Raw genomic sequence first — 55,749 nt, forward strand, 5'->3', positions numbered from 1 at the left:
CCCGCATCCTGTTCGAAGGCGCGCAGGGCGCGCTGCTCGACAACGACCACGGCACCTATCCCTTCGTCACCTCGTCCAACACGGTGGCCGGCCAGGCCGCCGCAGGTTCCGGCCTCGGCCCGACGGCGATCGGCTATGTGCTGGGCATCACCAAGGCTTATACGACGCGCGTCGGCGAGGGACCGTTCCCCTGCGAGCTCGACGACGAAGTCGGTCGGCATCTGGCCACGGTGGGACGCGAAGTCGGCGTCAACACCGGTCGTCCGCGCCGCTGTGGCTGGTTCGACGCGGTACTGGTGCGCCAGACCGTCAAGACTTCCGGAATCACCGGCATCGCTCTGACGAAGCTCGATGTACTTGACGGACTGAAGGAATTGAAAGTCTGCGTCGGCTATGAGCTGGACGGCAAACGAATTGACTACTTGCCCGCCTCAATGCGGGCACAAGCAGCAGTTAAGCCCATCTATGAAACACTTGAAGGATGGTCGCAAACAACGGCCGGGGCGCGCAGCTGGGCCGAATTGCCGGCACAAGCAGTGAAATATGTGCGGTATATCGAGGAATTGATCGGCGCGCCGGTGGCGCTCCTCTCCACCAGTCCGGAACGGGACGACACCATACTTGTGACCGATCCGTTTCAAGATTAATTGTCAAAGGCCTAGCGGGCCGGCTGATTTGCTCAAGGCCCGCTCTGGAAGCGAACGACAGGTTCGATTGAAGCATGGCAGATTTCGTTGCGGTTCTGAAAAAAACGCTCGACGGCCTCGGCGAGACGACGCCGGAGGTACGCGCGAAAGTCTATGACAAGGCGCGCGCCACCATCGAGAGTAAGCTGGCCGCAATCAATCCGCCGCCGCCGGCTGCCGTGGCCGATCGCCAGCGGCGCGCGCTGGAAGATGCGATAGCCTCCATCGAGAAGGAGTATGCAAGGCCGCCGGCCGCGCCAGCCCCCGCTCTCGATCCCCTGGCCGAGCTTGAGAACATCTTCTCCTCGATCGACCGCAACCGGAACCAGCCGACGCATGCCCGGCCGGCGACCAAGACCGAATCCGGTTGGCCGCCGTCGCAAACCGAGGCGAAGCCCCAGCCTGCCGCACCCGCCCGCGCCGAAGAGCGCCCGACACAGCCTTCCTGGCAGAGGCCTACGGCGGAAACACGCGCCCCGGAATCCAGGCCTCAGCAAAACACTGTGCCGCCGGCACCGCCCGCGAGACAAGAACCCTCCGCGCCCGGCCCCAAGCCGGCCCTCGAACCCGTTTGGCCCAAGCCGAAGACGGAGACCAAGCCGGTCTTCGATTTCGGCAAGACATCGTCGGCCACGCCACCGCCAGCCTTCGCCCCGGAAACACCCCGCAATGTCGGGCGCGACGATAGGGGTTCGGATTTCGCGGCATCGTCGGGCGAAGACGAGACTACAGACGAAACCTTCGGCGAGATCGACGAACCGGAACGCAAGCGCAGCTTCGGACGCATCATCGCGGCCGTCGTCGCGCTCGCTGTCCTGGGCGGCGGCGGTTACGGCGTCTGGCTGAACAAGGACGCCTTCAAGGGCATGTTTGGTCTGAACAAGACCGAGACTGCGGCCGACAAGCCCGCCCCTGCGGCGCCGGCGAAACCAAACGCACCCGCGCAACCAGCCACGGCAGCCAACACCCCAGCGCCAGCTCCAGCGCCGGAAAGCAGCGAGCCGCAGAAATTCACGCAGCGACTGCAGGCCGACGGCAAGGAAACCGATCCTGGCCGGGCCGGCGGAGCAGCCACCGTTGGCGAAGGTACGTCCGTCGTCGCGCTGACCACGCCGTCGCCGACCACACCGCCGGTCAGCACGCAACCACAGCCGGCCCAGGCGCAACAGCCGACGCCTCCGGCCGCGACGCCGGGTGCCAATCCCGCGGCCCCCGCTACAACGACGCCGGCCGCGCAAGGCACCGCGGCGCCAAGCACGCCACCCGCGCCGCAAGCCATTCCGGTTGGCCAGAAGGCTATCTACTACGAAGAACGCACCAGCGCGGCCGAAGGCTCGGCCCAGCCGGGCAATATCGTCTGGTCGCTCGTGCAGGAATCGCCTGGCGGCGATGCGCCGCCCGAGCCGGCGATCCGTGCCGAGGTGACCATCCCCGGCAAGGACGTGCAGCTGCGCATGACCATCCGCCGCAATGCCGACCAGACCTTGCCGGCCAGCCATATCATCGAGATGATCTTCCTGACCCCGCAGGGTTTCGAAGGCGGCGGCATCGAAAATGTTCTGCGCATCGCGATGAAAACGTCCGAGCAGGAGGCCGGCAGCCCGCTGATCGGCGTTCCCGCCAAGATCGCCGACGGCTATTTCCTGGTCGCGCTCAACGATACCAAGGCCGACCAGGACGCCAATTTGACCCTCCTGCGTAATCAGGAATGGATCGACATCCCCGTCGTCTACAAATCCGGCCGCCGTGCCTTGCTGACGATGGAAAAGGGGCTGCCGGGCGAAAAGATCTTCGACGAGGCGATGAAGGCCTGGCAGGCGAAGACCTCGGGATAATCGAAACAGCGTGCCGACGGCCGCTGCGCCGGCCCAAAGGCGAGGTCCGTCACGGGTCCGGCAAAAAAGCCGGACCGACGCTGCGGACCGATTTGCCGGCGGGTGCCGGCTGTTCCATCAAAGCCATGGGCTCAAGCGTCTTGATGGGCTCCACCGAAGCGGTGATCGGCAGCTGCCGCTCCGGCTTCTCCGTCGGCAGCGGAATGATCGCGTTGGCCATATTGGCGGGCGTAACCGTCCGCGCCCGCATCTCGTTGACCCTGCTGTAGTAGCGGCGGAGATCGCAACTCTTGAAGGCCGGATCGTCCCGATAACGGAACGCTGTCTGCAAATCCTTGTAGGGCTTGCGCTCGGCGACAGAGATCATCTCCTCCGTTTCCAGTCTGGGGTCGGTCAACGCAAAAACCTCCATGCCCTGGTCGTCGCAAATAAAGCGGCACTGGTCGACGGTTTCCTGAAGTTCCACATCCTTGGCGAATTGCGATTTCGGGGCAGGGAAGAAATAGCCGTCTGAAGGCCGCACGCAGTAGAGCATGGAGGCACCACCGATCGACATCGGACCAGACGCTTCACGCACGCGTTCGCGCCGTTCGGGCGCGCAGCCAAGTGCCGCGTACCGCGCTTGCAGGACGGAGACGCTACGCCGGCCGCCGCTCGCCACCATTTGCCTCAGCACGTCTTCGCGCATGCGCGCGAGATCGGCGCAGGGGTTGAAAAATCCGCCGGTGCTCTTGGACGAGCATTGCCGCCGCCGTTCCAACGCCTGGATGGCCACAAGCTGCCGCCGAAGTTGCGCCGACTCCGGGCTGGAGCCGCCTACACCGCTGCTGCGGATCTGGCGTGCCAGCGACGCGCACTCATCTGCCAATGCCACGGAAGTCGGCACGGTGACGAATGCGAGGAGCGCGACCACAATGGATGCAAACCACCGTCCTCTGGCAGATCTATTGGAGTTGGAAAAAAGCAAGCGGCCAGATCGCGTACCGCTGTTCACGCCAGTTTCAAGAATTCGCATTCGTGATTACGCCTTGATACAAGCTGCTCTTCCAACTTGTATCAGGCTATACCGACGTCACAGGATTATGAAAGAGCTTCATAATATACTGAAAAACGTGGTTACACGTCAGACCGGATACGAACACCAATCGTTAAGCATGAGCAGCGGCTGGTGCTGGAACCCAAGGCGGGAAAGTCGGCCTAGATACCAGAACCATGGAGTTCTTCTTCGCTGCCTTCCCAGGGCGTGGGCATGTCGGCCACGGTGCTGGCGGCGGCATTGGCGCTTGGCAGGGCCATCCAGCATTTGAGCTCCGGATCGGCATATTCGATCATATGGCCCGGATAGGAATCATTGGCGCGCCAGCCTTCCATTCCGTACTGGTCCGCCCGCGCCCAAAAGGCGACATCCACTTCAGCAGGGCCCTGCTCCGATGACCTGACCGTGACGAGGATGCGGCTGCCATCCCTGGGCGCGCTCGACATATGACGCCATCCGGTCGATTCCTTCATGAGCCATTTCCTCCATCGATCGAACGCAGTGCATCGGCAACCCGACACGCCAAGCGTAGCACGATCAGCCCCATAGAAATCAATGCCGGATTGGATGAAAAGAACGGGAGACCGACCGTAGTCCCACCGCCGGGCCTAGCGACGGCTCAGCCTTCCAGCTCCTCGCGCAGCATCTCCAGCTCGAGCCATTCTTCCTCGAGCGCAGCCAGCGTCACACGCTCCTTGTCGAGAGCGGCGATGGTTTTCTGGAACCCGGTCGGGTCGCGCTCATAATAGGCTGGATCGGCGATGTTGTTCTCGAGCCTCGCGATCGAAGCCGTCACCGCCTCGATCTTCTTCGGCAGGCTTTCCAGGGCGAACTTCTGCTTGAAGGAGAGTTTTTTCGCCGGCTCTTTCGAGACCTCGGCGCGCGGCTTTTCGGCAGCCGGGTCGGCAGCAGACTTGTTGCGCGCCTTGCGGTCCTCCAGCTTGGTGCCGCCGCGCTGGGCCAGCATGTCCGAATAACCACCAGCATATTCGACCCAGCGGCCGCCACCGTCCGGCGCGATGATGCTGGTCACGGTACGATCGAGGAAATCGCGATCGTGGCTGACCAGGATGACAGTGCCGGCGAAACCCGCCACCAGCTCCTGCAGCAGCTCCAGCGTCTCCATGTCGAGATCGTTGGTCGGCTCGTCCAGCACCAGAAGATTGGCGGGCCGCGCCAACACGCGGGCGAGAAGCAGCCGCGCCCGTTCGCCGCCGGAAAGCTCGCGCACCGGCGTGCGCGCCTGTTCCGGCTTGAACAGAAAGTCCTTCATATAGGACACGACATGGCGCTGTTCGCCGTTGATGACGAGGTTCTCGCCGCGCCCGTCGGTCAGGTAATGCGCCAATGTTTCATCCGGGCTGACGGCCTCGCGCTTCTGGTCGAGCGTGGCGATCTCCAGATTGACACCCAGCCGCACCGAACCGGCATCGGGCGCGAGTTCTCCGGTCAGCATTTTCAGGAGCGTGGTCTTGCCCGCGCCATTGGGGCCGACGAGACCGACGCGATCACCGCGCTGGATGCGGGTCGAGAACCCTTTCACGACGGTAAGGTCGCCGAAGCTCTTGTCGATATTCTTGGCCTCGATCACCAGCTTGCCGGATTCGGCGGCGTCGCTCGCCACCAGTGTCGCCGTGCCTTCGGCGCCGCGATGGCTGCGGAAGCGCTGGCGCATCGTTTGCAACTCGCCAAGGCGCCGCATATTGCGCTTGCGGCGCGCCGTCACGCCATAACGCAGCCAGTGTTCCTCGCGCACGATTTGTCGGCCGAGCTTATGTTGGTCGCGCTCTTCCTCCTCGAGCACTTGGTCGCGCCATTCCTCGAAGTGCGCAAAGCCTTTGTCCAGGCGGCGTGTCTGGCCGCGATCGAGCCAGACTGTCGCGCGCGATACGCGCTGCAGGAAACGCCGGTCGTGGGAAATGACGATCAGCGCCGACGACGTGCGCGCCAGCTCTTCTTCCAGCCATTCGATGACGGCGAGGTCGAGATGGTTGGTGGGTTCATCGAGCAAAAGGATATCCGGCTCCGGCGCCATTACGCGGGCCAATGCCGCGCGGCGCGCCTCGCCGCCGGAGAGATCGGCGGGCCGTTCCTCGCCGGTGAGACCCAGATGCTCCATCAGATAGGTGGCGCGATGCGGGTCGTCGGCCGGGCCGAGCCCTGCTTCGACATAAGCGCGCACGGTAGCAAAACCGTCCATGTCGGGCATTTGCGGTAGGTAGCGTATGGTGGCGCTCGGCTGCCGGAACAGCTCGCCGTCCTGCGGTTCGATCATGCCGGCGGCGATCTTGAGCAGCGTCGACTTGCCCGAACCATTGCGGCCAACCAGCGCGATCTTGTCGCCGGGGGCGGCGACGAGTTCCGCACCGTCGAGCAGCGGCGTACCGCCAAACGTCAGTTTGATGCCGGTAAGATTAAGAAGCGGCGGGGCCATGTCTGCTTTCGGCTCTCAGGTTTCAGGCAAGGGGAACGGATGGGCAAGCAACAACGCCCGGCCACTGCCAAACGAGATTTCGAGCTCGCCTTTCACCGCGTTGGAGATGGTCAGGGACGAACCGAAGGCCATTTCGATATCGTTCAGCGGCCATTTCGCACCCTTGATGGTAAGGCCGGTGAGTTCCGAAAAGCCGAGCACCGAAAACAGCGTATCGTCGGCATAGTCGAACCTGGCGGCATGGCCAGGCAGCAACGGAACGCCTTCCTGTGCGCCGCTGGTCAAAAGCACGTCGATGCCTTCCTCGGCCAGCCTTACCGCCAGCGCCAGATGGAGAAAGGCGTGGTCGGCCCGGGCGCCGCCGAATGCGCCGACCAGGATCAGTTTCGTGGCACCGCTTTGCCGGGCAATCGCCACGGCGAGCTCGCCGTCGGTCTTGTCCTTCTCGGCCGGAAATCGTTCCTGCGGCACCTTGGCCAGATGCGGCGGCAGGTTGGCCGGTGCGGAATCGAAATCCCCCACCCAAAGTTCCGGCAGCAACCCCAGCATATCCGCATGACGAATACCGGAATCCGCAGCGATCACGCGCGTACCGGCAGTCTGGATATCGAGCCGTGGCGTACGAACGAGCTCGCCGCCGAGCAAAAGGGTGAAAGTGCTCATGGGCGTCGCCCTTACCAGCCCCCATGCGGAAACGGAAGTCCATGCCAGCGCCCGCGCGACGTTCGATCCGCCCCGGCAAACTAAGGCTTGCACCCCGCGCAGGCCCGCTCTATGTCTTTTGCCGCTCTAACGGGGTGCCGGGTCGCGGTTTTCGCGGAACGGCTGAGAGGCGCTAAGCCAACCCGCTGAACCTGATCCGGCTTGTACCGGCGGAGGGATTAGACGCTTAGCCAAAGGCGCCAACTCTCCTGTCACACGAATGAAGGAGGCGTCGATGCGCAAAATTCTGTCAGTCCTGATCCCGGCTCTCACCCTTGCTGCCGCCACACTGCCGGCCGCGGCCAAGGACAAGCTGACTATCTACACCTATGAGAGCTTCACCGCCGAATGGGGGCCAGGCCCGCAGGTGAAGAAGGCTTTCGAGGAAGAGTGTGGCTGCGAAGTCGATTTCGTCTCGGTTGCCGACGGCGTCGCCCTGCTCAACCGCGTCAAGCTGGAAGGTGCCGCGACCAAGGCCGACATCGTGCTTGGTCTCGACACCAATCTGACGGCCGACGCCAAGGCGAGCGGGCTGTTCGTCCCACACGGCACGATCGCAACGGTCGACGTGCCGGGCGGCTGGGCCGACGATACATTCGCGCCTTACGACTACGGCTATTTCGCCGTCGTCTATGACACCGAGAAGTTGAAGACGCCGCCGGCCAGCCTCAAGGAATTGGTCGAGGGCGATGCTTCGCAGAAAATCGCCATCCAGGACCCGCGCACCTCGACGCCGGGCCTCGGCTTGCTGTTGTGGGTAAAGGCCGTCTATGGCGACAAGGCGCCGGAGGCCTGGGCCAAGTTGAAGGGTCGCGTGCTCACGGTCACGCCGGGATGGAGCGAAGCCTACGGCCTGTTCACCAAGGGCGAAGCGCCGATGGTGCTTTCCTACACCACCTCGCCGGCCTACCACATGGTTGCCGAAAAGACCGACCGCTATCAGGCCGCTTCCTTCTCCGAAGGCCACTATCTGCAGATCGAAGTCGCCGGCATCACCACCACTGGCGCCAAGAACCCGCTGTCCCAGAAATTCATGGCCTTCATGACCGGCCCGAAGTTCCAGGACGTCGTTCCCGAAACCAATTGGATGTTCCCGGCCGGCAAGATGGACAAGCCTCTCAACCCGGCCTTCGACAAGCTGGTGAAGCCGGCCAAGACCTTGATCTTCAGCCCAGAAGAGGTTGCCAAGAACCGCAAGGCCTGGGTGGATGAATGGCTGTCCGTGATGAGCAAGTGAGGGCCACCATCATCCAGCCTCGCCAGGACGGAAGGCCTGCTGCCTTGCGCGATACGCGCGTTGTTGCCGGTGTCGTGGCACTCACCTTCATCACGCTGCTGATTGGAGGCGCCTTCTTAGGCCTCGTTGCCGAGGGCGCCGGCAATCTCTCCGGTGCCGCTTCGGCGTTCGATTCCTATCTTTTCCGCGTCGTGCGCTTCACAATATGGCAAGCGCTTTTGTCGACGCTTTTGTCGGTGGTTCCAGCGCTTTTCGTTGCAAGAGCGCTGTCGCGCCACCCGGCCTTTTTCGGACGCGGCCTCATCCTGCAGCTGTTTGCCGTACCGCTGGCCTTGCCGGCCATTGTCGCGGCGCTCGGCGTGCTGGCCCTCTATGGCCGCGCGGGCTATTTCGCTGGTCCGCTGACGGAAATGGGCGGGCAAGACTGGCCCGGCATCTACGGTCTTTCCGGCATTCTTGTCGCGCATGTCTTCTTCAACCTGCCATTGGCGACGCGCCTCTTCGTGGAGGCGCTGCAGACCATACCCACCGACCAGTGGCGGTTGGCCAGCCAGCTCGGTATGGGTGCGCGACCGGCCTTCCGGCTGATCGAATGGCCCGCGCTGAGCCGGGCCATGCCGGCCGTCGCCGGCCTGGTCTTCATGCTTTGCATCACATCTTTCACCATCGTCCTGCTGCTCGGCGGCGGCCCGCGCGCCACCACGCTGGAAGTGGCGATCTATCAGGCGCTGCGTTTCGACTTCGATCCGGCACGAGCGGTCGCGCTGACACTCTTGCAGATCGTCCTGACCTTCGTGGTGATGACATTGCTGGCCCGACTGGGAGCCAACACCGTCGGCGACGCCAATCTCTCGGTAGCGCCGCGGCGTTATCTGTCGATCGGCCTCGGAGAGGCCACGCTGAATTTTGTGATGATTGCAGCGGCATTGCTGTTCGTGGCCGGCCCGATGGCGGCGATCGTCGCCGCCGGTCTGGCGGCCGACCTTTCGCGCCTAGTTGGCGAAAACACCGTCCAACAGGCAGCGTTGACCAGCATCGTGCTGGCTTTCCTCTCGGCCCTGCTTTCGGTGGTTTTGTCCTTCTCGCTGGTTGCCGCGCGACGGGCCCTGGCCGGTCGCCGCAAGACCGGGCGCAGCTCCTTGCTTGAATACGCCGCCGATACCGGCGCCGGCTTCGTCCTGGTGGTCCCGCCCATCGTCATCGGCGCCGGCTGGTTTCTTCTCCTACGCCACGTCGGTGATTCCCTGGCTGTGGCGCCGCTCATGGTCGTCACCGTCAACGCGATCATGGCGATGCCTTTCGCTATTCGCGCGCTTCGTCCAGCCTATGATGCGACGAGCGAACGGCATGAGCGTCTTTGCGCGCAGCTGGGCATAACCGGTTGGAACCGGCTGCGACTGATCGACGGACCGGTGCTCAGGCGCCCGCTGGCCACCGCCTTCGCTTTTGCCATGGCGCTGTCGCTGGGCGATCTTGGCGTGATTGCCCTGTTCGGCTCGGATTCGCTCCAGACGCTGCCTTATCTTCTGCTTGCCCGCATGGGCAGCTACCGTACCGCCGACGCGGCAGGACTGGCGCTGCTGCTCGGCCTGGTCTGCTTCGTCCTGGTGCTCCTGGCCCACCGGCTCGGAAAGGAACGTGCCATATGATTGCCGAGGTTCTGGCTCGCAGCGGCGTTTCCGTGCGTCTGGATGAGACGACATTCGACTATGACGGGATGAAGCTCGACTTCGACCTCACCTTCGCTGCCGGTGAGATCACCGCCGTGATGGGCCCCAGCGGCTCGGGAAAATCGACATTGCTCAATCTCGTCGCCGGCTTCGAGGTGCCACTCACCGGTCGTGTGCTGATTGGAGGAGACGATTACACCAACGCATCTCCGTCGGAACGGCCGGTTTCGATGGTGTTCCAGGAAAACAATCTCTTCGCGCATCTCGACGTCGCTCAGAATGTCGGGCTTGGGCGATCGCCTTCGCTCACCCTCGACAAGGCTGACCATTCGACCGTCGCCGACGCGCTTGCCCGCACCGGTCTCGGCGGCAAGGAAAGGCGCCTGCCGCGCGAATTGTCGGGCGGCGAACGCCAGCGTGTCGCGCTGGCGCGCGCACTGGTGCGCGATCGCCCGGTTCTTCTGCTCGACGAGCCTTTCGCTTCTCTCGGACCAGCCCTGCGCGAGGAAATGCTGGATCTGGTTGCCGCCGTGCATGCCGAGCGGCCCATGACCATCCTGTTCGTCACCCATCAGCCGGAAGACGCGCGTCGCATCGCCAGGAACGTCGTTTTTCTGGAGGACGGCAGCGTCACGGCTTCCGGCACCGCCGCCGACTTCTTTTCCGCCGACGGACCGGCCGCCTTCCAACGTTATGCCGGCTCCAATGCCGGCAGATGAGCCGGCTTGGGAACGCGGTGGCCAATCCGAACAAGTCGTATTACACTCAAGATAGGAAAATTGTCGGGTGTTCTGTCGCGGAAATCTGGAACGCTTTTCGCGACTCGGGCATTTGTCTTGCCTGGAAGCCGACATAATTTGCGGTCAAACCGATTTGGGGGCGCGGCCGTCCTTGCTTGCCAATGTTTCTTGTGTGTGGCTAGGTTCACATACAACTGGTCAGGCTTAGATACCGATTGCCCCTGCGAGACGAGAGGAAGCCGACCTGCCGACCGGCCTGAAAATGATTGGCATGAAGAACCCGGCGCGCCTGTTCGCGCTGGCGGGGCTTGTGTTTGCGCTCGCCTCTTGCCAGTCGATCATGCCGAATTCCGTCGAGGAATCCGGCTTCCAACCGTCTAACAAGCCCGTCACCGTCGACAATGCCCAGGCCAACAGCCGCCTGGCGGATCTGGCCAAGGCGCAACACCCGCGCATCCTGGCCACCTATGGCGGCGAGTACTCCGACCCGAAGCTTGAGCGCATGGTGGCAAAAATCGTCGGCAGGCTGACTGTGGTCTCCGCCAACCCGACGCAGACCTATCGCATCACCATCCTCAACTCGCCCAACGTTAATGCCTTCGCACTGCCGGGCGGCTACCTCTACATCACGCGCGGCCTGCTTGCGCTTGCCAACGATTCCTCCGAACTTGCCGCGGTGATCGCGCACGAGATGGGACACGTGACGGCCAACCACGGCCTGCAACGGCAGCAGCTCGAGGCCGAGGAAGGTCTCGCCACCAAGGTTGTCTCCGACGTGCTCGGAGACAATGCGACGGCCAAGGCGGCGCTGATCCGCGGCAAGCTTAGGCTCGCCCAGTTCTCGCGCAACCAGGAGCTGGAAGCCGATGCCATCGGCATCAAGTCGGTGGGCGAAGCCGGCTACGACCCCTATGCGGCCGGCCGCTTCCTGCAGTCGATGTCCTCCTATGCCGGCTTCCGCTCCGTCAGCGGCGCCACCGACGCCAGCCTCGACTTCCTTGCCACTCACCCCAATACGCCGCAGCGCATCGATCTGGCGCAGCGTCACGCGCGCATGTTCGGTCCGCCCGGTTTCGGCACGCGCGATCGCGATTCCTATCTCGCCGGCATCGACGGGTTGCTCTACGGCGACACGCCGGAAGAAGGATATGTGCGTGGCAGCACCTTCCTGCACCCGAAACTCGGCGTCTCCTTCGCCGTGCCGGAAGGTTTCGTCATCGATAATTCCGCTGCGGCCGTTACCGCAACCGGGCCCGGCGACATAGCCGTTCGTTTCGACGGCGTGACGATCGACAAGGGTCTGTCCCTGCCTGACTACATCCGCAGCGGCTGGGTAGCGGGCCTCGACAGTGCCAGCGTCAGTCAACAGACGATCAACGGCAACGAGGCGGCCGTCGCCAAGGCGCACGCCGACGGCTGGCAGTTCGATATCGTGGTGATCCGCGCCAACGGCCAGGTTTACCGGCTGCTCACCGCCGCTCCGGCGGCCAGCGGCTCCCTCGAAACGGTCGCGCGCTCGGTGAGCGGCAGCTTCCGTGTCCTGAGCGCCGCGGAAAAGGCGGCGCTGAAGCCCCTGCGTATCCGCATTGTCACCGTGCAGGCGGGTCAGACCCTCGGCACCCTGTCGGCCCAGATGGTCGGCGTCGACCGCAAGCTCGACCTGTTCCGTGTGCTGAATGCCATGGGGCCCGGCGCCACTGTTTCGGCCGGCGACAAGGTCAAGATCGTCACCGACAGATAGGCCGGTCGCACTGCTTCTCCGGCCGGTGCCGACGCATCAAGGGTGCGCCCGGCAATCCGCGATCATCCGCCGTCCGGTTTGCCCTCGACATTGGAACGCAGCCGCGAAAAGACCGACCGCACCTTGTCGAGATCGTCCTGATCGAGCCCGGCGCGCAGTTGTCGGTCGAACGCCATCGCTGTTTCCCTAAGCTTGAGGAACAACGCCTCGCCGCTCGGCGTCAACTCGACCAGATGTATGCGGCGGTTTGCGGGATCGCGTCGACGAACCAGCAGCCCGTTCGCTTCCATGGCATTGAGGTGGTGGGTCAGCGTCGCATCCTGGATACCGACCGACTGCGCCAGCTCGCGCTGGTTTCCCGCTCCGCGCAACTTCACCGAGATCAGCACCGACCACACCGGCAAGGATCCGCCGCCGGCGATCAGCGCGTCATCGAAGGCGCGGCGCACGATCTTTGCGGTTTGGGCGAGGTCGAGGCCGATTGGCTGAACGGATGGATCGAACATTCATCGAGACTAGCACGGAAACCGATCACGTCTAATATATTGACATCTAATCATTAGATATCTACCTATAAACGCAACTTGGTGATTATCGTCGAAGAGGTGTCGAAATGCAGATCGTCTTCATGCTCGCGCTCGCCCTGCATGTGATGTCCGGCGTGTTCTGGGCCGGCTCCACCTTCGTGCTGTCGCGCATTGGCGACGGGCGCACGGCGATCGCCCTATTCGGACCGCAAATGGGGGCCGCCACTGCCGCCGTCCTGTCGGGCGCGGTTCTCTGGCACCTCTTTCATGGCAGCTATTTTGGCGCGCAGGAAAAGGTTCTTGCCGTCGGTGCTGTCGCGGCACTGATCGCGGCCGGGGTCCAGGGTGCATTGGTGGGCCGCGCCCGCCGTAACCTGGCCGCTGGCCGCGAGGCCGAGGCCGCGATCGCCGGACAGGCCATACGCGGCGAACGCCTCGCAGCAGGCCTGCTAGCGATCACCGTCATCGCCATGGCGATCGCGCGGGTGGTCTGAAATCTGGAAATCCAGTCTTGCCGACGTCTTAGGCCGCCAGGAACTCAGGGTTCTGCTTTACGAGAGCGACCTTGAGTTTCTCCATCGCACGGACCTCGATTTGCCGGACCCGCTCCTTGGAAATACCAAGCGTCGTGCCGAGCTCTTCCAGCGTCGCGCTGTCGTCGCCCAGCCGACGTTCCTCTATGATGCGCAACTCGCGGGCATTGAGCGCCCCAAGCGCCTGCTTGAGCCAGGCTGAACGGCGCTCGACATCGATCGCGTCGCTGACCACTTCGTCGGGCAACGGTTCGTCGGAAACCAGGAAATCCATACGCTCCGCGCCATTGCCATCGTCGGCCAACGGCATGTTGAGCGAACTGTCGGGTGCCGACAGCCGCGCATCCATCACGGCAACGTCGTTCTCCGACACACCAAGCGCCGTCGAAACCTGCAGATATAGCGCGCGATTGGACAGCGGCTCGGCCCCTGTCGCGAGCCGAGCGCGCAGACGCCGTAGATTGAAGAACAGTGCCTTCTGCGCCGAACTTGTGCCGCCGCGCACAATCGACCAATTGCGCAGGATGTAATCCTGCATCGAGGCGCGAACCCACCAGGTCGCATAGGTGGAGAAACGCACATCACGCTCGGGATCGAAGCGCGCCGCTGCTTCCAAGAGGCCGATATGGCCTTCCTGGATAAGGTCCGACACCGGCAACCCGAAATAGCGGAACTTGGCGGCCATCGCGATGACCAGCCGCATATGGGCGATGACGATCTGGTTCAGCGCATATTGGTCGTGAGCATCTTTCCAGCGCAGCGCCAGTTCATGCTCCGTATCCCGTTCCAGATAGGGAGCGGCCATCGCCGCCCGGACCATGATACGCCCTGCCCTGTCTTCAATCATTGTGATTTCCCCGTCTGCCCGTTGTGAGCCTGGCCGGGCGGACCGGTCGGCTTTGCGTCTGGAAGCGTGCACCAACGTGCCATGCCAGCAATGGTTCCCGAGAGCCTATGCCGCGACGAAACCGGCGCTCCTGCACGTCATCGGCATCCTCGGCTATGCTGGAAAAAAATTCTACACCATACCATACTTTGAAATTTCATTCCTTATTTCGGGACTAAGCTTCTGCCAAATTCCTCCACCTCTCGACAGGCCAGCCCGTGTCGCTGGCCGGAACTACAGGATCACAAAAAGATGAAATGGCTGAAATCGCTGCTCCTGGCTGGAACCCTGCAAGTTCTGGCCGTCACCGCTGGCCACGCCGGGGCTGACCTTGACCACATCAAGCAGACGGGCGTCTTCAAGATCGGCACCGAAGGCACCTACGCGCCTTTCACCTATCACGACGCCTCGGGCGCACTCGTCGGCTTCGACGTCGAGATCGGCCGCGAGATCGCGAAGCGCCTGGGCGTGAAGGCCGAATTCCTCGAAGGCAAATGGGACGGCCTGATCGCCGGCATCGACGCCAAGCGTTATGACGCCGTCATCAACCAGGTTGGCATCACCGAGGCACGCAAGGCGAAGTACGATTTCTCCGATCCCTACATCGCCTCGAAGGCGGTGCTCATCGTTCGCGATGACAATGCCGACATCAAGGACTTTGCCGACCTGAAGGGCAAGAAGTCTGCGCAGTCGCTCACCTCGAATTTCGGCAAGCTCGCCGAGAAGAACGGCGCCGAGCTCGTCGGCACCGACGGCTTCGATCAGTCGATCCAGCTCGTGCTGAACGGTCGTGCCGCAGCCACCATCAACGACAGCCTGTCCTTCTATGATTTCAAGAAGCACAAGCCGGACGCCAAGGTGAAGATCGTGGCGCAGGAAGCCAATGCCGACTATTCCGGCGTCATCGTGCGCAAGGGCGACGCCGATCTGGTGGCGGCGATCAACAAGGCGCTGACCGAGATCAAGGCGGACGGCACCTACAAGAAGATCTCCGAAACCTATTTCGGGCAGGACGTTTCCAAGTAAGACATCCTCCGCGCCGGACAGGCAGTCCGGTTCGTTCAGACATGGCGGCGTGCCGATGATGCGGCACGCCGCTTTTGTGTTTTCCGCGACCGTCTATGATGGCGGCACAAAGATCAGCCGAAGGGAGACCCGTTCGTGCCGTACTGGCTGCAATTGATGCTGGATTCGCTTGGTCCCCTTCTATGGGCGGGGCTTATCTTCACCATACCGCTCACCCTCCTGTCCTTCGTCCTGGGATTGGCTGTCGGCCTCGGCGCCGCCCTCGCGCGCCTTTTCGGACCGTGGCCGCTGGTGGCGATCGTTCGTTTTTATGTCTGGATCATTCGCGGCACGCCGCTGCTGGTTCAGCTCTTCCTCATTTTCTACGGCCTGCCCAGTCTGGGCATCGTGCTCGATGCCTTCCCGGCGGCCTTGATCGGCTTCACGCTCAACATCGGCGCCTATTCCTCCGAGATCATCCGCGCCGTCATCGGCTCGGTACCGCGCGGGCAATGGGAGGCGGCCTATTCCATCGGCATGAGCTGGAGCCAGGCAATGCGCCGCACCATCCTGCCCCAGGCCGGACGGGTGGCCGTGCCGCCGCTGTCGAACACCTTCATCTCGCTGGTCAAGGACACCTCGCTTGCCGCGGCAATCACCGTGCCGGAACTGTTTCAGTCGGCGCAGCGCATCGTTGCCGTCACCTATGAGCCGCTGATCCTTTATGTCGAGGCGGCCCTTATCTATCTCGCGATGAGTTCGGTCCTGTCGGCGCTGCAGGTGCGGCTCGAAGCGCGGCTCGGCCGCTATGGCGGTTTCCTGGAGGCACGGTCGTGATCGAACTTTCCAACCTCGAAAAGCGCTTCGGCGACAATGTCGTCCTGAAGGACATCAACGTCGCCATGTCCGAAGGCAGCGTCACCGCTCTGGTTGGCCCTTCGGGCGGCGGCAAGTCGACACTGCTGCGCTGCATCAACCTGCTTGAAATCCCGACCTCCGGGACCGTGCGCATCGGTGACGAGGCGCTCTCCTTCCGCCCGGGCGTCAAAGTGGCAACCCGGGATATCCAGAGGCTCCGGCGTCAGACCGGAATGGTGTTCCAGAACTTCCAGCTGTTTCCGCATTGCACGGCGATCGGCAATGTCATGGAAGGGCTGGTCACCGTGCTGAAATGGCCCGCCGACAAGGCACGGGCACGGGCGCTTTCGCTGCTGGAGAAAGTCGGCATGGCGCACAAGGCCGACGCCTGGCCAGCGACGCTTTCCGGCGGCCAGCAGCAGCGTGTCGCCATCGCCCGTGCCCTGGCGCCGTCGCCGCGCGTGCTTCTGTGCGACGAGCCGACGTCGGCGCTCGATCCGGAACTTGCCCAGGAAGTCGTCGACGTCCTTGGCCAGCTGGCCGTCGAGGGCACCACCATGGTCATGGCGACGCACGATCTGCGCCTCGCCTCGAAAGTAGCGCGCGAAGTGGTTTTCCTGGAGGCGGGCGTAGTCGTCGAGAAGGGGCCGGTCGATACGGTATTCCGCAACCCGCAGCATCAGCGCACAAAACGCTTCATCGCGACGCTGAGACAGGAACAGGAAGAGGCCGGCAGCGGGATCTGACCGTTTGGAGCCGTATCAGCGGTATCCGCCTGTCTCGCCAGCACCTGTCCGTATCGAGATATACGTCGAGGCTGTCGGCTGTGCAGACGCGTAACAAATGCCTATGTTTGGACGAACACCCGTTGCGACGAAAAACAAGCCGCAAAGGCAAGGAGATCATCCATGGACACCCGAACATTCCCGGTCACCCGCACTGACGCCGAATGGCGCGCGAAGCTGACGCCCGAGCAATATCAGGTCATGCGCCATCACGGCACGGAGCGGCCAGGCAGCTGCGCCCTGCTCTATGAGAAGCGCGCCGGCGCTTTCCACTGCGTCGGCTGCGACAGCCCGCTCTTCGAAGCCAAACTGAAATTCGAAAGCGGCACCGGCTGGCCGAGCTTCAACGACCCCGTTCCCGGTTCCGTCGAAACCACCGTCGACCGCAGCTACGGCATGGTGCGCACCGAGGTCCATTGCGCCACCTGCGGCAGTCATCTCGGTCATGTCTTCGAGGACGGTCCACCGCCGACGGGCCTGCGCTACTGCATCAACGGTGTCGCGCTGAATTTCAAACCGGCCTGACGAAGGAAGCGATCCGCTTTCAGCAGACCGCCATCACACGGCAAACCAGGACAGACAGATCTGTGGCCGGTTCAAGCCACCGTAACAAGAACAAGCCAGATGGCTGCGGCAAATTGATGAGCCACGGCGGCGAGACCGGAAGAACCCCATGGGAGGCCTGTCTTCAGCCGGGCGCGACATCCTCAAGCATCTTCGTTCAGCGCCTCCGCCACCGCCTGCTCGAAACGGCCGGCCTCGGTAACCAGCCAGTCCGCCATGGCCGGCCAATTGTCTTCGGCAAAGCAGTTCACCCGCCAGATGGCGTTGATGCCGAAGCCTTGCGCAGTTTGCTCCGGCCGCAGCTTGAGCCGCTCTTCGATCGTCGCGCGGTGGGGAGCGAGCCTGGTTTCGGTGTCGACTGCACCCAGCTTCTCGTTGCGCCCGAAGAAGACGCCGACGAGGTTCTGCTCGGGCGCGACATACATGGTGATGACAAGGCTGACCGGTGGCAGGCCTCGCTGCCAGAACCAGGGCCCGTGTCGGGATCGCCTCGGGCGCTCTTCGGGATGTCGTTCCTCGAACAGCGCCCAAAAGGCGCGGTGACGGAATTCACTCGCCCTGCGCGCACCGAAGTCAAATTCGCTCATCGAATTGACCCGCCGAACCTGGTGCGCCCCTCCGCCCTATGGCGAGGGACGCACTTTAAGAAATGACATCACACCATGCCGAGCGCGGCTTTGTAGAGATCGAGGATCGTTTCTTCTTCCTGCCGCTCCGCCTGGTCCTGCTTGCGCAGGCGCACCAGCGCGCGGATCGCCTTGGTGTCGAAGCCCGTACCCTTGGCTTCCGCATAGACGTCCTTGATGTCGTCGGCGATCGTCTTCTTCTCTTCCTCGAGCCGCTCGATGCGCTCGATGAGTGCCCGCAACTGGCCGGCGGCTACAGTCTGGCTGGTTTCGGTGATTTCATCGGCCATCTTGGTCTCCATTGGTTACCGCAGTCACGACTCGGGGAGCCGTCACCGGTTTTTCGCCGGGTTCGATGCCCGACCGGCCTTGGCAGGTCAAGGTCTGATTGTCAGCAATGCTCCTGGCGCAGCGTCAGCCGAACACCACCAGGAGATCCTTGGCGTCGATCTGGTCTCCGGTTCTGACCAGCACTTCCGCGATCACGCCGTCGCGCTCGGCATGCAGCGCCGTCTCCATCTTCATCGCCTCGATGGAAAGCAGCACATCGCCGGCCTTGACCGCCTGCCCGGCGGAAACGGCGAGTGTCGAGACCACGCCAGGCATCGGCGCCCCAACATGAGCCTCGTTGCCGGGTTCCGCCTTGCGGCGTGCCTTGCCGTTCGAGGCGCCATGGGCGCGGTCCGGAACCTTGACGCGGCGCGGCTGGCCGTTGAGCTCGAAGAACACGGTGACCATGCCCTTTTCGTCAACCTCGCCGACAGCCAGGCAACGGATGACCAGTGTCTTGCCCTTCTCGATGTCGACGAAAACCTCGTCTTCCGGCTTCATGCCGTAGAAATAGGTCGGCGTCGGTAACACGCTGACGGGACCATAGGTTTCCTGCGCGGCGGCGAAATCGGAGAACACCTTCGGATACATCAGCCAGGAAGCGAACTCGCTTTCTGATAGCTTGCGGCCGAGCTTGTCCTCGATCTGCTTGCGGTTTTTCTTCAGGTCTGCAGCCTTGAGCAACGAGCCCGGTCGCACGGTGATCGGTTGGTCGCCCTTCAGCGCTTTCTTCTGCAGAGCCTGCGGCCAGCCACCGGGCGACTGGCCGAGATCGCCGCGCAACATCGACACGACCGAATCCGGGAAGGCGATATCCTTGGCCGGGTTCTCGACATCGGCGACCGTCAGATCCTGGCTCACCATCATCAGCGCCATGTCGCCGACGACCTTGGATGACGGCGTCACCTTGACGATGTCACCGAACATCAGGTTCACGTCGTGATAGGCCTGCGCGACCTCGTGCCAGCGTGTCTCCAGGCCCAGCGAACGGGCCTGTTCCTTGAGATTGGTGAACTGGCCGCCTGGCATTTCGTGCAGATAGACTTCCGACGCCGGCCCCTTCAGGTCGCTTTCAAAGGCGGCGTACTGATTGCGCACCGCCTCCCAGTAGAACGAAATCTTGCGGATCCACTTCGGATCGAGACCGGGTTCGCGATCGGTGCCCTTCAGCGCTTCGACGATGGAACCGAGACAAGGCTGCGAGGTGTTGCCGGAGAAGGCGTCCATGGCCGCGTCGATGGCATCGACACCGGCCCCCACCGCCGCCAGAACCGTCGCGGCCGAGAGGCCGGACGTGTCATGCGTGTGGAAATGGATGGGCAGATCGGTCGCCTCGCGCAGTGACTTGAACAGCACCTGCGCCGCAGCGGGCTTCAAGAGGCCGGCCATGTCCTTGACGGCGATGATATGGGCGCCGGCCGCCTCCAGCTCCTTGGCTAGCCCGACATAGTAGTTGAGGCTGTATTTGGCCCGGTTCGGGTCGAGGATGTCGCCCGTGTAACACATGGCCGCTTCGATCAGCTTGCCTTCGGCGCCGACCGCGTCCATGGCGACACGCATGTTTTCGACCCAGTTCAGACAGTCGAAAACGCGGAAAAGGTCGATACCGCCTTCCGCGGCCTGCTTGACGAAGTGCTGCACGACATTGTCGGGATAGTTGGTGTAGCCGACGCCGTTGGCGCCGCGCAGCAACATCTGCAGCAGGATGTTCGGCGCTCTCTCGCGCACCAGGGACAGCCGCTCCCAGGGATCTTCGGTCAGGAAGCGCATGGCCACGTCGAAAGTGGCGCCGCCCCAGCACTCCAGCGACAGCAGTTGCGGCAATGCGCGCGCATAGGTGCCGGCGACGCGGGTGATGTCATGCGTGCGCATGCGCGTGGCGAGAAGCGACTGATGTCCGTCGCGCATCGTCGTGTCGGTGACGAGCACTTCCTTCTGCGCGCGCATCCACTTGGCGAAGCCTTCGGGGCCGAGCTTGTCGAGCTTCTGCTTCGAACCGTCGGGGATCGGCGCCGTGAACCAGGGAATGACCGGCGCGGCGGCATCCGGATTGGGCTTTGGCCGGCCGCGCGTCTCGGGATGGCCGTTCACGGTGACGTCGGCCAGATAGTTGAGCAGCTTGGTGGCTCGGTCCTGACGCTTGACCTGCGCGAACAGCTCCGGCGTCGAGTCGATGAACTTGGTCGTGTAGGAATTGTCGGCGAAGCTTGGATGATTGATGATCGCTTCGAGGAAGGTGAGATTGGTGGCCACGCCGCGGATGCGGAACTCACGCAGTGCGCGGTTCATGCGCGAGATCGCCTCGCCCGGCGTCGGCGCCCAGGCCGTCACCTTTTCAAGCAGCGGATCGTAAAAGCGAGTAATGACCGCGCCCGAATAGGCGGTGCCGCCATCGAGGCGAATGCCGAAGCCGGTGGCGCCGCGATATGCGGTGATACGGCCATAATCCGGAATGAAGTTCTGCTCGGGGTCTTCCGTGGTGATACGGCATTGCAGCGCGTGGCCGTTGAGCCTGATGTCTTTTTGCGCCGGAACACCCGAGCCCAGCGTGCCGATGGCGAAGCCGTCGAGGATGTGGATCTGCGCCTTGACGATGTCGATGCCGGTCACCTGTTCGGTGACGGTGTGCTCAACCTGGATGCGCGGATTGACCTCGATGAAGTAGAACTTGCCGGTATCGGCGTCCTGCAGGAATTCGACCGTACCCGCGCCGACATAACTGGTCTCGCCGGCGATCTTCAGCGCATAGCCGCAGAGTTCCTGCCGTAGCTCGCTGCTGAGATAAGGCGCCGGTGCACGCTCCACGACCTTCTGGTTGCGGCGCTGGATGGAACAGTCGCGTTCGAACAGATGAACCGCGTTGCCATGTGTATCGCCCAGCACCTGCACCTCGACATGGCGGGCGCGCTCGATAAGCTTTTCGAGATAGACTTCATCCTTGCCGAAAGCCGCCTTGGCCTCGCGCTTGCCTTCCATCACCTCGCGGGCCAGATCAGCCTCCGAACGGATGGCGCGCATGCCGCGCCCGCCGCCGCCCCAGGATGCCTTCAGCATCACGGGATAGCCGACCTGCGCGGCGAGCTTCTTCACCGTCTCCATGTCGTCGGGCAGGGGATCGGTAGCCGGCACCACGGGCACGCCGACCTCGACGGCAAGATTGCGGGCTGCCACCTTGTTGCCGAGCCGTCGCATCGTTTCCGGCTTCGGGCCGATGAAGGTGATGCCGTTTTCCGCGCAGGCATCGGCGAATTCCGGGCTTTCCGAGAGCAGGCCGTAGCCGGGGTGGATGGCATCAGCGCCGGACAGTTTGGCGACGCGGATCACTTCGTCGATCGACAGATAGCTTTCGATCGGTCCCATATCTTTCGTCAGCCATGGGCCGCGCCCGACCTGATAGCTCTCGTCGGCCTTGAAACGGTGCAGCGAATATTTGTCCTCCTCGGCCCAGATCGCCACCGTTTTGAGGCCCAGCTCGTTGGCCGCGCGAAACACGCGGATGGCGATCTCGGAACGATTGGCGACAAGGATCTTCGTGATTGCCAAGGGGGAATGCTCCAGCCAACGAGGGAAGAAAGGCGGGCGCATGATTAGCGTGAAAATGCTGCGGTGCAACCAAAATAAGCAGCCGATATCGACTGAACACGGATCAGGCAGTTGGGGTGCCGGGATTCACTAAGCCCACCGGAAATTCCGCGACGGCATGCGGCAAGGAACGGCGAAATAATCATCCGCCGGCAGCCAGCCGTCGGACGCCTTTATCGATGAACCCGAACCGGAAAAAGAAAATGCCCGGCGCATGGCGCCGGGCATCGTTGTAGCAAGTGGTCAGCTGTTTACTGCTGGAACCAGGAATACTTGCCGTCGTCCTTCTTCTTCCACTCGTACATGACGTAGCCGGGAAGCTTGGGATCGCCCTTTTCGTCATAGGAGAGCTCGCCGAGAACGGTCTTGAACGGACCCTTCTCGTGCATCGCCTTGGCGACTTCCTTGGGATCGTTCGACTTTGCGGCGGCGGCAGCCTGCGCGATCACCTGGGTGGCCGCATAGGAGTAGAGCGTATAGGCTTCCGGCTCGAAGCCCTGGGCGCGGAACTTGGCAACCAGTTCCTTGTTGCCCGGGTTGAGGCGCGGGTCCGGACCGAAGGTGTTGAGCGTGCCGGCAACCGCGTCGCCTGCGATGGCGGCGAGTTCGTCGGTGACGATGCCGTCGCCCGACATCAGCTTGGCCTTCAGGCCCTGGTCAGCCGACTGACGAATGATCAGGCCGGCTTCCGTGTGCAGGCCGCCCCAGTAGATCAGGGTCACACCGGCTTCCTTCATCTTGGCGATGAGAGCGGAGAAGTCCTTGTCGCCGACATTCACGCCTTCATACATGACATCCTTGACGCCAGCGGCATTCATGGCCTTCTTGGTTTCGTCAGCGAGGCCCTGACCATAGGGCGTCTTGTCATGGATGACGGCAACCTTGGCGTCCTTGAAGTTCTTGGCGATGTAATTGCCGGCAATGCTGCCCTGCTGGTCATCGCGGCCGCAGGTGCGGAACACGTTCCACAGACCGCGTTCGGTGAACTTCGGGTTGGTGGCCGCAGGCGTTACTTCAACGATACCGTTTTCGGCATAGACTTCGGAAGCCGGGATCGAGACGCCCGAGTTGAAGTGACCGACCACGAACTTGACGCCGTCGGCGACAAACTTGTTGGCCACGGAGATGCCCTGCTTCGGATCGGAGACGTCGTCGCCGACCGACAGCTTGATCTGTTCGCCATTGACGCCACCGGCGGCATTGATGTCGGCAACAGCCGCCTCGGCACCCTTCTGCAACTGCGCGCCAAAGGCGGCGTTGGGGCCGGTGATGGGGCCAGCGACGCCGATCAGCAAGTCAGCCCACGCGTTACCGCTGAACGCGACCAGCGCGGTCAGGGCAACGGCGGACAAAAGTGATTTTTTCATTGAAACGCTCCCATTTACCGGGTGGGCGATGATGATGTTTTCATGCGATGCCCACCCCGATCGCAGAAAACGTACTTTGCCCCTTTTTGGGGCCTTGTCACGCCGATTCTTCCCCGAAACGGCGTTAATCATGAACATCAACCTTTAGGCTTCCAACTCAACGGAGAAGCTCTTTCGTAGAGCCAGTTGTACTGTGTAACCATTTGGTTGGTGCGTGTGTATTGATAGCCGAGGAAGGCCAGAACCATCAGCACGATCGTGTCGACGATGTAATATTGCAGCGTGAACATCGTGCCCTCGAACAGCGCGTGATGGATGAAGCGCACGCCGATCCCAAGGCCCAGGATGTAGAAAAAGAGCATGAGCTTGGTGCGCCATGTCTGGGCGCAGGCCTTGCCGGTCATCCAGGCAGCCCAGCCGCCGAGGAGACAAGTGACGAAGAAGAACTGCCAGATGGAGGCTTCTTCATAAATAATACCTTGCATGATGAAGACCCCTTGAGCTCAGTGATGTCCGCCTTCGAGATAGGCGGCGCGCACTTCCGGATTGGCGAGAAGCTCCTTGCCGGTGCCGCTCATCGTGACATTGCCGTTGACCATGACGTAGCCGCGCGTGGCGAGCTTCAGCGCGCCGAAAGCGTTCTGTTCGACAAGGAACACGGTGAGACCCTGCGTGCGGTTGAGCTCGCGGATGGCGTCGAAGATCTGCTTGACGATCAGCGGCGCGAGGCCCAGCGACGGCTCGTCGAGCAGGAGCAGTTTCGGCCGCGCCATCAGCGCGCGCCCGATCGACAGCATCTGCTGTTCGCCACCGGAAAGCGTACCGCCACGCTGGCTGATGCGTTCCTTGAGCCGCGGGAACAACTGGAACACCTTCTCGACATCCTCGGCGTAGTGTTTGAGGTTGTCGAGGCCGGCGCCCATCTGCAGGTTTTCCATCACGGTCATGCGCGGGAAGATACGGCGTCCTTCCGGCGACTGCGCGATGCGAAGTCTGGCGATCTCGTGCGTCGGCATTTCAGTGATGTCGGTGCCGGCGAAAGTGATGGACCCCGTGCGCGCACGCGGCGCGCCGAAAATGGTCATCATCAGCGTCGACTTGCCGGCGCCGTTGGCGCCGATCAGCGCAACGATCTCGCCTTGGTTGACACTGACATTGACGCCGTTGAGCGCCCGAATGTTCCCATAATAAGTGTGGACGCCCTTGATATCGAGCAGCGGTGCACCAGCCATTATTTACGCCCTCCGCGCTTGCCTGCCGCGGGCTTTGCCGGCGCCGACGTGTGGCTTGTCGCAACCTTGCCAGCGTCGACGCGACGCGAGAACTCGGTTTCCTTCCCCTTTGCAAGCAGCTTGGCCTGACTGATCCACTCTTCGCGCGCAATGCGCCCGTCGAAGGCCAGATAGGCCTCGGCGGCTACGACATCCGCCTTCTTCCACGCCGCGATCTGATCGAAGTGGTAGATACCGTGATCGTTCAGCTTCTTCTCGTTGACCGAGCCGATGCCCTTGATGCGGGTGAGATTGTCCGCCTTGCCGCCACGCGGGGCGTCCAGTCGATTGGAAATGCCGGCTGTCGCTTTGGCCGCGCCGCCGGCTGTCTTGCTCGCCGCCGGCTTCGTCGAAGCCGCTTTTCGCGTGGCAGGTTTCCGCGCCGCGGCACTTGCTATCTGTGCCTCGACCAGCGCTGCCTTGGAAGCCCCCTTCGAAACGGTCACCCTCTCGCCGTCGTTGTGGTCGATCGTGTCGCTGATCGGGCCGGCGAGCATCGAGGCAGAGGTGCTGGGGCCGTGCGCAACATCCGGATGGCCATCCAGTCGCTCGAGGACGTTCTCGTCACCGACGTCGGTGAGCACTGTTTCCACTTCCTCGTCGTCGACGCCGAGATAGGCGGCGATGACCCTGGGATCGGACCGGACATGGGCCGGATCGCCATCGGAAATCTTGCGGCCGTATTCCAGGACGACGATGTGGTCGGAAATCTGCATGACCACCGACATGTCGTGCTCGATCAGCAGGATCGAGGTGCCCGTATTGTTCTTGATGTCCATCAGGAGTTCGTTGAGCGCCAGCGATTCCTTCGGATTGAGACCGGCTGCCGGCTCATCGAGACAGAGCAATTCCGGGCCCGTGCACATCGCTCGCGCGATCTCGAGCCGGCGCTGCGCGCCATAAGGAAGGTCGCCGGCCGGATCGTCGGCGCGATCCATCAGGTCGGCCTTCTCCAGCCAATGTTTGGCCAGTTCGACGGATTCAGCTGATGCCTTGCGATAACCGCCGAGCCCCACCAGGCCCATGATCGTGTAGCCGGAGGCCTTCATCAGCTTGTTGTGCTGCGCCACCAGGAGATTTTCCAGAAGCGTCATGCCCGAGAACAGGCGGATGTTCTGGAAGGTACGAGCCACCTTGGCCTTGGCGGTGATCTGGAAGTCGGGCATCCGCTCCAAGAGGAACTCCGAACCGCTCTCGCCGGTGAAGCGGATCATGCCTTCGGACGGCTTGTAGAAGCCGGTGATGCAATTGAACACCGTGGTCTTGCCGGCCCCGTTCGGGCCGATCAGCGCGGTAATCTCGCCGCGCCTGGCCTCGAAGGACAGGTCGCCGATGGCGACAAGTCCGCCGAACTTCATCGACAGGTGTTCGACTTGGAGAAGTGTCTTGTTCATGGGAGGGCTCGCGTTCATCAGCCGTGTCCTTCCTTGGTGAAGGAGCCTGAAACCGCTTTTCGTTCTCTCAGGAACGCTGTCGGTTCTCGACTGCCGACGAAGCCGCGTGGCTTCCACAACATGACGATGACCATGGCCATGCCGAACAGGAGCATACGGTAGAGCTCAGGCGTGAAGTCCGGCCCGAACAAAACCTTGAGGAAGTCCAGTTCACGCAGGATTTCGGTGCCGCCGATCATGACCGCCGCGGCGACCGCAATGCCGCTCAGCGAGCCCATGCCGCCCAGAACGACGATCGCCAGGATGATCGCCGATTCGATGAAGACGAAGGATTCCGGCGAGACGAATCCCTGGCGCGCCGCGAAGAACGCGCCGGCAAAGCCGCCGAACATGGCGCCCGTTGCAAAGGCGGTCAGCTTGGTGGTGGTGGTGTTGATGCCGAGCGAGCGGCAGGCGATCTCATCTTCGCGCAGGGCTTCCCAGGCGCGCCCCACCGGCATGCGCCTGAGCCGGATGGTGACGAAGGCGGTGAACAGCGCCAGTGCCAGGATGAGGTAGTAGAGGAAGATTTTGTAGTAGGCACCCGACTGGGCAATGCCCAGCACCTTGGAGATGTAGTTCGGGTCCGAGACGTTGAAGGTAAACAGGCCGAAGAACGACACTTTCGGAATGCCGGAAACGCCGGCGGAGCCGTTGGTGATGTCACGCCAGTTGATCAGCACCAGACGAATGATCTCACCGAAGGCAAGCGTCACGATGGCCAGATAGTCGCCGCGCAGACGCAGCACCGGGAAACCCAACAGCACACCCCAGAAGGCCGCCATGATCCCGGCTGCGGGCAGCAGGATCCAGAAAGACAGGCCGAAATGCGTGCCGAGCAGCGCGTAGGCGTAAGCGCCGACCGCGTAGAAGGCGACATAACCGAGGTCGAGCAGGCCGGCCAGGCCGACGACGATGTTCAGGCCCCAGGCCAGCATCACATAGATCAGGATCTGGATGCCGAAATTGTCCACCCATTTCAGCGATCCCTGGAAACCGACCAGCAGAACCACCACGACGGGATAGATCAGCAGAACGCCGATGCCGATGGAGTTGAAATTACGGCGAATGAAGCCCGGCTCGGCAACGGCCGCCGGCGCCTTGGCCTTTTCGGCCTTGGCGCGCTCCATGGCCGGCTGGACAAAGCCGACATAGAGGAAGCGCCCTAGTGCGGTGGCGAAGACCACGGCGGCGAGCAGCCCCCAACGCTGCAGCAGCACCAGTTCGTTGCGGATGTTCTGGTCGGTCCTCAGACCGATGAACAAAACGAACAGGCCAAACGCGACGAGGCCGGCATAGATCGCCTCGCGGAAGGCGCGAGCGAGCGGGTTCGCGACTTCGTCGCGAGTGTTGGACACGGTAACGGCCATGGACTCAGACCTTTTCGACTTCAGGCCGGCCGAGGATGCCGGAAGGCAGGAAGATCAGCACGATCGCCAGGATGGAGAAGGCGGCGACGTCCTTGTAATCGATGGAGAAATAGGCGGACCACATACTCTCGATGAAGCCGATGAGCAGGCCGCCGAGCACGGCACCGGGAAGCGAGCCGATGCCGCCGAGAACCGCAGCCGTGAAGGCTTTCACGCCCGGCACGAAGCCGTCGGAGAAGGACACGACGCCGTAATACATCAGGAACAGCGTGCCTGCGACAGCAGCCAGCGAGGCGCCCATGATGAAGGTGATCGAGATGGTGCGGTCGACGTCGACGCCGAGCAGCGCGGCCATCTTCCGATCTTGCTCGCAGGCGCGCTGAGCGCGGCCAAGTGCGGTGCGATTGACCAGATACCAGAACAGCGCCAGCAGCGCCGCGGTAACCACAACGATGATGATCTGCTTCAGCGAGATCGAGATGCCGGCAACGTTGTAGACTTCCGACACCATCGGCGGGATCGGCTTGTTGCGCGGGCCCTGGGTGACCTGCACGAAATTCGACAGGCCGATCGACATGCCGATGGCGGTGATCAGCGGAGCGAGGCGGAACGAGCCGCGCAGCGGGCGATAGGCGACCTTTTCGATCGTCCAGTTGTAGAGGCTGGTGAGCAGCATCGCCACGACCATCATCACCAGAAGGGCGATGACGACCGGCACGGAGCCGAAGGCCGCGCCCAGGATCAGAAAGACGATCAGGGCGGTGAACGCACCGACCATGAAAATGTCACCATGGGCGAAGTTGATCATGCCGATGATGCCGTAGACCATCGTGTAGCCGATCGCGATGAGCCCATAGATGGACCCGAGTGTCAGCCCGTTTACAAGCTGCTGGACGAAGTACTGCATATTACGGAGGCTCCCCTGAAACGTCGCCGGCCCGGACGCGTTTCTTCTCGTATTTCCCCTGGTCCCAAGACTTCAAACCTGGATTGCAATGGCGAATTATTCATCGCCCGGCGCGTGTTTTCAACGTGCCTTGCGATTGCCATTTTATCGTTGCCCGGTTCGTGGACTACTGCGGACCGTATCATTGGCACAAAGCAATGTCTTTGACGATTCCGAATTATTTTGCACCCCTTTTCGAAACTTTCGTCTTCAAAATCGGTTGATTAGACAGATTGTTGCACATTGGCGCCTAATCGTTTTTCCTCCTTCTTCACCGGCGAAACTGTTCCGGCCCCATACTTAACGATCAAACCGTTGCACGCGGTCTGTATATCGGCCCGGCGCGGATTCGCCGGCATGCGACACGTCCCTTGCCGCAACGCCGACCAGCCACGACTGGACGCGCCCGGTGCCATTGAACCGGCTTGCCTGTAGAAATTTAGAAGAAAAGACGGAGCTCTACCGGAGCTGCGCTTGCACAGCGTGGCATCGCCGATCGGACGCCCGGACATGACGCCCGTCGTCCTCAACATGCGCCCGCCGTCGCAAGAGGAGCGTTGTGCGGCCCCAGGCACATCGACCCGCCAGCGATACCGCATCGCCCAGCCGTCACCGCACAAACCAGTCGCGACGATCCTGCCCCAAGCACTGGCGATAACCCCTCCCACAAGGTTTTCCCCATCTGATATATCACTGATATATCTTGACGAAATTCCTTCTGTCAATTGGTTTGTCGGCTTGATATATCAAAAATATATCAATCGGATGATGCAGCCTTGAACACCGTCGAGCTTGAAACCGAGCGCGCTGAAACCGCTGAATCGGTCAGCGCGAAAGCCTATCACGCGCTCGAAAAAATGATCGTCACGCTCGAATTGGCACCCAGCAGTCTCACCACCGAACGGGCGCTCATCGAAAAATTGTCGCTCGGTCGCACCCCTGTCCGAGAGGCGATCCAGCGCCTTGCCTGGGAGGGGCTCATTTCTGTTCGCCCCCGCGCTGGTCTCGAAATCGCCCCCCTCCATGCGGGCGACTGGCTGAAAGTACTCGACGCGCGACGTGGCATCGAAATCATCCTCGCGCGCTCGGTCGCGCGTTTCGCCACGCCGGACATCGCCGCCCGTCTGCAAGCGACGGCGTTGGCCATGCATGACGCGGTCGTCACCAACGACGTCATCGGCTACCTCGAAGCAGACAAATCGCTCGATGAGGTGATGGCGGCGGCTACCGACAATCAATATGCTGCCAGGCTCGTCGCCCCCCTGCAGACGCACAGCCGTCGCTTCTGGTTCCGCTTCCAGAGCGGCACCGGCCTTGCCGAAGCCGCCGGCAATCATGTCACCTTGATCCGCGCCATCCTGGAACGAGACGAAGACGCCGCCGCCGCCGAAGCGGACCGGCTCATGGCGCTGCTTCGCCTGCACGCTCAGGCCGCCGCGATGCGGTGAATTCGTTCCGCCGCAGTGGCGGATCAGGCAGCGCGCCCTTTGCTGGCGACCGGAACCGTATTCTCCCAGCCATCGCCAGCCGCCACGATGCAGCTTCGGCCAGCAACATCGGTCACCAGCATCGTCCAGGTGCCGCTCGTCGACACATAGATCTCGACAATGACCGCTTGTCCGGCAAGACCATAGCCAGTCTGCCGCTCCTGGAAGAGCTGGCCAAGCCGGGTCACGACAAGATCGTGCGGTCCGCAGGCAACCTGAGCCTGCGCCGGAGCACTCGGCAGCGCCAGCAAGACGCCAACCAAGCCCATTCTGATCCATCGAAACGTGAAATAGCGTGCCATAAGGCACCTCCTTTGCCTGCGCATGCCGGCAAGGAGAGGCATATGGGCCGCCTCAGTGTGCCGGTACGCTCCAGGCCTGGTTCGACGACTTCATCGCGTCGCTCCTTCTGGTTTCCGGTTCATGCCCCGAGCTATCGCTGGGGCTCTATGAATCGATATGGGTAGGCGCCGTTGCGGAAACAAGCATCGGCCTAAGAAAGCGCCGAGATCATCCGCCCCGACACGCCGGCAACATTGCAATGGCCGCATCGCCCAGCAGTTTGCGCAGATCGATCGACGTCGTCAGGGGAAAGAACTTTTCGCCGGGCTTGCTGCGCATGTGAATGGCGGCAATCAGCGGCCCGTTGCCGACGGCACCGGCCCGGCAGCCGCCCTTGATTGTCACTGTAATGCTACCTTTGCCGTCACTGCGCCCGGTCGCGCGGAAGGCGCGCGCCTTTGCCAGGCCCGCCGAAAGCCTCTCGACATCGGCCCTGGCGATACGTGCCTGCTGGATATGTTCGAAGGTTGGGCTGGCGACGACACCTGGCGTTGCGTCGCCATCGACGATCTCAAGCGGCACCACCTCGTGCACCGGTCCATAAGGCGCCGGCGCTTCCAGCGAAAAGTCCAGCACGACATCGGCGTTGCGCAGTTTCAGGGCGGCCGGCATCACCGCGGCAACGCTGAGCACCGCGGGATCGGCCGCAAGTGGGTCCATGGTAGCCAGTCTGACCAGTGCCGATGGCGTGATGGATGCGCAGCCGGCCGCCAAAAGCGCGGCAACCAATGCGCTGACACGAAATACATGTTTGATCATGAGGGGAATCCATATTTGACAGCCAATAATTATTGTTTTACGATAATAAATGCAACCGATAAAAGAAGGACCATGAAATGGCGGAACGAGAACGGGCCCGCCGGCTGAGCCGGCAGCTGGAATATCTGGTCGCGGCGATCGTCGTGATCGTCCTCGGCGTCGTGGCCGTTGGGCTGGGATGGGCGCTTATGGAACCGGAACGGATTGGCCCGTTCGCCGCGCAGCAATACGGCTTTGCCACTCCTGCCCACAGCTCCGACATCTCGACATGGCTGCTGGTGGCGATCTTCCTGGTTCAGACCGTTCCGATGGTCGCGGGCCTGCTGGGACTATGGGCAGCCCTCCGCGATATCGGCCGCCGCGAGACGATTGGCATTGAAGCCGCGCGCTGGCTACGGCGGGCCGGCATCGCCTTTTTCATCAATGCACTCGTCATGCTGGTCTCGCGTCCGGTCGTCTCGCTCGTTTTGTCGATCGACATGCCGCCCGGCCAGCGCTTCCTCTCCATCGGCTTCGGGACGCCCGAATTGTTCACCTTGCTGGTATCCGGCGTGCTGGTGATGTGCGGGCATCTGATGACGGTCGCCGCCGAAATCGAAGACGAGAACAGGCGGTTCGTCTGATGCCGATCATCGTCAATCTCGACGTCATGCTGGCGCGCCGCAAGGTGCGCTCCAAGGAACTCGCCGCCAAGATCGGCATCACCGAGCAGAACCTGTCGCTGCTGAAATCCGGCAAGGTGAAGGGCGTGCGCTTCCCGACACTGGCGCGCATCTGCGCCGAACTCGACTGCCAGCCGGGGGATTTGCTCGAATATCGGCCAGGGGCCGAGGAAGAGGATGATGCATAAAAAACGGGCGCCGATGGCGCCCGTTTCATTTTCGAGATTGGCTGTCGTCAATTCATCGTGGGAATGACGAACTCGGCACCATCCTTGACGCCCGACGGCCAGCGCGAGGTGACCGTCTTGGTCTTGGTGTAGAAGCGGAACGCGTCCGGGCCGTGCTGGTTGAGATCGCCGAAGGACGACGCCTTCCAACCACCGAAGGTGTAATAGGCGATCGGCACCGGGATCGGCACGTTGATGCCGATCATGCCGACCTGCACGCGGCTGGCGAAATCGCGCGCCGCATCGCCGTCGCGGGTGAAGATGGCGACGCCATTGCCCATCTCATGGTCGTTGGCGAGCTTGATCGCGTCCTCGTAGCGCGGGGCGCGCACCACCGAAAGCACCGGCCCGAAGATCTCTTCCTGATAGATGCGCATGTCCGGCGTCACATTGTCGAACAGGCAGCCACCCATATAGTAGCCGTTCTCGTAGCCCTGCATCTTGAAGCCGCGACCGTCGACGACGAGCTTGGCGCCTTCCTTGACGCCGATGTCGACGTAACCCTTGATGCGCTCCAGCGCCTGCGCGGTCACCACCGGGCCGAAATCGGCCGACGAATCGGTCGACGGACCGACCTTGAGGCTCTCGACGCGCGGGATCAGCTTTTCCATCAGCCGGTTCGCGGTATCGTTGCCGACCGGAACCGCAACCGAGATCGCCATGCAGCGCTCGCCAGCCGAACCGTAGCCGGCGCCGATCAGCGCATCGACCGTCTGGTCCATGTCGGCATCGGGCATGATGATCATGTGGTTCTTGGCGCCGCCGAAGCACTGCACGCGCTTTCCGGCCGCGCAGCCGCGCGAGTAGATGTATTGCGCGATCGGCGTCGAGCCGACGAAGCCGATGGCCTTGATGTCCGGATCGTCGAGGATGGCGTCGACCACTTCCTTATCGCCGTTGACGACGTTGAGAACGCCCTCCGGCAGGCCGGCCTCGATGAACAGCTCGGCGATGCGCAGCGGCACGCCCGGATCGCGCTCGGAAGGCTTCAGGATGAAAGCGTTGCCGCAGGCGATCGCGGGGGCGATCTTCCAGAGCGGGATCATCGCCGGGAAATTGAACGGGGTGATGCCGGCGACGACACCGAGCGGCTGCCGCATCGAATAGACGTCGATGCCGGGGCCGGCGCCGTCGGTGAACTCGCCCTTCATCATATGCGGCGCGCCGATGCAGACCTCGACCACTTCGAGGCCGCGCTGGATGTCGCCCTTGGCGTCGGCGATGGTCTTGCCGTGCTCACGCGCCAGGATTTCGGCCAGCGAGTCATATTCGCGGTTGGCGAGTTCCAGGAACTTCATCAGCACGCGCACGCGGCGCTGCGGATTGACCGCCGCCCACTTTATCTGTGCCGCCTTGGCGTTTTCGACAGCGGCGCGCAGCTCCGACTTGGAGGCCAGCGCGACCGTGCCGCGCACCGAGCCGTCCATCGGCTGCATCACGTCCTGCTTGCGTCCGCTCGTACCGGCGACGCGCTTGCCACCGACGAAATGACCGTATTCGATCATGGTTCTCTCCCTGGATTTTGATGAGGCCATTGTCTGCCTTTGAGGATCGGAACGCAACGCGAGGGAAATCGCAGCCGTTGTGCAAGGATTAAATACCGAACTGGACAGAAGCATCAAACAGCGCAAAGATGCCGATGGTTCGTTTCGTCCGGAATACAGGCAAGCCCACCCGCCCGGAGGCATCATGAATTGGGATGACGTGCGTATCTTCCTGGCCGTGGCCCGCTCGGGCCAGATCCTGGGCGCCGCAAAACGCCTCGAGTTGAACCATGCCACGGTCTCGCGGCGCATCGCCGCGCTCGAAGAGGCCTTGCGGACCAAACTGTTTCGCCGGCTTACCACCGGTTCCGAGCTGACGCCGGCCGGAGAACGCTTCCTCGACATTGCCGAGCGCATGGAAGCGGAGATGATCGCCGCGCGCTCGACGGTGGCCGGCGAAGGCGACGACATTTCCGGCACCGTGCGCATCGGCGCGCCCGACGGCTTCGGCGTCGCCTATCTCGCGCCGCGGCTTGGCGCGCTGACCGCACTGCATCGCGAACTCACGATCCAACTCGTGCCGGTGCCGCGCTCCTTCTCGCTGTCGCGCCGAGAGGCCGACATCGCGATCACCGTCGAACGGCCGACCGAGGGGCGACTGGTTGCCGGCAAGCTGGTCGATTACACGCTCGGCCTCTATGCCTCGCGCGCCTATGCCGAAAAGCACGGCCTGCCGGCGAGCAAGGCCGAACTGCAGCAACATCCGTTGATCGGCTATGTGCCTGACCTCATCGTCAGCCAGTCGCTCGACTACGCGGCCGAGTTCAGTCCGGACTGGCATTCCACTTTCGCCATCTCCTCGGCGCTCGGCCAGGCGGAGGCGGTACGGTCCGGTGCTGGCGTCGGCATCCTGCATACTTTCGTCGCCCGCTCAATGCCGGAACTGGTCCCCGTGGAAGCAGCCACCCCGATCCGCCGCGCCTACTGGCTGGTCTATCATGAAAGTGTCCGCCAGCTGCGGCGCATTCAGGTCGTCGCCGCCTTCATTGCCGGGCTCGTTGAAAAGGACCGCGCCCTGTTTTTGTAAGCCACACTTCTTCATCGCCACGCTGCGGAAAATCCGCCCTGGCCATTGTCAAAGAACACTCCCGTTGCGGGAGAAGTCGGGAAGCGGGGCGCCGGGTCGGTGCCTCACACTATTCTAATGCTGGCGCCTTCCGGGCGCCCCGCCGGTGTTCTTGCCCCGGACCGACCTCGCACGTCATTCGCGACGGCAGACTTCGGGCCTCAAAGCCGCCATTCGCGGCGGCCGGGTTTTTCCAGGGCCCGGACTTAGGGCTCGTCACCAGACAACGCCACCGTTAGCGCTGCCAGTCCGGCACCGACGTCCTCCCTGATACCCGGTGCGCACCAGGTTCCCGTTGAGGACGGCTTTCAGGCGCAAGGATGCCGCAGGCCAGGAAGGGTGTGGAAAGAATTGCCGGGAAATTTAATGCGCGATCGGATAGTCAATTGAAATAAAAGGATGATTTCTTTCCTCAAGGGCTTGTCGAAGAAGACCGCCCCCTGTTTCTTTAGCTTGGCCGCACATTTCGTGCTTGGGGAAACAAAGTGTTGTCACGACCCTATGTCGAATTGCTGCGCCAGGCCCGCCGCGCTGCGCGACGGCCTGACGAGGCGGAGGATCTCCTGCAGACGGTGCTGCTTTCGGCGATCGAAGCCGGTCGTGCCGATCTTTCCTGCCCCGACAACCGCAAATGGCTGCAAGGCGCGCTGCGCAAGCGCGCGGCATTCGATGCCCGCGCCGCCGTCCGCCGGCGCCATCGCGAAACCCGCTGGCAGGCCGAGCCCATGGCATCGGTCGCGCGCGAGGACATGCCGAGGGCTTTCGTCGTCGCACTGCCCTCGGCGCTCAAAACCACCGCGCTCCTGGCGCTCACCGGCCATACACGGCAGGAAATCGCCTGGCTGCTGCGCCTGTCGGACCCTGCCTTGCGGCAGCGCATCGCCGAGATCAGGCGGCGCTGGCGCGACGCCGGTGGAAATCAGCTCGAAGAATTATCCGGTCTCGACGGCACGCTTCATTTCGGCCGCATCCGCCGCGCGCTGCTCGGGCCGGCGCGCCGCGATGGCGTGCTGCTCGCCAGCCACGATCCCGACGGTCATCTTTTTTTGGTGAGCCTTCCCTCACAAATCGGGATGGCGCGGCAACAGTGCGAACGCAAACCCTCAAACCAGGAGTAGACATCCCGTGTTTCGCAACAGAAAACTTGGCACCATCTGCTATTTCGTTTCCGACATCGGCCGCACCGAAGCGTTCTATCGCGACGTTCTCGGCCTCGAAGTCCAGAACATGGGCGACGACGGCGACGGCCACGATTGGCTGACGGCGCAGACCGCCAACGGCATCGAGCTGATCTTCTTCCAGAAGGAATCGCGACCCGGCAATTCGCCGATCATCGTCTTCGAAATCGCCGAAGGCGGCATCGACGACGTCGTCGCCGGACTGGCAGCCAAAGGCGCCACCATCGTCACGCCAGTGAGCCACGCCCCCGGGGGATGGTCGGCCGAAATCGCCGACCCGGACGGCCACCAGATCTCGATGTATCAGTCGGAAGAGCAGCCGCGTTCGCTGAAGAAATAGCGACGGAGGGGCGGTGCGCCGAAACTGCTTCGGCGCACGCCTCAGGCGTAGCGCGACATATTGAGTTCGCTGACGTCGATGTCAGGCTTCTTGCCTGAAATGACGTCGGCGAGCACCCGTCCCGAGCCGCAGGCCATGGTCCAGCCCAGCGTGCCGTGGCCGGTGGACAGGAAGAGATTGTCGAAACGGGTCTTGCCGATGATCGGCGGACCGTCCGGCGTCATTGGCCTGAGCCCGCACCAGAAGCTCGCCTTCGAGACATCGCCGCCGCGCGGGAACAGATCGGTGACGGAATGTTCCAGCGTTGCCCGCCGGGCGGGCCGCAGCGCCAGATCGTAGCCGGAAATCTCGGCGGTGCCGCCGACGCGGATACGGTCGCCGAGGCGGGTGATCGCCACCTTGTAGGTCTCGTCCATGACGGTCGATTCCGGTGCGCCGGCAGCGTCGCTGATCGGCACGGTGATCGAATAGCCCTTGATCGGAAAGACGGGAATCGAAAGGCCAAGCGGCTTCAGCATGATCGGCGAATAGCTGCCCAGCGCGCAGACATAGGCGTCCGCCGTCAAAAGCCCCTCGCTGGTATCGACGCCGGCGATTCGGCCGCCCTCGGTGGCGATGCCCTTGATCGTGGTGTTGAAGCGGAAGCGCACACCGCGCTTGGCGGCATGTTCGGCCAGCCGTTCGGTGAACATCTTGCAGTCGCCTGTTTCGTCACCGGGCAGGCGCAGACCGCCGACGAACTTGCCCTTGACGTTGCCCAATGCCGGCTCGGCGCCGATGCAGCCGGCCGGATCGAGCACTTCATAAGGCACGCCGAACTGCTTCAGCACCTCGATGTCGCCGGCGGTGCCGTCGAGCTGCTTCTGGGTGCGGAACAATTGCAAGGTGCCCTGGGCGCGGTCGTCATACTGGATGCCGATTTCGGCGCGCAGGGCCTTGAGACAATCGCGGCTGTATTCGGCGATCGGCACCATGCGCGCCTTGTTCACGGCGTAGCGCGCCTCGGTGCAGTTGCGCAGCATCTTGAGCACCCAGGAAATCATCGCCGGATCGACCTTCGGCCGGATCACCAGCGGCCCGAAATGCATCAGCAGCCACTTGATCGCCTTGATCGGTACGCCGGGACCGGCCCAGGGCGACGAATAACCCGGCGACACTTCGCCCGCATTGCCGAAGCTGGTTTCCAGCGCCGGCCCGCTTTGGCGGTCCACCACCGTCACCTCATGGCCGGCTTCCGCCAGATAATGGGCGGCCGTCACACCGATGACGCCGCTGCCAAGCACCAGAATTCTCATAGTCCCGCTCCTAGTCGCCCTGTCACGCCGCCGTTGGGCCATCCGGGTCGTCCTTGCCCTCTGTCTGCCGCATTTCCGCAACCGCGCCAAGAGGTGGCACAACGCTATTGGCACTGTAGACCAGCCGCAGTCGCGGTCGGCTGGGCCGGGCAACACTCGCACGAAGCGCCGCTTCCGGCTGGAACAGCACCTTCACCACCCGGATCTGCTCGGTTTCGCCTTCCGCCCGCTCGACCAGGGTAGTTTCGCCTTCCGTCATGCCAAGCAGCGACAGGCCCCATGGCGTCGTCATCGACAGGCTGCCGCCGACAACGCCGCGCGCCTCGTTCTGGATCACCGTGCGCGTCTCGGCCGCCTTGCCGTCGACGCGGAAAGTGACGCGGCTGTTGATCGTCACCACATCCGGATCGACGGAACCGATGAGCACCACGCTGGCGTTGGCGAGCTTCTTTTCCAGCACGGCGGCCAGCGGATCGCCCAGCGCGCGTTTCCGCTCCAGCAGCGTTTCCAGTATGGCGAAATCCTTGGTGGTCAGGCGGCAAGTTGTCATGGCCATCTCCCGCATCACAACCGCTCCGCCGGCGGCGGCTCGACGGCGACGATGTCGAGCGCCATTTCGCGGCCATCGCGGGTCGCCCAGTGCACGCGGTGGCCAACCTGCGCGCCGATCAGCGCCGTACCGAGCGGGGTGAGTATCGAGATGCGTTGCGCGGCGATGTCGGCTTCGGCGGGATAGACCAGTGTCATGTGTTGCTCGGCGCCGTCGCCGTTCCGCGCTCTGACGGTGGAGCCCATACGCACCACATTGTCGGGCATCGCGCCGGCGGCGGCCACCGTTGCGCGATCCATTTCGGAAAGCAGTTCTTCCGCGGTGTCGGGCAAACGGTCGAGCGATGCCCGCGCCAGTCCGGTCAGGCGACCGTGGTCGGTCGCGGTCACCAGGATGGTGTCAGGTGGACGAACCTTGATTGATCTTTGCATGGTAAACCTCTCATGTTGGATGGGCGCATCGAGGCGATGCGCGGCTGACCGCACGCATGGCGGCCTCAAATCGAACCGACGCGCACTTTCACGCCTTCGGCTCGAAACTCAGATGTCGTGTTGAAATGCGCCCCGGTACGGACGGACGCGCAAAGGCGTCCGCGCCGGGGCTACGCTCCCGCGATGGGGCAGATCCTGAAACAGGTCCGGTTATGGGCAACGGTGCTCATGCGGCGAGCCTTGCCGACACAGGCTGGCTTGTCAAGCATGGCAAAGCCGCTCAGCCGCCGATGTAGCGCCGGTGGAAGCGATGGCCGAGGCTGGTCAGCACCTCGTAGCCGATCGTACCGGCGATATCGGCCACCGTGTCGAGCGGATGCGACGGACCGATCAGCTCGACCAGATCGCCCTCCTTCAGGCGTCCGTCCGGCAGCGCCGAAATATCGAGGATGATCGAATCCATCGAGACCCGGCCGATGAAGGGCAGTTCGACACCGTCGAAGAAGGCGGCGGCAGACGTGCGGCGATGCCAGCCATCGGCATAGCCGAGCGCGATCGTCGCCATCGCGAGCGGGCCGGTTGCGTGAAAAGTGTGGCCATAACCGACGCCGGTTCCTGCATCGATTTGCCGGGTCTGGATCACCTTGGCTTCCAGTGTCACCACCGGCAGCATCGGGTTCTTGTGCCCCGGCGTCGGATTGATGCCGTAGAGCGCGGCGCCCGGCCTGGCCAGATCGTGATGATAGGGCTTGCCGAGGAAAATGCCGGAAGAGTTGGCGAAGGAGACCGGGGCCGGCGGCAGCATCTTGCGCAGCCGCTCGAACTCCAGCCGCTCGGCTTCGTTGGCGTCGCGTTCCGGCTCGTCGGCACAGGCGAGATGGCTCATCACCAGCCTGACATCGATGCCGTCGAAACGCGATGGGTCGGCCGCAAGCGCCTCCACCTCGACCGGCGCCATGCCGAGCCGCGACATGCCGCTATCCACCTGGACGGCAGCGAGCAATGTCAGGCCTTTTCGCTGCGCCAGCTTCCGCCACGCGGCAAGCTGCCCGCTGCTGTTGATGACGGGGATCAGCGCCGCATCGAGCGCCTCTTCCTCCGATCCGGGCAGCAGGCCGTGCAGCACGAAGATCGTCGGCTCGGACCCGAGGCCGGCGCGCAGCACGATGCCTTCCCAAAGATGCGCGACGAAGAAGGTGTCGCAGTCTTCCTTGCGAAGGGCTTTCGCCACCTCCACCGCGCCCAGGCCATAGCCGTCGGCCTTGACGACGCCGGCACAGGCGACGCCGTCGAGCCGCGCCTTGAGGCGCCGGTAGTTTTCGCGAATGGCGGAAAGATCGATGGTGAGGATAGCGCCGGCCGCCGCTTCATCGGGCTGGGCGGGCGCATGGATTGTCGATTTGGTCAATTCGGGTGGTCTGGCTCCGGCAATGCTGGCGGCATCGATCATCTTCGACCCCGTGCGGCAATACGATTGGCTTCCTGAACGCTTATGCCACCAGATGCCGGAAGGCCGCAACGACCTCTTCATAGACCTTGCGCTTGAACGGCACGATCAGGCCAGGCAGGTCCTGCATCGGGCGCCAGCCCCATTCGTCGAACTCGGCCTCATGCCCGCCGGGCGGCGGATTGATCTTGATCTCGCTTTCCTCGCCACGGAAGCGAAATGCGAACCATCTCTGCGTCTGGCCGCGATAGCGCCCTTTGAAGGCGATGCCGACCAGGTCGCGCGGCAGATCGTAATTGATCCAGTCTGGCGCTTCGGCGAGGAGATCGAGGTTTTTCATGCCCGTCTCCTCATAGATCTCGCGTTTCGCGGCCGCGAGCGGCTCCTCGCCCTTGTCGATACCGCCTTGCGGCATCTGCCAGAGCTGCGTGGTACCCGCGAATTCGCTGTCCGGCTCGGCGATACGATGGCCGACCCAGACCAGGCCTTGCGGGTTCAGCACCATCACACCGACGCAGGGGCGATAGGGCAGCGTTTCGGGATCGACCGGTTTCTTCTTCGTCATGCTCATTTCCGCTCGGGATCGTTCGCCACGGCCGAGATCGGTACGATCTCGATGCCGCGTTTCTTGGCCTCGTTGACCCAGGACGCGACCGCGTCGATCGTCACGTTGAAGGCGGACCCGGTGCCGATGGCGTAACCCTTCGAGCGTGCCGTCGCTTCAAGCTGGTCGAGTTTTTTCAGGATCGCGCCACGGTCCTGTATCGCATCGATGGCGGTATCGGCGACCGCGAGCGGCACCCCGTCCTTCAGCGCAAGATCGGGCGCGACGCTGCGCGCCGACGACCCGTCGTCGAGATAGCCGATGCCGCGTTTGCCCAGTTCCGCCATGATCGGGCCGAAAGCCTCGGTGTCGGTGGCGAAACGCGCGCCCATATAGTTCATGACCGCCGTGTAGTTCGTGGTCCGCGACAGAACCCAGCGCAGGTTTTTGAGGTTCTCGTCCGGCGTGGCGTCGACCGTCAGCGTGTTGCGGCCGGGATTCACATTCGGATAGTCGAACGGCTCCAGCGGCACCTGCATGACGACTTCATGTCCGCGCCGGCGCGCCTCCTGCATCCAGCGGCCGATGCTGTTGCCCTGCGAGGCGAAGGCCAGGGTTACTTCTCCAGGCAATTTGGCGATCGCCGACTGCGTGCCGGTCTGCGACACGGCAAGCCCGCCGATGACAATGGCGACACGGGCGCCGCGAGCCCCGGACCATGGCCGCGCATAGGCGTCGAACGGTCGCCGGCCATCGGCCGAGCGGATCGGCAACGGTCCGGTCTCGCTGTCTTCGATCAATGCCTTGTCCGGCAGATGCGCGACCGACAGGTTCTGTCCGACGGCGGAGGCATCCTGAATGACGATGCCGGCCTGGCCGCCGGATTCGACTGGCTGCACGCGAATGATCTTGGGGCCATCGGCGGAAGTGGCCGGACGGGACGAGGCAGGCTTGGCCGGATTGGCGGGCGTTGCCTGCGCGACCTTCCCGGTCTCGGCCGGCGCGTCCGGTTTCGGCGTGGGCGTGGCGACAACCTCCGGCTTGCGGAACGGTTTCTCGCCAAGAGCGATCATCGCCGAAGCACCGACCACCGCCAGCACAGCCAGGACAGCGGCGATCTGGCCGCCGCTGAACCGGCTTGCCGCACGCGGCGCGCGCGGCCCGGCCGATTGGCCAAGCGGTCGTTCGATCTCCTTGGTGAATTCAGCCAAGCCGCCAACCCCTGCGCGCCTGCACAGGCCCCGAATCAAACTGCCGGAACCTTGCGGTCCCGGCAGCATCGCATTGCTTCAATCGGTCGGCCAGCGCCGTGTTGCACCAGCCGGACAGTGACAGCCCGAAGCCTTCGCTCCGGGCCGGTCCTTACTGGTTCATCACCGCCTTGTCCGGGTTCGGCGGGAAGGACGGATCGGTCTTCTCGCCACGCAGCAGCTGCTCTGCGAAGATGAGCTGCAGGTCGTTCTTCGGATCCGGCGGCACATAGGCTGCCGAGCCCGAGCCTTGCGAGCTTTCCTCGGCGCCCTTGATGTGGCCCTTCAGGTCCGATTCGCCACGGGTCAGGTCGCGGCCCTGCAACTCCGCCGGCACCGGCTGATCGACCTTGACATCGGGCGTGATGCCCTTGCCCTGGATCGACTTGCCCGACGGCGTGTAGTAGAGCGCCGTCGTCAGGCGCAGCGCGCCATTTTCGCCAAGCGGAATGATGGTCTGCACCGAGCCCTTGCCGAAGGACTGCGTGCCCACCACCGTGGCGCGCTTCAAATCCTGCAAGGCACCGGCGACGATCTCCGAGGCACTCGCCGAACCGCCATTGACGAGGACCACCAGCGGCTTGCCGTCGATCTCGTCGTTCGACTTGGTCTTGGCGTCGAAGCGGGTCACGTCCTTCGGATCGCGGCCGCGCGTCGAGACGATTTCGCCGCGCTTCAGGAAGGCGTCGGAAACCGAAACCGCCTGATCGAGCAGACCGCCCGGATTGAGCCGCAGGTCGAGCACATAGCCTTTCAGCTTGTCCTTCGGAATCTGCTTCTTGATCTCGGCGATGGCGTTCTCGAGATCATCATAGGTCTTCTCGGTGAACGAGGTGATCTTCATGTAGCCGACGTCGTTCTCGACCCGGAACTTCACCGCCTTGACCTTGATGATGTCGCGCACCACCGTGATGTCGAGCGGCTTGTCGGCACCCTGGCGCAGGATCGTCAGCTTGATCGGCGTGTTGACCGCGCCGCGCATCTTCTCGACCGCGTCGTTCAGCGTCAGGCCTCGCACCTCTTGGCCGTCGATCTTGGCGATATAGTCGCCGGCAAGCACGCCGGCCTTGGCGGCCGGTGTGTCGTCGATCGGAGTGATCACCTTGACGAGGTCGTTCTCCATCGTCACTTCGATGCCGAGGCCGCCGAACTCGCCCTTGGTCTGCACGCGCATGTCCTGCGCCTGGTCGGCGTTCATGTAGGACGAATGCGGATCGAGCGACGACAGCATGCCGTTGATGGCGTTCTCCACCAGCGACTTGTCATCCGGGGGCGTCACATACTGGGCGCGCACACGCTCGAAGATATCGCCGAAGATGGCGAGCTGCTTGTAGGTCTCCGAGCCCGCCGCGTTCGCCGCCGTGCTGGGTACGCCATAAACCAGGCTCATGGCTGACGCGCCCATCAGCGCGCCGGCGAACAAGAGCGACACTTTCCGCATCATTTCACGTCCTTCCAGAGAATCGATCCGCCCACCATGGGTTAGGATCGACGGGTTTTCCATCCTTGCGGAACTCGATGTAGAGTTCCGGCGTGGCATTTCCATTCTGCGCTGCAGACGTGCTCGCCACCCGGGCTTCGCCCATGGTGCCAATCGGTTCGCCCGAGAGCACGGCCTGGCCAGCCGCTACGTTCAATTTGCTCATTCCCGCCAACACGACATGATAGCCGTCGCCGGCGTTCAGGATCAAGAGTTGGCCATACGAGCGAAACGGCCCCGCATAAAGAACGCTCCCATCCGCCGGCGCGGTGACGATGGCTCCCGATTGTGTCGCAACCATGTCGCCTTGCATGATGCCGCCGCTGCCGTCTTCGCCTCCGAACCGGCGTCGCATTTTGCCGGTAACCGGCAAGGAGACCTGCCCCTGCATCGCAGAAAACGGCGACGACGATGCCAGGCGATTGGCTTCCGGAACCGGGGTTGCAGCCGCAACGGCATCGGCGTTCGCCTTGTCGGTCGCATCCTGCCTTGCCTTTTCCGCGGCCTTGCGTGTCTTGTCCGCCTCGGCGTCGAGCGAGGCGATCAGATCCTTGAGGCTGGAGGCCTTCGCCGCCAGTTCCCGCGCCCGCTTCTGCTCGTCCGCCTGAGCCGTTTCGGTATCGGCCTGAAGCTTCTCCTTGGTCTGCAGCAACAGGTTGAGCCGCTGCTTCTCGGCGAGTTGGTCCGTGACCGCGGCGGCGAGGCGCGCGCGCTCGGCCTCGATCGAAGCCATCACCTTGGAAAGTTCCGCCAGTTCAGCCATCACCACGTCGGCGCGGTGCCGCAGTTCCGGCACGACGGCGCCAAGCAGAATGGCGCTACGCACCGAGGACAGCGCGTCCTCCGGCTTGACCAGAATCGCCGGCGGCGGATTGAGGCCCATGCGTTGCAGCGCGCCCAGCACCTCGGCCAGCACGTCGCGGCGCGAAACCAGCGATTCGCGCAGCTTCTTTTCCTGGTCCTTGAAGCCGCCCAGCCTGGTGCCGATCTCCTCGATGTCCTGGCTGAGCTTCTGCTCGGTCTTGGCCGACTGGATAAGGGCAGCGGTGATCGAGGCGGAATCCTTCTTCACCGTGGCGATATCGGCGGCGAGCTTGCCAAGCCGCTCCCCCGACAGCGTGATCTCCCTGGACACCCGCTCATATTCCGCCCGGTTCTGGTCCGCGTCGGGCGGCGTTTCGGGGGTGTTTTGTGCGTGAGCCGAAGACGACATGACGAACGCAGCTGCAATGAAGCAACCGCGCATGATGCCCGATCTCGACTTTTCACGCTCTACCATGGAAGCCCGACTGTATTCGCGGCTTCGTTAACGAACCATCAACCATAATTATTCGCTCACCCACCTTCTGGGCTTCTCGAACCGCAATGGGGCGAAAATCGGATCGGCGCTCTAAGAGCGATGGTAGGGATGGCCGGCCAGGATCGTGGCAGCGCGGTAGAGCTGTTCGCCCAACATGACCCGCACGAGCTGGTGCGGCCAGGTCATCGCGCTCAACGATACGACAAGATCGGCCTGATCGCGCAGCGACTGGTCGTGGCCGTCGGCGCCGCCGATCGCAATCACCAGCGCCCGGCGCCCGCCGTCGCGGAACAGGCCGAGACGGCCGGCGAATTCCTCGGACGAAAAGGTGCGACCCCGTTCATCCAGCAACACCAGCGCGCCGCCGGGCTGAAGCTGGGTCTGCAGGCGCTGGCCTTCCTCGCGCCGGCGCTCGCTGGCCGTCTGGCCGCGGCTTTCGGCGATTTCGGTGACGCCGGAAAACTCAAGGCCGATCGCGGCTCCGCTTTTGGCAAAACGGTCGAAATAGCGAGCGGCCAATTCTCTTTCGGGGCCGGCTTTCATCCGGCCCACGGCATGTACGATGATCTTCATCCCTGCCTCGCGGAGCCTAACGGCTCAGTGGAGGGTCTCTTCCTCGAGATCGGGTGCCAACCACATCTTTTCAAGATTGTAGAAGTCACGAACCTCTGGACGGAAGACATGCACGATCACATCGCCGGAATCGATCAGCACCCAATCGGCGCTGGCCAGACCCTCGACGCGCGCGTCGCCCAAGCCGGCGTCCTTCAGCGCTTTGAGGAGATGGTCGGCAACCGCCGTCACATGACGGTTCGAGCGGCCCGACGCGATGACCATATAGTCGCCGAGGCTCGATTTTCCCTGGATGTCGATGGGGACGATGTTTTCGGCCTTGGAGTCTTCCAGACTGGCAAGGACTGTCTTGATGGCGCGGGCCGAGGCGTCGATGCCGCCTATCCCGGCCGCCGAAGGCACGATGTCGGCCTTCTTCCGCAGTGCTGTTCTCAGTGTCTTTCCTTTCACGAGAAGAACAACCAAATCACCGGCAACGCAGGTGACACCACTTAGATAGGCAGAGTCGCATTGCACTTTCAAGACAAACGCTTCGCGTTAACGCGGACACGCCCGCAGGGCGTCATCAACCCGCAGGCAAAGCGGAGGACTATTTCTTTGCCGCCTGCCTGATCTCGGTCGAAGACAACAGCGAACGCGGGCCATGGATGAAGGTCCAGGCCGGCGCCCTCATGCGCGCCAGGATCGGCGCATCGCCCTCGTCGACGCGGGCGTAGTCGAAGGTCTTGGCGACGACCGAGGACAGGAAGGACAGCGTCGAACCCGGCCTGTCGATGACGGCGATCGGAAAGGTCATCACGATCTGGCGCCAGCGTTGCCAGCGATGGAAATCGCGCAACGAATCCGCTCCCATGATCCAGACGAAGTCGATGCCCGGGTTCTTGGCCCGCACCAGCGCCAGCGTGTCGGCCGTATAGCGGATATGGTGGCTTGCCTCGAAGGCAGTCACCTTGATGCGGGGGTTCTGCGCAATCTTTTCCGAAAGCCTGATGCGTTCGGCAAGCGGCGCCAGTTCGCGCGTGCTTTTCAGGGGATTGCCGGGCGTGACGATCCACCAGAGCTGGTCGAGCGCCAGGCGCCTGAGAGCGATCTCTGCCACCAGCGCATGCCCGGCATGGGCGGGATTGAACGAGCCGCCGAACAGACCGATCTGCATGCCTTTCTCGGCATAGGGCATCCGCAGATATCGGGAGGCGACCGCCTCGCCCTTACCCACATGGGAAGCGTCGATCCGTGAAGCGGAGCCGGCCTGAGGCGCGTCGGAAATCAGTTTTACCCCCAAACCAAGCTCGCGGCACCCGCCACTCTCCCCAAACAAGGGAGAGCAACAATCTCCTTCACGGCCGCACCTGCCCGTTGCCGCGCACCCGGTACTTGAACGATGTCAGCTGTTCGACGCCAACCGGCCCGCGCGCATGCATCTTGCCGGTCGCGATGCCGATCTCGGCGCCCATGCCGAATTCGCCGCCATCGGCGAACTGGGTCGAGGCGTTGTGCAGGAGGATCGCCGAGTCGATCTCGTTGAAGAACCGTTCGACGACGGCCACGTCCTCGGCGACGATCGCCTCGGTGTGATGCGAGGAGAAGGTTTCGATATGCTCGATGGCGCCATCGACACCGTCGACCAGCTTCACCGCGATGATGGCGTCGAGATATTCCGTCACCCAGTCGGCATCCGTGGCGGGTTTGGCATCGCCAAAGGCCTTCAGCACATCGGCTTCGGCATGGATTTCGCAGCCGGCTACGCGCAGGGCCTCCAAAATGGGAATGAGATGCGTACCAGCGACCGCCCTGTCGACCAGCAGCGTCTCGGCGGCGCCGCAGATGCCGGTGCGGCGCATCTTGGCGTTGACGGCGATGGCCACCGCCATGTCGAGCTTTGCCGACTTGTCGATGTAGAGATGGCAGATGCCTTCCAGATGCGCGAACACCGGGACGCGCGCTTCCGTCTGCACACGCTCGACCAGGCTGCGGCCGCCGCGCGGGATGATGACGTCGAGATTGCCGGAAAGCCCCTTCAGCATCTCGCCGACGGCGGCGCGATCCGTGGTCGGCACCAGCTGGATCGCATCCTCGGGCAGATTGGCGGCCTTCAGCCCTTCCACCAGGCAGGCATGAATGGCGGAAGAGGAATTGATGGAATCCGAGCCGCCGCGCAGGATGACCGGATTGCCGGCCTTCAGGCACAAGGCGCCGGCATCGGCGGTGACATTCGGGCGGCTTTCGTAGATCACGCCGATGACGCCGAGCGGCGTACGCACGCGTTCGATGTGCAGGCCGTTCGGCCTGTCCCATTCCGCGATCACGTCGCCAACCGGGTCTTTGAGTGCCGCGATCTCGCGGATGCCGTCGCTGATCGCCTTGATGCGCGCCGAAGTGAGTTTCAGCCTGTCCATCAGCGAAGGCGAAAGGCCTGCTTCTTCGCCGTTCTTCATATCAATTGCGTTGGCGGCGACGATCGCCGCCTCGTTGCGCATAATCGCATCGGCCATCGCAAGCAGCGCGGCATTCTTGCGGTCGCTGGAAGCGATGGCGAGTGGTCGGGCCGCCGCGCGCGCCTTGCGGCCGAGTTCGGCCATCAGCGTGACCGTATTGGCTACCGACCCTTCATGCAGCTTCAGCATGGCTCATTCTCCGCTGTCGGCACCGGCATGGCTCACCACGAGATCGTCGCGATGGATCATCGCCGAACGCGCCTCGTAGCCCAGCACCGCCTCGATCTCGGCTGTCTTGAGGCCGGCGATTCTTACGGCATCGGCCGCATCATAGGCAACCAGCCCGCGGGCAATCTCGCGCCCCTCGGGCGAGAGGATAGCGACGGTGTCGCCGCGCGCGAAATTGCCGCTGACCAGCTTCACACCCGCCGGCAGCAACGATTTGCCGGATATCAGCGCCCCGACGGCGCCGGCATCGACGGTGAGCCGGCCGGCCGGCTCGAGCTGGCCGGCGATCCAGGTCTTGTAGCCTTTCACCGGCGTCGGGCTCGGCTTGAAGAAAGTCGCCCGTTCGCCACGTTCGATCGCCATCAGCGGCGACAGCCTGGTACCCGCCGTGATGATCATCGCCGTGCCGGCGGCATTGGCGATCTTGCCGGCGTCCAGCTTGGTGCGCATTCCGCCGCGCGACAATTCGGAGGCGGCGGCACCGGCCATCGCCTCGATGTCGGGCGTGATGCGCTCGACCACTGGAATGAAGGCGGCATTGGGATCGCGCGCCGGAGGCGCCGTATAGAGCCCGTCAATGTCGGAGAGCAGCACGAGGAGATCGGCGCCCATCATCGTCGCCACCCGCGCCGCCAGCCGGTCATTGTCGCCGTAGCGGATTTCGGACGTCGCCACCGTATCGTTCTCGTTGATGACCGGCACCGCCTTCATCTTCAGCAGCGTCGAGATGGTCGCCCGCGCATTGAGATAACGACGGCGCTCTTCCGTATCGCCGAGCGTCAGCAGGATCTGGCCGGACTTCAGGCCGTGGCCGCCAAGCGCGTCCGACCATGCGCCGGCAAGCGCGATCTGCCCGACGGCGGCGGCGGCCTGGCTTTCCTCCAGCTTGAGCGCCCGCTTGCCCAGTCCCAGAATGGTGCGGCCGAGCGCGATCGCACCCGAGGACACGACGAGAACCTCCGCTCCGCCGGCGGCCAGCGTGCCGACATCCTGCGCCAATGAGGCCAGCCACTCGCGTTTCAAACCGGTCGTGCGGTCGACCAGCAACGCCGAGCCGATCTTCACCGTGATGCGGCGATATTTCTTCAGGGACTGCGCGGACATGACTAGCGTTCCCAGCGCGTATCGACCTTTGCCGGCACGGCGTCGCGTGCCTCGGCCACCACGGCCATCAGTGCGCGCAGCACTGCTTCCACGCCTTCGCCGGTCACCGCCGACAACAAGAGCGGCGCGCGGCCGGCGGCACGTTTCAGCGAGGCCGTCTTCTTCTTGCGTTCGTCGGCGTCGAGAATATCGATCTGCGACAGCGCGACGATCTCGGTCTTTTCCGCGAGCCCGTGGCCATAGGCCACCAACTCGCCCCGCACGGTCTTGTAGGCCTTGCCGGGGTTTTCCTCCTGCGCGGAGACGAGATGCAGCAGCACACGCGTGCGCTCGACATGGCCGAGGAAGCGGTCGCCGATGCCGACGCCTTCATGGGCGCCTTCGATGAGGCCCGGAATGTCGGCGATGACGAATTCACGCGCATCGACGCGGGCAACGCCGAGGCCCGGATGCAGCGTGGTGAAAGGATAGTCGGCGATCTTCGGCTTGGCCGCGGTCACCGCAGCCAGGAAAGTCGACTTGCCGGCATTGGGCAACCCCACCAGCCCGGCATCGGCGATCAATTTGAGCCGCAACCAGATCCACATTTCCTCGCCCGGCAGGCCGGGATTGGCGCGACGCGGCGCCTGGTTGGTCGATGTCTTGAAATGCTGGTTGCCGAAACCGCCATTGCCGCCAGCTGCCAGCCGGAAGCGCTGGCCGATCTGGGTCAGGTCGCAGATCAGCGTCTCGTTGTCCTCGGCATAGACCTGGGTGCCCACCGGCACTTTCAGCACTATGTCGGCGCCCTTGGCCCCGGTCATGTTGCGGCCCATGCCGTGCGTGCCGGTCTTGGCCTTGAAATGCTGCTGGTAGCGATAGTCGATCAGCGTGTTCAGCCCATCGACCACTTCCAGCCAGACATCGCCGCCGCGGCCGCCGTCGCCGCCATCCGGCCCGCCGAACTCGATGAACTTCTCGCGCCGGAAAGACACGGAACCAGCGCCACCGTCACCGGAGCGAATGTAGACCTTGGCTTGATCGAGGAATTTCATCGGACGACGCGATTTCTGCTGCTATGGAACTTCATGAACCTGTCTGCTCTAAACTATGGCGAAGCCTAGAGCGAGAGCGGAGCGGGTCGTTTTTGCGGCCCGGCGCGGGAGAGTTTGTCATGCGGGTAGTGACCTACAACATTCAATACGGCATCGGCCTCGACGGCCGCTATGACCTCGCCCGCATCGTCGATGCGGTTCGTGGCGCCGATGTCATCGCGCTGCAGGAGGTCACGCGCAACAATCCCAAGAATGGCGGACACGACATGGTGGCCGCGATCATGGAAGCGCTGCCCGACTATTTCGCCGTCTACGGTTCCAACTTCGAGGCCAATGCCGGCTCCGCCGTCATCGGCGGGCGTGCCCGCACCGTCACGTTCCAGCTTGGCAACATGGTGTTGTCCAAGACGCCGATCCATCTGTCGCGCAACCTGCTTCTGCCGCGCGGCCGCTCCATCGGCGCGATGAACTTCCAGCGCGGCGCGCTGGAAGCGCTGATCGAAACGCCACTCGGCTTCGTGCGTTTTTATTCCACCCATCTCGATCATCGCAATCCGCTCGAACGCGCCCGGCAGGTTCGCTTCCTGCGCGAACGTTTGTTGAACCATGCGCTCGAAGGCGGCGCCCTCAGCGGTCTCGGCGAAATCGGCCTGCCGGAGCCGCCCTGTCCCGAGGCCTACGTGGTTATGGGCGACTTCAACATGCTTCCCGGTTCGCCCGAATATGTCGAACTTGCCGGCCTGCCCGATCACGAATTCGGCCTGCCCTTGAGCGTCGACCTCGCCGTCGACGCCGCCGCCCGGCTCGGCTCCAGCGGCGCCGACCTCGTCACCTGGGTCGATCCGGACAGACCAAAGGACGAAAGCCGGCACAAGCGCATCGACTACATCTTCACCAGTGCGTCGCTGGCCGGTTCCCTGAAGCGGCTTTGGGTCGACCGCGAAGCCGAAGGCTCCGACCATCTGCCGGTCTGGCTCGAAGTGAACTGACCTATGCCGACCGAGGTTACAGCCGCACCCAGGTCCTCAGGCTCGTCCAGGTCTTGCGGTCGAGCCGGTAGCGCTCGACGGGCACCTGGCCGGCAACGATGGAATTCAGCATGCCCTGCCCGGCATACTGGAAACCGCACTTGTGGATGACCCTGCGCGACGCCGGATTGATGACCCTGGTCGACGCATGCAGAACCTGGATGGTGGTGCGGGTGAAGGCGAGATCGACCAGCGCATGCGCGGCTTCCGTCGCATAGCCGCGCTTCCAGTAGGGCTCGCCGATCCAGTAACCCAGCTCCAGGCCGCGGTCGGTGCCGTTCAATCCGGCGCAGCCGATGAAGGCCCCGGTCTCGGCCAAAGTCAGCGCGAAAACGATGCCGCCGCGCGGTGCGCGCGCCATGGCGAGGAAGGCGCGGGCCTCGTCGATGCCATAGGGATGCGGCATGCGGGCCAGCATTTCGGCGACGTGGCGATTGTCGGCAAGCGTGACCAGCTGCTCGATGTCCGCCTCGCACGGCGCCCGCATCGCCAGGTGCTCGGTGCGCAGCACCGGGCAGTCGATCGTGAAGCCTCCGTCGTCCGTGTAGTCCGCTTCGGCAACCATAGAAAAGTCCTCCAGGCATAAGAAAAAGGGGAGATGGTCACCCATCTCCCCTGATCCATTTCCTGGCTTGGCCAGACACCGGTTCCCGAGATGGGGCGCCGGTGTCGTGGTGCGGAACCGGCTACTCCGCTGCTTTAAGGGTCGGGTTCACCGACACGTAGGTTCGGCCATTGGCTTTTTTGGCGAAGGCGACGGAGCCCTGTTCCAGCGCAAAGAGGGTATGGTCCTTGCCCATGCCTACATTGACGCCGGCATGCCACTTGGTGCCACGTTGACGAATAATAATGTTGCCGGCGAGCACGGCTTCGCCGCCGAACTTCTTCACGCCAAGGCGCTTGGATTCCGAATCGCGACCGTTGCGCGACGAACCGCCAGCTTTCTTGTGTGCCATTTCATTGCTCCTTTGCGCCGCGAAGGCGCCTCAAAATCCTTATGAACGCGTTCGCGTTCCGTTTCAAGCCTGCTTGGGCGACACCAGCCGCCCGGCAGTCTTACTCGGCGGCGGCCTCGGCCTTGGCCTTCTTCGGCGCAGCCTTCTCCTTCTTGGGAGCGGCTTCCGCTGCGACTTCAGCCTTCACCTCGGCCTTGGCGGCCGCCTTCTTCGAAGGCTTGGCGCCACCGACCAGAATCTCGGAGATGCGCACGGTGGTCTGAAGCTGGCGGTGGCCGATCTTGCGGCGCGAATTCTGCCGGCGGCGCTTCTTGAAAGCGATGACGGTGCGGTTCTTGCCCTGCTCGACGACTTCGGCGGTAACCACCGCGCCGTCGACGAACGGAGCGCCGATCACGACATTCTCGCCTTCGCCATGCGCCAGAACCTGGCCGATTTCGACGACGTCGCCGACATTGGCCTCGAGCTTCTCGATCTTGAGCACATCGTTGGCGGCAACGCGATACTGCTTGCCGCCCGTTTTGATGACTGCGAACATTTTTTGCCTTTCGCTGTTCGGTCGGCCTTTATGAACCAAACGATCCTCTCGGGATCAGGCGGTTCGGCCGTCTTTTTGTCAGTCTGCGGGTTTAAAAAACAAGCGGCGCGGAGAATCCCCCACGCCGAATGCGCGTCGTCCCTAACCGAAGGTTCGGCGTGAGTCAAGCAAAGGCCGGAAAAGCCGGCATAAAAGCCTGAGAAGGGCCTTGTGTCCCGGCCAAGCAGCCGTTATCTAGTGCGCCGCGCCGACAGGCCGACCACGCTGCGGAGAAGTGGCTGAGTGGTTGAAAGCACCGCACTCGAAATGCGGCATACTCGCAAGGGTATCGGGGGTTCGAATCCCTCCTTCTCCGCCATCTGGTTCTTTTGGACCGATCCGCTCCCCACAGCACGATATTGCCGCCGATCACCACGGCGCCATCAAATGGCCTGACACCGCCCAGGGCTTTGAAGTCCGGCCACACAGCAGGGTTGTCGAGCGCGCCTTCGGGTGGGCGACCCGACGGCGGCGCCTCGTGCGTGGCTGTGAGGAGCGCATGGACTGCTCCGACGCCATTATCCACGTCGCTCACGGGAGCCTCCTCCTCAGACGGGTCGCTCACCAACAGGCGTTCTCAAACGAACTCCGGGCGGTTGAAGCCGATTCAAGTCACGAAATCTCCAAACGGAATGTAACCGGGCGTTCAGCATGTCGCTAAATCCACTTTCAATGCTTCTCGCCTAGAACGACAGCAGTTTGCATGAAGAGCATGGTTTAGACAGAGGAATATTGAAATTCCACTTGCTCAAAACCTGCCGGGGCCGCCAGAAGGCGAAGGCAATGGTTAAGTACAGCTATGAGTTATGAAGGCGTCGTCGCGCTGCTGAATCCTGCGATGTCGGCAATATATTGCGCATCTTTAGTCGTGCTTTGGCGACATCAACGCCACCTCACCTATATCGTAATCTTCGCTCTTTCATATGCGATCAGGGGCCTCTGCTTCGGCGTCCTCTATTTCGCGTTTACCCAGGAAGCGCTGGTGCTCCGGCTCGTCGCCAACTCGTTTGTCCTTTTGGCTATGATGTTGCTGTACGTCGCGCTGTCCCGCCGAGATAAACAGCGGCCTCGATATGGCATCCTGTTCGCCATCGGCGCGATGTCGCTGGCGGCACTCTATTTCTACATGTTCGTGGAACCGAACTTGCCGGCGCGAGCTTTCATTCTCAATTGGGGGCTGGCGGCGGTCTGCCTGCTGATGCTGGGCGATGTCGGGAGACGTCCCCGCCGCACGCCGGTTGAACAATTGTTTTTCGGGCTCGTCGCCCTTGCTTGCCTGGGTTTCCTGCTTCGTCCCTTCACCTTCCACATTCCCGGTATCGCCGCCGATGAAATCGAAGCCACATACTGGCTGATCGTGTCGATCTCGGATGCTCTCATCTGTGCGACCTTGGGAGTGGGGATTTTCGCGATCATCGCCGTCGACATAATGGACGGTATGAAGACCGAGGCACAGACTGATGCCTTGTCAGGATTGCTCAATCGCAGGGGTTTTGATGCGCGCGCACACGATGCGCTTGCGCGGCAACCGGCCGACGCACGGGCAGCCCTGATCCTGAGCGATCTCGATAATTTCAAGGCGATCAACGATCGCTTCGGGCATAGCGGTGGCGACAGGATCATCCAGACCTTCTCCAGAATCCTCAAGGAGAAAGCCCCGGATGACGCCATCATCGCCCGTCATGGCGGGGAGGAATTCGTGGTCTTGCTTCCATCGGGACAGGCGGCCAATGCCCACAACTTCGCCGAGACTGTTCGGTCCATCTTCAAGGAAGGAACGCTGAATATGCTCTCGGGCGAATTTAGCCCAACAGCGAGCTTCGGGATCGCAGTTGCAAGCGAGGGCGAGAACCTCTCAGGATTGATGATCCGTGCCGACCGCGCACTTTACCAGGCAAAGAGCGAAGGGCGCGATTGCGTCCGGGAAAGCCGGCCAGGCGGCACGACGAGGTAAGGGCTAACGACCGACGCATCCGCCCCGAGACGCCTATCGGATCGCTTCAGTAATGCCGTGAGCCGGCGGGCGGTACTGCGCCGCCTGCCCAGCCCATGGCATTTCAGGCGTCGATGTCAGGCGTCTGCCCTGAAGGTCTGGCGCTGGCTGCCAAGGCCTTCGATGCCGAGTTCGACCACGTCGCCGGCCTTGAGGTAGCGCGGCGGCTTCATGCCCATGCCGACGCCGGGCGGCGTGCCGGTGGAGATGATGTCGCCGGGATGCAGGCTCATGAACTGCGACAGATAGGAGACCAGGAAGGCGACGCCATAGACCATCGTCCGGGTCGAGCCGTTCTGCATGGTTTCGCCATTGACCTTCAGCCACATTTTGAGGTCCTGCGGGTCCTTGACCTCGTCCTTGGTCACCAGCCAGGGCCCGGTCGGGCCGAACGTGTCGCAGCTCTTGCCCTTGGTCCATTGGCCGGACCGCTCGGTCTGGAAAGCGCGCTCCGAAACGTCGTGCGCCACGCAGTAGCCGGCGACATGGTCGAGCGCCTCGGCCTCCGTGACATATTTGGCGGTCTTGCCGATGACGACGGCCAGTTCCACCTCCCAATCGGTCTTTAGCGAACCGCGCGGGATCAGAACATCGTCATCCGGGCCGACGATGGCCGAGCTCGCCTTCATGAAGACCACCGGCTCGGGCGGCACCTGCAGGCCGGACTCGGCCGCATGGTCGGCATAGTTGAGGCCGATGCAGATGAACTTGCCGGTGCCGGCGACGCAGGGGCCGAGGCGCGGTTTGCCGGACACCGCCGGCAATGCCTTCGGGTCGAGCCTGGCCAGCGCCGTGAGCGATGCCGGGTCCAGCACCTTGCCGGCGATGTCGGCGACATGGCCCGACAGGTCGCGGAGCGTGCCGTCTCCATCGACAAGGCCGGGCTTCTCGGCGCCGACGGCGCCATAGCGAACGAGTTTCATGCAAATCCTCCAGTTCGTTCCAGTCGTCAGATCGACCAGCCGCCGTCGATGGCGTAGGCTTGGCCGGTCGTGTAGGTGGCGCCGGCCAGATGCACGGCGAGCGCGGCGATCTCCTCCGGCGTGCCGAGCCGGCCCATCGGCTGGCGGGCGATGAAGGCGGCCCGCGCGGCCTCATAGTCGCCCTGCGCGCGCATGCGGCTCTCCAGCGAAGGGCTTTCCACGGTGCCCGGACAGATGGCGTTGCAGCGAATGCCCCTGGAGACGAAGTCAGCGGCGATCGATTTGGTCAGCCCGATCACCGCCGCCTTGGTCACGCCATAGGCGAAGCGGTTGGGCACGCCCTTGATGCTGGACGCCACCGACGACATGTTGATGATCGAACCGTCGCCGCGTTCCAACATGCCCGGCAGCACCGCCTGGATGGTGCGCACCATGGCCTTCACATTGAGATTGAAGGCGAAGTCGAGATCGCCATCCTTCATCTCCAGCACCGAGCCGGAATGGACGAAGCCGGCGCAGTTGAACAAAACGTCGACACGGCCGATTTCGGCGAAAGCGCTGGCCACCGCGCCGTCGTCGAGCACATCGAGCCGGCGGGCGGTAATGCCCTTGGTCTTGGCCAGTTCGGCAAGCAGGGCCTCGTTGATATCCGTCGCAACCACGCGTGCGCCAGCTTCAACCAAGGCGAGCGCACTTGCCCGCCCGATGCCTTGCGCGGCCGCCGTCACCACCGCGACCTTGCCGTCGAGAGTACCCATGAACCGTCTTCCTCCTCCACGCCGGCGCCTTTGGCGCTTCGGCCGCCTCACTCACCGTCCCGGCGCCACCATCC

The 55,749-nt window shown here is 63.2% G+C and carries 55 protein-coding genes, 1 tRNA gene, 1 pseudogene and 1 riboswitch (1 of these 58 only partly in view); of the genes and pseudogenes, 20 read left to right on the forward strand and 37 right to left on the reverse strand.

Features of this window, described 5'->3' with window-relative positions; all coding sequences use genetic code 11:
* Together AB4136_RS00575 and AB4136_RS00580 are read left to right on the forward strand one after the other, a co-directional pair.
* On the forward strand, nt 1-647 hold the 3' portion of the coding sequence (locus tag AB4136_RS00575; protein WP_024922957.1) for an adenylosuccinate synthase. The gene continues 643 nt to the left of window position 1, outside the view; the window shows 647 of its 1,290 coding nt (coding positions 644-1,290); its start codon lies beyond the left edge, outside the window; its stop codon occupies nt 645-647.
* A 74-nt stretch (nt 648-721) separates the two neighbouring features.
* Nucleotides 722-2,521: a hypothetical protein gene (locus tag AB4136_RS00580; protein WP_024922958.1), complete on the forward strand. Its 1,800-nt coding sequence runs from the start codon at nt 722-724 to the stop codon at nt 2,519-2,521.
* A 49-nt stretch (nt 2,522-2,570) separates the two neighbouring features.
* On the opposite strand, the gene AB4136_RS00585 is transcribed toward AB4136_RS00580, so the two are convergent.
* The 4 genes from AB4136_RS00585 to AB4136_RS00600 all read right to left on the reverse strand — a co-directional run bounded on the left by AB4136_RS00585 (nt 2,571) and on the right by AB4136_RS00600 (nt 6,654).
* Nucleotides 2,571-3,536 carry a DUF2865 domain-containing protein gene (locus AB4136_RS00585; protein WP_081766826.1) on the reverse strand — a complete coding sequence of 322 codons (966 nt, stop codon included), beginning with the start codon at nt 3,534-3,536 and terminating at the stop codon, nt 2,571-2,573.
* Nucleotides 3,537-3,718: 182 nt separating this feature from the next.
* A complete protein-coding gene (locus tag AB4136_RS00590) occupies nt 3,719-4,030 on the reverse strand; it encodes a hypothetical protein (RefSeq protein ID WP_024922960.1) in 312 nt (103 codons plus the stop codon).
* 146 nt (nt 4,031-4,176) lie between these two features.
* Nucleotides 4,177-5,991, reverse strand: coding sequence for an ABC-F family ATP-binding cassette domain-containing protein (locus tag AB4136_RS00595; RefSeq protein ID WP_024922961.1), 1,815 nt, complete (start codon nt 5,989-5,991; stop codon nt 4,177-4,179).
* 15 nt (nt 5,992-6,006) lie between these two features.
* Nucleotides 6,007-6,654: a thiamine diphosphokinase gene (locus AB4136_RS00600; RefSeq protein ID WP_024922962.1), complete on the reverse strand. Its 648-nt coding sequence runs from the start codon at nt 6,652-6,654 to the stop codon at nt 6,007-6,009.
* Between the two features lie 120 nt (nt 6,655-6,774).
* A riboswitch (TPP riboswitch) is annotated at nt 6,775-6,889 on the forward strand.
* Between the two features lie 39 nt (nt 6,890-6,928).
* Here AB4136_RS00600 and thiB point away from each other — a divergent pair.
* The 4 genes from thiB (at nt 6,929) to AB4136_RS00620 (ending at nt 12,081) form a co-directional block, all read left to right on the forward strand.
* Nucleotides 6,929-7,930 (forward strand): thiamine ABC transporter substrate binding subunit, encoded by a 1,002-nt coding sequence (gene thiB / locus AB4136_RS00605; RefSeq protein ID WP_024922963.1) that lies wholly within the window; start codon nt 6,929-6,931, stop codon nt 7,928-7,930.
* Nucleotides 7,906-9,579 carry a thiamine/thiamine pyrophosphate ABC transporter permease gene (gene thiP, locus AB4136_RS00610; RefSeq protein ID WP_051504817.1) on the forward strand — a complete coding sequence of 558 codons (1,674 nt, stop codon included), beginning with the start codon at nt 7,906-7,908 and terminating at the stop codon, nt 9,577-9,579. The genes thiB and thiP overlap by 25 nt, the downstream gene beginning before the upstream one ends.
* Nucleotides 9,576-10,319: a thiamine ABC transporter ATP-binding protein gene (gene thiQ, locus AB4136_RS00615; protein ID WP_036254056.1), complete on the forward strand. Its 744-nt coding sequence runs from the start codon at nt 9,576-9,578 to the stop codon at nt 10,317-10,319. The genes thiP and thiQ overlap by 4 nt, the downstream gene beginning before the upstream one ends.
* Before the next feature lie 292 nt (nt 10,320-10,611).
* Nucleotides 10,612-12,081, forward strand: coding sequence for a M48 family metalloprotease (locus AB4136_RS00620; protein WP_024922966.1), 1,470 nt, complete (start codon nt 10,612-10,614; stop codon nt 12,079-12,081).
* 62 nt (nt 12,082-12,143) lie between these two features.
* On the opposite strand, the gene AB4136_RS00625 is transcribed toward AB4136_RS00620, so the two are convergent.
* The gene (locus AB4136_RS00625; RefSeq protein ID WP_244431195.1) at nt 12,144-12,530 is read right to left on the reverse strand and encodes a MarR family winged helix-turn-helix transcriptional regulator; all 387 of its coding nucleotides are present in this window, start codon (nt 12,528-12,530) and stop codon (nt 12,144-12,146) included.
* 164 nt (nt 12,531-12,694) lie between these two features.
* On the opposite strand from AB4136_RS00625, the gene AB4136_RS00630 reads away from it, so the two are divergent.
* Nucleotides 12,695-13,102, forward strand: coding sequence for a hypothetical protein (locus tag AB4136_RS00630; RefSeq protein WP_024922968.1), 408 nt, complete (start codon nt 12,695-12,697; stop codon nt 13,100-13,102).
* 28 nt (nt 13,103-13,130) lie between these two features.
* Here the strand turns inward: AB4136_RS00630 and AB4136_RS00635 are convergent, their stop codons facing one another.
* Nucleotides 13,131-13,988, reverse strand: coding sequence for an RNA polymerase factor sigma-32 (locus AB4136_RS00635; protein ID WP_024922969.1), 858 nt, complete (start codon nt 13,986-13,988; stop codon nt 13,131-13,133).
* Between the two features lie 291 nt (nt 13,989-14,279).
* Between AB4136_RS00635 and AB4136_RS00640 the strand changes: the two genes are divergently transcribed.
* The 4 genes from AB4136_RS00640 to msrB all read left to right on the forward strand — a co-directional run bounded on the left by AB4136_RS00640 (nt 14,280) and on the right by msrB (nt 17,200).
* On the forward strand, nt 14,280-15,053 hold the full coding sequence (locus AB4136_RS00640; RefSeq protein ID WP_024922970.1) for an amino acid ABC transporter substrate-binding protein: 774 nt from the start codon (nt 14,280-14,282) through the stop codon (nt 15,051-15,053).
* A gap of 135 nt (nt 15,054-15,188) precedes the next feature.
* On the forward strand, nt 15,189-15,869 hold the full coding sequence (locus AB4136_RS00645; protein WP_024922971.1) for an amino acid ABC transporter permease: 681 nt from the start codon (nt 15,189-15,191) through the stop codon (nt 15,867-15,869).
* Entirely contained in the window at nt 15,866-16,636 is a 771-nt protein-coding gene (locus tag AB4136_RS00650; protein ID WP_024922972.1) for an amino acid ABC transporter ATP-binding protein, read from the forward strand. Before AB4136_RS00645 ends, AB4136_RS00650 begins: the two co-directional genes overlap by 4 nt.
* 162 nt (nt 16,637-16,798) lie before the next feature.
* Nucleotides 16,799-17,200: a peptide-methionine (R)-S-oxide reductase MsrB gene (msrB, locus tag AB4136_RS00655; protein WP_024922973.1), complete on the forward strand. Its 402-nt coding sequence runs from the start codon at nt 16,799-16,801 to the stop codon at nt 17,198-17,200.
* 182 nt (nt 17,201-17,382) lie between these two features.
* On the opposite strand, the gene AB4136_RS00660 is transcribed toward msrB, so the two are convergent.
* The 9 genes from AB4136_RS00660 to AB4136_RS00700 form a co-directional block, all read right to left on the reverse strand.
* Nucleotides 17,383-17,826: a hypothetical protein gene (locus AB4136_RS00660; RefSeq protein WP_137900873.1), complete on the reverse strand. Its 444-nt coding sequence runs from the start codon at nt 17,824-17,826 to the stop codon at nt 17,383-17,385.
* A 68-nt stretch (nt 17,827-17,894) separates the two neighbouring features.
* The gene (locus tag AB4136_RS00665; RefSeq protein WP_024922975.1) at nt 17,895-18,155 is read right to left on the reverse strand and encodes a DUF2312 domain-containing protein; all 261 of its coding nucleotides are present in this window, start codon (nt 18,153-18,155) and stop codon (nt 17,895-17,897) included.
* Between the two features lie 124 nt (nt 18,156-18,279).
* The gene (gene pyc, locus AB4136_RS00670) at nt 18,280-21,738 is read right to left on the reverse strand and encodes a pyruvate carboxylase (RefSeq protein WP_137900872.1); all 3,459 of its coding nucleotides are present in this window, start codon (nt 21,736-21,738) and stop codon (nt 18,280-18,282) included.
* A gap of 290 nt (nt 21,739-22,028) precedes the next feature.
* Nucleotides 22,029-23,144, reverse strand: coding sequence for a branched-chain amino acid ABC transporter substrate-binding protein (locus AB4136_RS00675; RefSeq protein WP_024922977.1), 1,116 nt, complete (start codon nt 23,142-23,144; stop codon nt 22,029-22,031).
* Nucleotides 23,145-23,281: 137 nt separating this feature from the next.
* Nucleotides 23,282-23,629 (reverse strand): DUF6867 family protein, encoded by a 348-nt coding sequence (locus tag AB4136_RS00680; protein ID WP_024922978.1) that lies wholly within the window; start codon nt 23,627-23,629, stop codon nt 23,282-23,284.
* A gap of 18 nt (nt 23,630-23,647) precedes the next feature.
* Nucleotides 23,648-24,376 carry an ABC transporter ATP-binding protein gene (locus AB4136_RS00685; protein WP_024922979.1) on the reverse strand — a complete coding sequence of 243 codons (729 nt, stop codon included), beginning with the start codon at nt 24,374-24,376 and terminating at the stop codon, nt 23,648-23,650.
* Nucleotides 24,376-25,827, reverse strand: a complete 1,452-nt coding sequence (locus AB4136_RS00690; RefSeq protein ID WP_024922980.1) for an ATP-binding cassette domain-containing protein — start codon at nt 25,825-25,827, stop codon at nt 24,376-24,378. The genes AB4136_RS00685 and AB4136_RS00690 overlap by 1 nt, the downstream gene beginning before the upstream one ends.
* Nucleotides 25,827-27,218, reverse strand: coding sequence for a high-affinity branched-chain amino acid ABC transporter permease LivM (livM, locus tag AB4136_RS00695; protein ID WP_024922981.1), 1,392 nt, complete (start codon nt 27,216-27,218; stop codon nt 25,827-25,829). Before livM ends, AB4136_RS00690 begins: the two co-directional genes overlap by 1 nt.
* Nucleotides 27,219-27,222: 4 nt before the next feature.
* On the reverse strand, nt 27,223-28,125 hold the full coding sequence (locus AB4136_RS00700; protein WP_024922982.1) for a branched-chain amino acid ABC transporter permease: 903 nt from the start codon (nt 28,123-28,125) through the stop codon (nt 27,223-27,225).
* Nucleotides 28,126-28,940: 815 nt separating this feature from the next.
* On the opposite strand from AB4136_RS00700, the gene AB4136_RS00705 reads away from it, so the two are divergent.
* Nucleotides 28,941-29,612, forward strand: a complete 672-nt coding sequence (locus AB4136_RS00705; RefSeq protein ID WP_024922983.1) for a GntR family transcriptional regulator — start codon at nt 28,941-28,943, stop codon at nt 29,610-29,612.
* 23 nt (nt 29,613-29,635) lie between these two features.
* On the opposite strand, the gene AB4136_RS00710 is transcribed toward AB4136_RS00705, so the two are convergent.
* Both AB4136_RS00710 and AB4136_RS00715 read right to left on the reverse strand, forming a co-directional pair.
* A complete protein-coding gene (locus AB4136_RS00710) occupies nt 29,636-29,953 on the reverse strand; it encodes a hypothetical protein (RefSeq protein ID WP_024922984.1) in 318 nt (105 codons plus the stop codon).
* A 208-nt stretch (nt 29,954-30,161) separates the two neighbouring features.
* Entirely contained in the window at nt 30,162-30,752 is a 591-nt protein-coding gene (locus AB4136_RS00715) for a hypothetical protein (RefSeq protein WP_024922985.1), read from the reverse strand.
* Nucleotides 30,753-30,829: 77 nt separating this feature from the next.
* On the opposite strand from AB4136_RS00715, the gene AB4136_RS00720 reads away from it, so the two are divergent.
* Together AB4136_RS00720 and AB4136_RS00725 are read left to right on the forward strand one after the other, a co-directional pair.
* Complete coding sequence (locus AB4136_RS00720) at nt 30,830-31,375, forward strand: DUF2975 domain-containing protein (RefSeq protein WP_024922986.1); 546 nt, start codon at nt 30,830-30,832, stop codon at nt 31,373-31,375.
* The gene (locus tag AB4136_RS00725) at nt 31,375-31,602 is read left to right on the forward strand and encodes a helix-turn-helix domain-containing protein (protein ID WP_024922987.1); all 228 of its coding nucleotides are present in this window, start codon (nt 31,375-31,377) and stop codon (nt 31,600-31,602) included. The genes AB4136_RS00720 and AB4136_RS00725 overlap by 1 nt, the downstream gene beginning before the upstream one ends.
* A 47-nt stretch (nt 31,603-31,649) precedes the next feature.
* Here AB4136_RS00725 and AB4136_RS00730 read toward each other — a convergent pair whose 3' ends face one another.
* Nucleotides 31,650-33,146, reverse strand: coding sequence for a CoA-acylating methylmalonate-semialdehyde dehydrogenase (locus AB4136_RS00730; RefSeq protein ID WP_024922988.1), 1,497 nt, complete (start codon nt 33,144-33,146; stop codon nt 31,650-31,652).
* A 184-nt stretch (nt 33,147-33,330) separates the two neighbouring features.
* Here AB4136_RS00730 and AB4136_RS00735 point away from each other — a divergent pair, with 184 nt between their 5' ends.
* The 3 genes from AB4136_RS00735 to AB4136_RS00745 all read left to right on the forward strand — a co-directional run bounded on the left by AB4136_RS00735 (nt 33,331) and on the right by AB4136_RS00745 (nt 35,769).
* A complete protein-coding gene (locus tag AB4136_RS00735) occupies nt 33,331-34,212 on the forward strand; it encodes a LysR family transcriptional regulator (protein ID WP_024922989.1) in 882 nt (293 codons plus the stop codon).
* A gap of 524 nt (nt 34,213-34,736) precedes the next feature.
* The gene (locus AB4136_RS00740) at nt 34,737-35,369 is read left to right on the forward strand and encodes a hypothetical protein (protein WP_036254053.1); all 633 of its coding nucleotides are present in this window, start codon (nt 34,737-34,739) and stop codon (nt 35,367-35,369) included.
* 7 nt (nt 35,370-35,376) lie between these two features.
* Nucleotides 35,377-35,769, forward strand: coding sequence for a VOC family protein (locus AB4136_RS00745; protein ID WP_024922991.1), 393 nt, complete (start codon nt 35,377-35,379; stop codon nt 35,767-35,769).
* A gap of 41 nt (nt 35,770-35,810) precedes the next feature.
* Here the strand turns inward: AB4136_RS00745 and AB4136_RS00750 are convergent, their stop codons facing one another.
* The 14 genes from AB4136_RS00750 to obgE form a co-directional block, all read right to left on the reverse strand.
* The gene (locus tag AB4136_RS00750; RefSeq protein ID WP_024922992.1) at nt 35,811-37,064 is read right to left on the reverse strand and encodes a D-amino acid dehydrogenase; all 1,254 of its coding nucleotides are present in this window, start codon (nt 37,062-37,064) and stop codon (nt 35,811-35,813) included.
* 22 nt (nt 37,065-37,086) lie between these two features.
* Nucleotides 37,087-37,614, reverse strand: coding sequence for a GreA/GreB family elongation factor (locus AB4136_RS00755; protein ID WP_244431196.1), 528 nt, complete (start codon nt 37,612-37,614; stop codon nt 37,087-37,089).
* Nucleotides 37,615-37,628: 14 nt separating this feature from the next.
* Entirely contained in the window at nt 37,629-38,045 is a 417-nt protein-coding gene (gene rnk / locus AB4136_RS00760; RefSeq protein ID WP_024922994.1) for a nucleoside diphosphate kinase regulator, read from the reverse strand.
* A gap of 280 nt (nt 38,046-38,325) precedes the next feature.
* Entirely contained in the window at nt 38,326-39,495 is a 1,170-nt protein-coding gene (alr, locus tag AB4136_RS00765) for an alanine racemase (RefSeq protein ID WP_137900871.1), read from the reverse strand.
* A gap of 40 nt (nt 39,496-39,535) precedes the next feature.
* Entirely contained in the window at nt 39,536-40,057 is a 522-nt protein-coding gene (locus tag AB4136_RS00770) for an RNA pyrophosphohydrolase (protein WP_137900870.1), read from the reverse strand.
* 2 nt (nt 40,058-40,059) lie between these two features.
* Nucleotides 40,060-41,247 (reverse strand): divergent polysaccharide deacetylase family protein, encoded by a 1,188-nt coding sequence (locus AB4136_RS00775; RefSeq protein WP_137900869.1) that lies wholly within the window; start codon nt 41,245-41,247, stop codon nt 40,060-40,062.
* A 151-nt stretch (nt 41,248-41,398) separates the two neighbouring features.
* The gene (locus AB4136_RS00780) at nt 41,399-42,730 is read right to left on the reverse strand and encodes a S41 family peptidase (protein ID WP_024922998.1); all 1,332 of its coding nucleotides are present in this window, start codon (nt 42,728-42,730) and stop codon (nt 41,399-41,401) included.
* Between the two features lies 1 nt (nt 42,731).
* Nucleotides 42,732-44,045, reverse strand: a complete 1,314-nt coding sequence (locus AB4136_RS00785) for a murein hydrolase activator EnvC family protein (RefSeq protein ID WP_137900868.1) — start codon at nt 44,043-44,045, stop codon at nt 42,732-42,734.
* Nucleotides 44,046-44,156: 111 nt separating this feature from the next.
* A complete protein-coding gene (rlmH, locus tag AB4136_RS00790) occupies nt 44,157-44,639 on the reverse strand; it encodes a 23S rRNA (pseudouridine(1915)-N(3))-methyltransferase RlmH (protein ID WP_024923000.1) in 483 nt (160 codons plus the stop codon).
* 24 nt (nt 44,640-44,663) lie between these two features.
* Complete coding sequence (gene rsfS / locus AB4136_RS00795; protein WP_024923001.1) at nt 44,664-45,041, reverse strand: ribosome silencing factor; 378 nt, start codon at nt 45,039-45,041, stop codon at nt 44,664-44,666.
* Between the two features lie 187 nt (nt 45,042-45,228).
* On the reverse strand, nt 45,229-45,816 hold the full coding sequence (locus AB4136_RS00800; RefSeq protein WP_024923002.1) for a nicotinate-nucleotide adenylyltransferase: 588 nt from the start codon (nt 45,814-45,816) through the stop codon (nt 45,229-45,231).
* A 160-nt stretch (nt 45,817-45,976) separates the two neighbouring features.
* Nucleotides 45,977-47,263 carry a glutamate-5-semialdehyde dehydrogenase gene (locus tag AB4136_RS00805; RefSeq protein WP_024923003.1) on the reverse strand — a complete coding sequence of 429 codons (1,287 nt, stop codon included), beginning with the start codon at nt 47,261-47,263 and terminating at the stop codon, nt 45,977-45,979.
* 3 nt (nt 47,264-47,266) lie between these two features.
* Nucleotides 47,267-48,406: a glutamate 5-kinase gene (gene proB, locus AB4136_RS00810; protein ID WP_024923004.1), complete on the reverse strand. Its 1,140-nt coding sequence runs from the start codon at nt 48,404-48,406 to the stop codon at nt 47,267-47,269.
* A 2-nt stretch (nt 48,407-48,408) separates the two neighbouring features.
* On the reverse strand, nt 48,409-49,440 hold the full coding sequence (gene obgE / locus AB4136_RS00815; RefSeq protein WP_024923005.1) for a GTPase ObgE: 1,032 nt from the start codon (nt 49,438-49,440) through the stop codon (nt 48,409-48,411).
* 119 nt (nt 49,441-49,559) lie between these two features.
* Between obgE and AB4136_RS00820 the strand changes: the two genes are divergently transcribed.
* Nucleotides 49,560-50,429 carry an endonuclease/exonuclease/phosphatase family protein gene (locus AB4136_RS00820; RefSeq protein WP_024923006.1) on the forward strand — a complete coding sequence of 290 codons (870 nt, stop codon included), beginning with the start codon at nt 49,560-49,562 and terminating at the stop codon, nt 50,427-50,429.
* 16 nt (nt 50,430-50,445) lie between these two features.
* Here AB4136_RS00820 and AB4136_RS00825 read toward each other — a convergent pair whose 3' ends face one another.
* The 3 genes and pseudogenes from AB4136_RS00825 to rplU all read right to left on the reverse strand — a co-directional run.
* Entirely contained in the window at nt 50,446-51,033 is a 588-nt protein-coding gene (locus AB4136_RS00825) for a GNAT family N-acetyltransferase (RefSeq protein WP_024923007.1), read from the reverse strand.
* Nucleotides 51,034-51,154: 121 nt separating this feature from the next.
* Nucleotides 51,155-51,424, reverse strand: coding sequence for a 50S ribosomal protein L27 (rpmA, locus tag AB4136_RS00830; protein WP_024923008.1), 270 nt, complete (start codon nt 51,422-51,424; stop codon nt 51,155-51,157).
* Nucleotides 51,425-51,527: 103 nt separating this feature from the next.
* Nucleotides 51,528-51,962 (reverse strand): annotated as a pseudogene (gene rplU, locus AB4136_RS00835) (50S ribosomal protein L21); the annotation flags it as partial.
* Between the two features lie 268 nt (nt 51,963-52,230).
* Between rplU and AB4136_RS00840 the strand changes: the two are divergent.
* Both AB4136_RS00840 and AB4136_RS00845 read left to right on the forward strand, forming a co-directional pair.
* Nucleotides 52,231-52,320: transfer RNA gene (locus tag AB4136_RS00840), tRNA-Ser, on the forward strand.
* 480 nt (nt 52,321-52,800) lie between these two features.
* Nucleotides 52,801-53,955: a GGDEF domain-containing protein gene (locus tag AB4136_RS00845; RefSeq protein WP_024923010.1), complete on the forward strand. Its 1,155-nt coding sequence runs from the start codon at nt 52,801-52,803 to the stop codon at nt 53,953-53,955.
* Between the two features lie 116 nt (nt 53,956-54,071).
* Here the strand turns inward: AB4136_RS00845 and AB4136_RS00850 are convergent, their stop codons facing one another.
* Together AB4136_RS00850 and AB4136_RS00855 are read right to left on the reverse strand one after the other, a co-directional pair.
* Nucleotides 54,072-54,917 (reverse strand): fumarylacetoacetate hydrolase family protein, encoded by an 846-nt coding sequence (locus AB4136_RS00850; RefSeq protein WP_024923011.1) that lies wholly within the window; start codon nt 54,915-54,917, stop codon nt 54,072-54,074.
* Between the two features lie 26 nt (nt 54,918-54,943).
* Nucleotides 54,944-55,675, reverse strand: a complete 732-nt coding sequence (locus AB4136_RS00855) for an SDR family oxidoreductase (RefSeq protein WP_024923012.1) — start codon at nt 55,673-55,675, stop codon at nt 54,944-54,946.
* Nucleotides 55,676-55,749: the final 74 nt, after the last annotated feature.

The sequence above is a fragment of the Mesorhizobium sp. 2RAF21 genome (assembly GCF_052115345.1).
Classification (GTDB): domain Bacteria; phylum Pseudomonadota; class Alphaproteobacteria; order Rhizobiales; family Rhizobiaceae; genus Mesorhizobium; species Mesorhizobium terrae.

What these genes read in the sequence shown, in the direction of transcription:
- AB4136_RS00580 (WP_024922958.1), top strand. Translation starts at nt 722, where the DNA reads ATGGCAGATTTCGTTGCGGTTCTGAAAAAAACGCTCGACGGCCTCGGC.
- AB4136_RS00585 (WP_081766826.1), bottom strand. Translation starts at nt 3,536, where the DNA reads ATGCGAATTCTTGAAACTGGCGTGAACAGCGGTACGCGATCTGGCCGC.
- AB4136_RS00590 (WP_024922960.1), bottom strand. Translation starts at nt 4,030, where the DNA reads ATGAAGGAATCGACCGGATGGCGTCATATGTCGAGCGCGCCCAGGGAT.
- AB4136_RS00595 (WP_024922961.1), bottom strand. Translation starts at nt 5,991, where the DNA reads ATGGCCCCGCCGCTTCTTAATCTTACCGGCATCAAACTGACGTTTGGC.
- AB4136_RS00600 (WP_024922962.1), bottom strand. Translation starts at nt 6,654, where the DNA reads ATGAGCACTTTCACCCTTTTGCTCGGCGGCGAGCTCGTTCGTACGCCA.
- thiB (WP_024922963.1), top strand. Translation starts at nt 6,929, where the DNA reads ATGCGCAAAATTCTGTCAGTCCTGATCCCGGCTCTCACCCTTGCTGCC.
- thiP (WP_051504817.1), top strand. Translation starts at nt 7,906, where the DNA reads ATGGCTGTCCGTGATGAGCAAGTGAGGGCCACCATCATCCAGCCTCGC.
- thiQ (WP_036254056.1), top strand. Translation starts at nt 9,576, where the DNA reads ATGATTGCCGAGGTTCTGGCTCGCAGCGGCGTTTCCGTGCGTCTGGAT.
- AB4136_RS00620 (WP_024922966.1), top strand. Translation starts at nt 10,612, where the DNA reads ATGAAGAACCCGGCGCGCCTGTTCGCGCTGGCGGGGCTTGTGTTTGCG.
- AB4136_RS00630 (WP_024922968.1), top strand. Translation starts at nt 12,695, where the DNA reads ATGCAGATCGTCTTCATGCTCGCGCTCGCCCTGCATGTGATGTCCGGC.
- AB4136_RS00635 (WP_024922969.1), bottom strand. Translation starts at nt 13,988, where the DNA reads ATGATTGAAGACAGGGCAGGGCGTATCATGGTCCGGGCGGCGATGGCC.
- AB4136_RS00640 (WP_024922970.1), top strand. Translation starts at nt 14,280, where the DNA reads ATGAAATGGCTGAAATCGCTGCTCCTGGCTGGAACCCTGCAAGTTCTG.
- msrB (WP_024922973.1), top strand. Translation starts at nt 16,799, where the DNA reads ATGGACACCCGAACATTCCCGGTCACCCGCACTGACGCCGAATGGCGC.
- AB4136_RS00660 (WP_137900873.1), bottom strand. Translation starts at nt 17,826, where the DNA reads ATGAGCGAATTTGACTTCGGTGCGCGCAGGGCGAGTGAATTCCGTCAC.
- AB4136_RS00665 (WP_024922975.1), bottom strand. Translation starts at nt 18,155, where the DNA reads ATGGCCGATGAAATCACCGAAACCAGCCAGACTGTAGCCGCCGGCCAG.
- AB4136_RS00675 (WP_024922977.1), bottom strand. Translation starts at nt 23,144, where the DNA reads ATGAAAAAATCACTTTTGTCCGCCGTTGCCCTGACCGCGCTGGTCGCG.
- AB4136_RS00680 (WP_024922978.1), bottom strand. Translation starts at nt 23,629, where the DNA reads ATGCAAGGTATTATTTATGAAGAAGCCTCCATCTGGCAGTTCTTCTTC.
- AB4136_RS00685 (WP_024922979.1), bottom strand. Translation starts at nt 24,376, where the DNA reads ATGGCTGGTGCACCGCTGCTCGATATCAAGGGCGTCCACACTTATTAT.
- AB4136_RS00690 (WP_024922980.1), bottom strand. Translation starts at nt 25,827, where the DNA reads ATGAACGCGAGCCCTCCCATGAACAAGACACTTCTCCAAGTCGAACAC.
- livM (WP_024922981.1), bottom strand. Translation starts at nt 27,218, where the DNA reads ATGGCCGTTACCGTGTCCAACACTCGCGACGAAGTCGCGAACCCGCTC.
- AB4136_RS00700 (WP_024922982.1), bottom strand. Translation starts at nt 28,125, where the DNA reads ATGCAGTACTTCGTCCAGCAGCTTGTAAACGGGCTGACACTCGGGTCC.
- AB4136_RS00710 (WP_024922984.1), bottom strand. Translation starts at nt 29,953, where the DNA reads ATGGCACGCTATTTCACGTTTCGATGGATCAGAATGGGCTTGGTTGGC.
- AB4136_RS00715 (WP_024922985.1), bottom strand. Translation starts at nt 30,752, where the DNA reads ATGATCAAACATGTATTTCGTGTCAGCGCATTGGTTGCCGCGCTTTTG.
- AB4136_RS00720 (WP_024922986.1), top strand. Translation starts at nt 30,830, where the DNA reads ATGGCGGAACGAGAACGGGCCCGCCGGCTGAGCCGGCAGCTGGAATAT.
- AB4136_RS00725 (WP_024922987.1), top strand. Translation starts at nt 31,375, where the DNA reads ATGCCGATCATCGTCAATCTCGACGTCATGCTGGCGCGCCGCAAGGTG.
- AB4136_RS00730 (WP_024922988.1), bottom strand. Translation starts at nt 33,146, where the DNA reads ATGATCGAATACGGTCATTTCGTCGGTGGCAAGCGCGTCGCCGGTACG.
- AB4136_RS00735 (WP_024922989.1), top strand. Translation starts at nt 33,331, where the DNA reads ATGAATTGGGATGACGTGCGTATCTTCCTGGCCGTGGCCCGCTCGGGC.
- AB4136_RS00750 (WP_024922992.1), bottom strand. Translation starts at nt 37,064, where the DNA reads ATGAGAATTCTGGTGCTTGGCAGCGGCGTCATCGGTGTGACGGCCGCC.
- AB4136_RS00755 (WP_244431196.1), bottom strand. Translation starts at nt 37,614, where the DNA reads ATGACAACTTGCCGCCTGACCACCAAGGATTTCGCCATACTGGAAACG.
- rnk (WP_024922994.1), bottom strand. Translation starts at nt 38,045, where the DNA reads ATGCAAAGATCAATCAAGGTTCGTCCACCTGACACCATCCTGGTGACC.
- alr (WP_137900871.1), bottom strand. Translation starts at nt 39,495, where the DNA reads ATGATCGATGCCGCCAGCATTGCCGGAGCCAGACCACCCGAATTGACC.
- AB4136_RS00770 (WP_137900870.1), bottom strand. Translation starts at nt 40,057, where the DNA reads ATGACGAAGAAGAAACCGGTCGATCCCGAAACGCTGCCCTATCGCCCC.
- AB4136_RS00780 (WP_024922998.1), bottom strand. Translation starts at nt 42,730, where the DNA reads ATGATGCGGAAAGTGTCGCTCTTGTTCGCCGGCGCGCTGATGGGCGCG.
- AB4136_RS00785 (WP_137900868.1), bottom strand. Translation starts at nt 44,045, where the DNA reads ATGGTAGAGCGTGAAAAGTCGAGATCGGGCATCATGCGCGGTTGCTTC.
- rlmH (WP_024923000.1), bottom strand. Translation starts at nt 44,639, where the DNA reads ATGAAGATCATCGTACATGCCGTGGGCCGGATGAAAGCCGGCCCCGAA.
- AB4136_RS00800 (WP_024923002.1), bottom strand. Translation starts at nt 45,816, where the DNA reads ATGCCCTATGCCGAGAAAGGCATGCAGATCGGTCTGTTCGGCGGCTCG.
- AB4136_RS00805 (WP_024923003.1), bottom strand. Translation starts at nt 47,263, where the DNA reads ATGCTGAAGCTGCATGAAGGGTCGGTAGCCAATACGGTCACGCTGATG.
- proB (WP_024923004.1), bottom strand. Translation starts at nt 48,406, where the DNA reads ATGTCCGCGCAGTCCCTGAAGAAATATCGCCGCATCACGGTGAAGATC.
- obgE (WP_024923005.1), bottom strand. Translation starts at nt 49,440, where the DNA reads ATGAAATTCCTCGATCAAGCCAAGGTCTACATTCGCTCCGGTGACGGT.
- AB4136_RS00820 (WP_024923006.1), top strand. Translation starts at nt 49,560, where the DNA reads ATGCGGGTAGTGACCTACAACATTCAATACGGCATCGGCCTCGACGGC.
- AB4136_RS00825 (WP_024923007.1), bottom strand. Translation starts at nt 51,033, where the DNA reads ATGGTTGCCGAAGCGGACTACACGGACGACGGAGGCTTCACGATCGAC.
- rpmA (WP_024923008.1), bottom strand. Translation starts at nt 51,424, where the DNA reads ATGGCACACAAGAAAGCTGGCGGTTCGTCGCGCAACGGTCGCGATTCG.
- AB4136_RS00845 (WP_024923010.1), top strand. Translation starts at nt 52,801, where the DNA reads ATGAGTTATGAAGGCGTCGTCGCGCTGCTGAATCCTGCGATGTCGGCA.
- AB4136_RS00850 (WP_024923011.1), bottom strand. Translation starts at nt 54,917, where the DNA reads ATGAAACTCGTTCGCTATGGCGCCGTCGGCGCCGAGAAGCCCGGCCTT.
- AB4136_RS00855 (WP_024923012.1), bottom strand. Translation starts at nt 55,675, where the DNA reads ATGGGTACTCTCGACGGCAAGGTCGCGGTGGTGACGGCGGCCGCGCAA.